This window comes from Eubacterium sp. BL-380-WT-2B (assembly GCF_009696115.1).
In the GTDB taxonomy this organism is placed as follows: Bacteria; Bacillota; Clostridia; order Eubacteriales; family Eubacteriaceae; genus Eubacterium; species Eubacterium callanderi.
The window spans coordinates 1-57,671 of sequence record NZ_VUMP01000004.1 but is presented as its reverse complement, the minus strand read 5'-3'; the positions used below and the strand labels follow the sequence as shown (position 1 = coordinate 57,671).

Sequence of the window (57,671 nt, the reverse complement as noted above, 5' to 3'; positions counted from 1 at the left end):
TTTAAGATGACTGGCATCCTCTGCCACCTGCCGCCACAGGGACTGGTCCTCAGGCAGGTACCATTCAAAATACTGCATCATCGTTCCATTCATAAAAAATCAACTCTTTCTGTTTTAGAATAAGCGTTAATTAAAGCATTACGCCCTTTAATAAATACCCAAAGTTATAAAAAATATCGATTTTCTCTATATTATTTCGCCCAGACTTAAAAAAGCCTGTATCTTTAAAGCGATACAGGCTTTTCATTTATTGTGCCATGGCCTGGTTAACAATGCTTTCCATCATGCTGGACGTCAGCATTCCCGGCACATAGCCTTTCACATAGCCATCTTTGTCAATCATAAAGGTTGTCGGGAAAGAACGGATGCCATAGGCCTGGAACACCGCGCCCGTACGGTCCATGAGTGCCGGATAGGTAAAGCCGTTGTCCGACATGAAATCCGCGATCTTTTCAGGCGACATATCATTATTGTTCGGCCCTTCCTCTGTATGGGGATTGGCAACGCTCAGCACCACCAGGTCTCCGGAGTTATCGCCGTATTTTTTATAAAGCGTCTCAATATCTGGCATTTCTTTCTGGCATGGGCCGCACCAGGTGGCAAAGAAATTAAGAAAAACCGTCTTTCCACGATATTTCGACAGCGTGTGCGTCACCCCATACTGGTCTGTAAGCGTGAAATCCGGAGCAAGTGTCTTTTTGGCGTTCTCCTCCGGCGTGTTTTCCGGTGTGGGCGACGGCACAGGCTCTGTGGTTACCGTCGGGCTTGGCTGCGGTGCGCTGCTCCCGGCTCCAGCCTGAGAGAGGTAGCCCGTGATCCCGTTCATCCATCCTGTAAACATCATGATCCCCATAATGATCATGAGCACACCCCCGGCCTTTACCGTGTAGCGGACCGCCTTCTGGTGCCGCCTGAAAAAATCCAGCAGGGTGCTGGTAAATAACCCCACCGCCATAAACGGCAGGACAAAGCCCAGCGTGTAAACCCCAATGAGGATGAAGCCCGACGCGAAGGATGACGAAGACGACGCCATGAGCAGCACACTGGCTAAAACCGGCCCCACGCAGGGCGTCCAGGCAAAGCTGAAGGTAAAGCCCAACACAAAAGCCAGCAGTGGATTCATAGCCAGCTTGTCCAAATTAAAGGGCAGGCGGTGCTCACGGTTTAAAAAGTCAAAATTAAAGACCCCCAGCTGAACCAGCCCAAATAAAATGATGATGACCCCGCCAATGCGCGCGAACAGCATCCGGTTGCCCGTAAAAAACTGCCCGGCCGCTGTGAATCCCACGCCCAGAATAAAAAATGTCGCGCTGATGCCAATGACAAAAAAGAGCGTGTTGATGAGAACCGTCCGCTTTTTATAATGAACCGTCCCGTCCGCGTCCACTGTCTTTGTTCCGCCTGCCAGGTAGCCGATGTACAAAGGCACCAGCGGCAGCACACAGGGCGAGAAAAAGCTGAGAATCCCCTGTAAAAATACCATAATGGCCGGAACACCGGCTCCTGTCGCAAATCCCATATGATTACCTCTTTTCTGTCGTGTAATATTTTATTTTCCCACAAAGTGTAATTTTAAACATTACAGTTTCTATTTTGTAATCATAAATGTTACAGATGGATTTGTCAAGAAGTTTAAGGAAAATAATTTAAACTTATTCATCGAAGTATCAGATGGACTGTAAACAAAAAGCCCCGGTCTAAAGATCGGAGTGATATGTACCCTCCTTACTGGTTTGTCCAGTAAAGAGGGTACATATCACATGCTGCCGGCATGCAGGGCTTTTATTTTTGTCCGTTACCGCCTTTTGGCTGAATCCCAATGGGCCCTCTTGGTATTCATTCGGCAGCTCCGGCTTCTGTTTTCCCCTTAACAGGCGTTCCAGTATATTTTCAAGCGCGCGCTTTCTTAAAAATACACGGTCTATATTCCAGGGGAGCACAGGTATCCTTTCTTTTAAAGCACAAAAGAAAGGATGGTTTTGAAGATTAATCATTGAAAGATAATGGCTTCAGGCAGCTGCCCTTTCCGGCCTTCTTTTTTCCTTCGTTTCAACGGGTTTGGCTGAAATCAGCGGTTTCGTTTTCGGACTGGATCATAAAGACAGAGCGGTTTTAGGCTGGAATTCCGGATTGATTACTTCTCGTTGATCTGTTTTAATCATACATCGCCTGCGATTTGCCTGCAAGTGCATTAAGAGCGCAATTTTGATGGAAGGCGCGCTGTGGCCGGGCAGGCATTTATTAGAAAAATTCTTAGAAACGGGCAATAAAAAAACGGCCGAAAGCCGTCAAGCGTTTAATTAATGGTGATCCCGATTGGGCTTGAACCAACGACCTCTACCATGTCAAGGTAGCGCTCTTCCAGCTGAGCTACGGGATCACTTTTTGAATGCTTGTCTATTATAACGAATTCCCAGCGGTTTGTAAAGTCTTTTTTTACTCTGCCTCGGAATTTTCCTGCGGGGTTGGTATTTCCGGGGATTCAGGGGTGGGGTCGGCGGGCGTTTCCGGGGTGGGCGCCGGAGCTGGGGTAACGGTGGGTTCCTCGGGTTCGGCGGTATCCGGAACAGCGGTTGTGGGCTCTGGTTCGGCGGCGGGCGTTTCCGGGGCGCTTGCGGCCTGGGGGGTGGCTGACGCGGCGACGGGTTCTGCTGCCGGGGTTGGGGTAGGGGCGGTTGTCCAGACACCGGTCTGGGCGGTGAAGGTGACTTCGGCGGTCAGGGTATCCCAGGCGCCGTAGGCAGGCTGAACCAGGCTGAAGAAAATCAGCCATGCGATCAAGCTGTTTATGATTTTCCATTTTCTGGTCATGTGAAGCACCACCCTTTTTCAAGTGGAAGGTTGAAGGTGGAAGGTGGAAAGTGACGAGGCAAACAGCGCTTCGCTGGTTTGCCCGGTCCTGGCACCTCCTGTTTCAATCTCCGAATTAATCTTATGATAACATCTTTTCCCTTTTTCTGCCTGAAGGTGTGTTTTAGCCCTTTATTTCGTCCATGGAGGGGCGTTTAAGCGGCGGGGCGGACGGTGGACGGTGTCTTGGGGTTTCTCCCCGCAGATAGCGTCCCTTTGGCGGTTTGACGTTCTTGGCTTTGACCCGCTGTTTAGGCTTCATGAGATCCTCCTCATCCTCGGGATATTTGTACGACAGCCATTTTTTGACCATGTGCTCCATCATGAGGATAAAGCCCCAGAGCAAAAACATGGTGAGCGCCGCCGGGCTTTGGAGAAACATGGCCACCCGGCCAAGGTACGGGATATGAAAAGCATAAGTGCCGACAATATCTTCCCGGTGGATTTCAAACTCGTCATACTGCCCTTCCTGATAGCCCTCCCCCTGTGTCATGTAACGGTCATAACCGTCGCTGGTATCAATGTAACGGAAATAGTGGGTGACAAAGACCTGCTGACCCTGAAGCTCTGCCTTGAAGGTGATGGGCGTGTTTTCCGGGATGGGGTCATCCTCGTCGATGGCATGGTCGATGACCAGCGAGCCCACCGGTAAGGTGGGGACCATGCTGTTGGTTAGGATGACGTAGGGTTTGTAGCCGAAGAATTTTGGGGCGTCGGTGGGGGATAGTTTCATGAATATCATATACAATAAGGAAAAAGAAAAAACTGAAATTATAAAAACATTCACCAAAATCTGGACAATTTTTACAAAAGTCTTTTTTTTATTTTTCCTTTTTTCACTCATATTTTCACCCTTTAAAAAAGATAGCGGAGAGTAGTTTCCTACACACCGCCATGAAATCTAAATAATTTTATTTTTGATATGCTGTACAAGTTACTTTCGTTGCTATCGTTTGTCCAGCTAAAGCTTTAGCTGCTTCATTTGTTAAAGCATTAACTTTTGCAGCATCAAATTTGGCAACAACTTCATATTGCATATCTTCCTCTAATTCATAAACGCCAGTTACTTCTGTTCCTCCAGTTGGTGTAATGTTCTTCGCTGATAAAGCAGTAGCATCCCTATCACCATCTTTCGGATGTTTATAAATTTCTACTTTAACATTATCTGACAAGGCATCTGTTGGTTCTAATTGCGCATATATTCCAGCTCCTTTCCCTTCTCCATTATTATCAGCATCTTTAAAAGTCGGAGTAAATGTCGCTGTCATTTCTGTAACTTCACCACTAGCCTTTTTCAAAGCGTTTTCCGGCACTAAAGTATTGTCTTTAAATGTTCCCTCATCACTTGTGACAGCTAAAGTTACTGGTGTTCCTGAAGTTGCAGTAAAAGTTGGCGTATTGTCGGCCGTCAACTTATCCCATGCCGCAAACGACCCAACAGCCACTGCCAGCATTGCTACTGTGGTAATTCCACTAATCCATAACGAAGTCTTCTTTTTCATTTCTAAATTCCTCCTGTATAAATACATCTAAATTTTTAATCATTGCTGCCTCTTGACAATGACTTATTCTTAATGATGGGTTTATTATACAATTGGAAACGCTACACTTCCGCTACTCCTTAAATCAATGGAGAATTGAGAATGGAAAATGGAGAATTAGTGGTCCCCTTTTTCTGTCGAAAAAGCGATTAAAAAGCGGCCTGCGGCCGCCATTCCATTCAAAATGCGCAGCATTTTGTTCCTGTAATTCTCCATTCTCCATTAACAAACATCTACCAAACACTTTCTCTCTTATGGCGAACGTTTTTTGACTACCTGAACTGTCCGAAGATTAAAACAATGCCCGGGTCGATTTCGGGAACGACTTCCACAGGTTGTCGTTCCCGCATGAGAGAGGGCATTTTTAATCCGCGGACAGCGCCAATTCTCCTCCACCTCCCCCTCTAACCATAAGCAACCGCTAATCTTCCCCCCGCTGTTTCTCTACCAGCTCCTGGATTTCCCAGATTTCGGGCACGCGTTCTTCGGCCCAGGAGTACTCAAACAGGTATTCGCCGGTGAAGGGGGATTTTGGCAGGATTTCGCCTTCTAACAGCTTGTAGTAGTCGCAGTAGACTTTATCCCGTTCGATATAGCACAGGCCGCGCCTCGTCTGGAAAATGCCCGGCGCGCCCGCCTCCTCAAAGGTGTGAGTGGCGATCATGACCGCCTTGCGGTAAAGCTTTTTGGTCTTTTCGTCAAAGAGCCGGTCCTCCCACAGCTTGTCGATGGCCTCCTCCATGGTGACCACGCCGCCCCGGTGATCCACACACAGGGCCACCAGCTCCTTGGCCTTCTGACTCTTAAAGATGAGCAGCTCCCCTCTGACAAAAATATCAAACCGGCCAAAGGTGCGGATAACCACATCGTTCTCCGGCTTCCGGGACGCTCTTTTGCCCACCTTGTCGATGACCGCCTGAACCCGCTCGGCCGAGAAGGGCTTGAGAATATAGCCCACTGCCTCCACGTCAAAGGCCTGCTGGGCGTAATTGTTATAGCCTGTCACAAAAACTGTCTGGATATCCGGTGCGGCCTCCTTCAGGTAACCGGCCAGCTCGATGCCTGTAAAGCCTGGCATCTCAATGTCCAGAAAGGCCAGATCAACCTTGTGGTCCCTCACAAAATCCAGCGCCTCCGAGGCGTTCTGGAAGGTGCCTGCCACCTCCACGCCCGCCATGTCCTCCAGGACGTATTCTAAGGCTTCGATGGCAAAGCTCTCGTCGTCTACGATGATCACTTTCATGTCCGTCTCCTATTCTTTCTTGGGAATCTTTATGCGCTGCACCGTGCCCTTGCCGGGCGCGCTTTCAATGGTCAGCACCGCGTCCAGCATGTGCGTGAGCTGAAAGCGGGCGTTATAAATGCCGCCGTCTTTTTTCTCCAACAGCTTATCCGTCTCAAAGCCCACGCCGTCGTCGGTGATGACGACCTCGTAATAGCCGGGGTGCTCCCGGGTAGACAGCGTGACTGTTCCGCCCTCTGGCTTGCGGCAGACGCCATGTTTGACGGCGTTTTCGACCAGGGGCTGTATGCACAGGGGCGGCACGCTGAAATCAGTGGCCTCAATGTCATACACGGCGTCGAAACGGTTCTTAAACCGGATTTTTTCAATGTCCACGTAGCACTGAACCGGCACCAGTGCTTTATCAAAGGGGACTGGCTGGTTAATCTTGACAAAGTCGAGGTTAGCGCGCAGGTAGTTGGAAAAGGTAAAGATCACCTTGTCGGCCAGCCTGGTATCCCGCCGGGCCAGCACCTGGATGGCCTGGAGGGTGTTGAACATGAAATGGGGCTGGAGCTGGCTGACCATCATGTCAGCACTTTTCTGCTCGATCTCCTTGTACAGGTTTGCGATACGGATCGCCTCTGCCTGCCGGATCTCGATGACCCGCTGGTAATAGATGTAGATCATGCACATGAGCAGCAGGCACAGGGTGGCCGGATACAGCATATACATGTCGGACGTGGACCAGCCTGACAGGTACATGGTGTCTGCGAACAGCCCCACCGTAATGGACGCGTAGCCCACGAGGGCTGGCCGGATGTGCGGAACTTTCTCCTCCACCAGACGGTACAGCCGGGCGTACATGTAGAGCAGAGGGTAAAACAGCCCAAGGCGGATATGCTGCTCCAGAAACAACGTCCGATTACTCTGAGACACCACAGCGATGGCGAACAGCACAACGGCGTACCAGGCGGCCAGGACAAGCACAGGCCTCAGCCTGATCCTGCCCCTTGTCTGTTCCTCTACGGTAAGGCACAGCAGAATACAGGCGTTGAGGGTGGAACCATAAAAGATAGTGGCCAGAGTGATGTTAAAGGGTGTGTCGAACAGTGCCTCGAGGGTGACAGCCATGTCCACGCTGAACATGCGCACGATCAGAAACACTACCGCCCCCAGTATGAGGTTTGAATAATTTTTGACCCGGCTGATCATAAGCACAAGCAGATAAACCAGGCAGAATACCAGCACAGCTGTGCTGAGAACAGAAATGGAAAAAATCTTTAAGGGCGAATAGCTGACGTCGTCCTTGAGATTGGTAAAAACAGAGGTGATATAAACCCCGGAGGGCAGGCTTTCCACACCCCCGTCCCCGATATTCATGGTGAGCTCGCTGTGGGTACGGGCGTTCTCGACCTGGCCGGTGAGCAGGCCGTGCAGGCCCATGCCCGCAATAAAGGCGAGCATGACAACCAGACAGATAAAATAGACGGTTTTTTCGGATGGTTTTGGAATGGGTTTCGCTGACATGTTACCTCCACGCCGTTTTTTTGACAAGGGCTGTGAATGCCGCCTCGGGCAGCGGCCTTGAAAAATAGTAGCCCTGGATATAGTCGCAGCCCAGCTCCCGCAGAATTTCGACCTCCTCGGCCACCTCCACGCCCTCGGCGATAACACGCATGCTCAGGCGGTGAATGAGGCTAATGATGGCCTCCACGGCTATTCTGGTTCTGGGTTCGCCGGTGAGGCGGTCCGTCAGGCTCTTATCCAGCTTGATGAGCTTAAAGGGCAGGTTGAGCATATTGGTGACGCCAGAGTAACCGATGCCGAAATCGTCCAGGGCAAAGGCGCAGCCATAATCGATGAGCCGTTCCATGGTGCTCCGGAGGGTGGACATAGAGGCAGCGGCCACGGTCTCGGTGATTTCGAATTTAAAGCGTCCGGGCGGCAGCTTGTAGTGCTCCATGACAGCGATGAGGTCATCGGCCAGGCTCTCCTGCATGCACTGCACCACAGAGAGGTTGACGCCAATGGTCTCAAAGCCTCCTTCGGTATAGGGATGGGCTGTCATAAACTGGCAGACCTTTTCAAACACAACGAGGCCGATGGAGACAATCATACCGTTTTCCTCGGCCATGGGGATAAACTCATCGGGCGGGATGAGGCCAAACTCAGGGTCGCGCATGCGCACCAGCGCTTCACAGGTGGCGAAGCGGCCCGTGGCAAGGCAGTAGATGGGCTGGTAGTGCACCTCAAAGCCATCCTTTTCGAGAGCGTAAGCGAGCATGGCGCGGATATGGTTCTTACGCCTGAATTTCTCGTTGAAGATTTCGCCGCCGCGCACCACGCCATTTTCCCGGTGCTTGGACTCCTGGATGGCAAAGTCGATGGCAGACACGATCTCGTCCACGGTTTCGGTGCCGCCTTTGCCCATTGGCACCACTCCCAGACTGCAGTTCAGGCTGTAGTCGATGCCCTGGAAATGCCAGGGCTTTTTAAACCGGTCCACGATGAGGTTCACAAGCCTGTCGGTGTTTTCTGCGCCGTTTGGCTCTGCGATGCAGAAAACATCGCCGTCAAAACGGTAGACCCGGCCCGTAGGAGCCAGCCCCTTCAGGAATCCGGCGACCTCCTTGAGCAGGCGGTCACAGGTCTTGACACCGAAAACCTCGTTGGCGAACTTGAAATCCCGCAGGGCAAGGGCAATGATATCCCCCTTTTTCCCGTTCTTCAGGTGCATCTCGATCATCTGCAGAAAAACCTGCCGTTTAAAGGTTCCGGTAAGCTCGTCACTGACCATGCTGTTGCTCTGGGTGGAGAGGTGTACCAGCAGGATACAGCAGGTGCAGGCCACGCCGGTGAGGATATAGCCTGTAAACACAAACTGGAGCAGGATGGCCGCCAGCGACAGCACCATAAAGGCGCAGAGGGCAGCAAAGACAGACTTTGATATTTTCTTCCGGTTATAGATGGCGATGACCGCAGCGCACAGGATATAGGAAATGGAGCTCACATGGGTAAAGGGGTTGCCGATGCCCCGGGCATAGCCGTTTTCAAGATCCAGTGTGAAATAAAAATGCGTCAGCGGGTTGGACAGCGCCAGCACAAGGTAAATGAAATACATCGAAAAAGCCAGGATAACCAGGGCTCTCTTGTGCCAGAACTCCTGGTAAATGATGGAGATCACATAGAGCAGCACCATCATAGGCATACTGGGCAAAAAAATCAGGTACAGGTTGTTGAAGAAAACAGCCAGCCCGAAATTGGCGGGCGTCAGGTGCTCTAACAGCAGAGTAGCCACAATGTTCGTAAGAATAAAGGCCATTGAAATGACAAGGGTCGCGCCGTAAATACGGTTCTGCCAGGTGGGAACCCGTGGCCCTCTGAAATAGTAGACCATGATGATCCCGATGATTAACGCTGAATAGATTTCAAATTCCAAATGCCATGTCATTTCTTTTACCTCATAAATTTTCAGATTACCGTTTCAGCGTCGATTGAGAAATAGTCTTTTCGGATATAAAATTCATTGTAGCTGATGGGCATGCCGTCCTCCACGGACAGAATGCACTGGGAGATGAGGAATACGCTCTCCTCCCTCGGGATTTTGAGATACCCCCGCACCTCGTGGGAGGGCTGTACGATCTCGATGTGCAGCTTTTTCTTGAGCTGGAACTGGAGCTTGGACTTTTCCATGATGCCGTGGAAATTGGCAAAATTGATGACATCCTCCACGATGGGATTTCCTTTCTGGTATGGCAGATAGATGTTGCTGTACTGCACCACGTCCCTGCCCATGTAAAAGGCCTTCTGGACACGTATAACCTTGTCGAAGGACCCTACCTTGAGCTCGCGCATGAGCCGGCGCCCCGGCGACACAACGCCCACCTTGATGAGCTTGACCTCGTCGATCTGGCCCTTGAGGCTGTCCACCTCATCGAAATAAAACTGGTAATGGTTGGAGGTGGGCTCACAGACAAAATTGCCCTTGCCCGGAATGGTGTAGATATAATTTTCATTGACGAGCAGCGCCAGGCTTTTGCGCAGGGTGGTACGGCTGACGTCATAAAACTCTGACAGCTCATGCTCCGACGGCAGGATGTCTCCGGGCTTCATCTCGCCCTTTTCGATTTTTCCTTTTATGTCATTTACAATATCGAGATATAAAATTTTACGCATGGTTTCTTACTCCTGGGTAAGCCATTCTCTGCAGATAGAGACGCCCTCGATGGCGTCGCTGGAAAAACCATCGGCGCCCACATATTTGGCGTATTCCTTGCCCGCGATGGCGCCGCCCAGAATGATTTTGATATGATCCCGGAGGCCGGCCGCTGTGATGGCGTCCACCACCACCCGGATGTTTTCCACCACGGAGGTCAGAATCCCGCTGATGCCAAGTATCTGGGGCTTTTCTTTCCGGATGGCCTGGATAAATTCCTCTGTGGGGACATCAGTGCCCAGGTCGATGACCTCAAGCCCCTCGGAGTGCAGCATGCTGACAAAAATGTTTTTGCCCACATCGTGGATATCGTCAAACACAGTGCCCACCACGATCTTGCCCGCTGGGGCCTGCCGGCTTGAGCGCTCGGACTCCATGCCGGATATTTTGAGCAGGCTGGACACCAGCTCGCCGGCCATGATGAGGTCCGCGATGTAATATTCGCCCTTTTCGTAGCGGTTGGCCACGCGCTGAAGGGCAAAGTTGAGGTCGTTGGATATTTCCTTCGGGTTTCTCCCTGATGCGAGCAGGGATTTCACCTGGCGGATGGCCAGGGGCTCGTCGATATTTTCTACCGCTTCGATTAATTTTTTCTCCATGATAACTCCGTCCACAATCAATCTATTTTAGTAAAAATCATACCACAAAAACCAGTCTGTGACAATCGTTTAACCAGCGGATTTACGGCATTTATTTGTTTTTCTTTAGTCAACCTTTCGTTAAAGAATTGTCAAGGAATTCTTCTTTATTCTATTGGAATTTTAATGAAAAAAGCGTATAATGGGTATATACATTGCAAAGGTTCCCAGAAATATTGTGAAAATACAGAGAATTTTAAGGAGCATTCTATGGAAAACTTTACAAAAGCCGAGCTTGAAAAAAACAAAAAATATCTGGAGCTGCTGTCCGGCAGCTTTCCAAACATCACCACCGCTGTGGGCGAGGTGGTAAACCTGACGGCAATTTTAAACCTGCCTAAGAGCACAGAGCACTTCCTGACCGATATCCACGGCGAGCACGAGGCCTTTAACCACGTGATGCAGAACGCCTCGGGCGCCATCCGCCGCAAAGTCATGGACGAGCTGGGCAGCACAGTCAGCCTTGAAGACCTGGAAGAGCTGACTACGCTCATCTATTACCCCAGCGAAAAGCTGGACCTCATTAAAAAGGAAAAGAAAGGCCCTTACCTGGACAACTGGTATGAGCTCACCATTTATCGCCTGGTCAAGGTCTGCCGGGCCGCTGCCTCCAAATACACCCGTTCTAAGGTGCGCAAGGCCCTGCCCAAGGATTTCGCCTATGTGATGGAGGAGCTTTTGCAGGAGGATGAGCACCGTTTCAACAAAAAGGAATACTATAACCAGATTATCGCCAGCCTGGTGGAATACGGCCGGGCCGAACACTTTATCATTGAGATTTCCGGGGTCATCAAGCGCCTGACCACCGACCATCTCCACATCATCGGGGACATCTTTGACCGTGGTCCTGGGCCGGACGTGGTTATGGACACCCTCATGAAGCACCATTCCCTGGATATGCAGTGGGGCAACCACGATATTCTGTGGATGGGCGCTGCCGCGGGCAGCGCGGCCTGTATCGCCAATGTGGTGCGTATCGCTCTGCGCTACGCCAACATGGACGCCCTGGAAACCGGCTACGGCATCAACCTGCTGCCTCTGGCCACCTTTGCAAACCGCGTGTACCGCGAAGACCCGTGCCAGCAGTTCACCCCCAAGGTGAGCCCGGACGACATCGAGACCGACGCGGAAATCCTGCTCATGACCCGCATGCACAAGGCCATCAGCATGATCCAGTTTAAGCTGGAGGACCAGCTGATCTCCCGCCACCCCGAATATGAGATGGACGACCGCCTGCTGCTGCGCAAAATCAGCGAGGACAACAAGACCGTCGAGGTGGACGGCGTGGTCTATGAGCTCAATGACACCAACTTCCCTACCCTTGACCATGAAAAGCCCTGGGAACTGAGCGAGGAAGAACAGATTGTGGTGGATAAGCTGTGCTACACCTTCCGCCACAGCGAAAAGCTCCAGAAGCACATCCGCTTCATGTACGCCAAGGGCAGCATGTACCTGGTGTACAACAACAACCTGCTGTTCCATGCCTGCGTACTGCTGAACGAGGACGGCACCTTTAAGGTTAAGAAGATCAACAACAAATACTATTCTGGCCGCTCCCTCATGGACAAATACGACCAGATGGCCCGCGAGGCCTATTTCGGCGACATTGAGGAATGCCCGAACAAGTCGGACTTCCTGTGGTACCTTTGGTGCAACAAGGACTCCCCGCTTTTCGGAAAGGATAAGATGGCGACCTTTGAGCGGTATTTCATCGACGATAAAACCCCGCATAAGGAGCGCTACACCCCGTTCTACACCAGGATCGACGACAATGAGAGCATTGCGGTTATGATCCTCAAGGAGTTCGGCGTGGACCCGGTGGAAGGCCACCTGATCAACGGCCATGTGCCTGTAAAAGCCGGCTCGGGCGAGAGCCCCATCCGCGCCAACGGCAAGCAGCTGGTCATCGACGGCGGCTTTGCCAAAGCCTACCAGAAAACCACCGGCATCGCCGGCTATACCCTGACCTACAACTCCTACGGCCTCACCCTCATCAGCCACCGGCCCTTTGAATCGGTCGATATGGCCATCCGCGAGGGCGTGGACATCAAATCCACCCGCCAGGTGGTAGAAACTACTCTGGAGCGCAAACGCGTCAAGGACACCGACATCGGCAAGAGCATCCAGGCTCAGGTACACGATCTTGAAATGCTGATCTCGGCTTACCGGAAAGGGATTATTAAGGAGAAATCTTATTAAAAGAAACGGGCTCTGCCCGTTTTTTAATTGGAAGGTGGAAGTTTTAAGCAAATGTGCTCCGTACATTTGCTTAGACGCGGCCTGTCGGCTGCAGATTCAATCGTTTTGTATCAGCAAAACGTTCTACAACCTTCCACCTTCCACCTATTGCTAAAACCCTTTCCTTGTGATAAACTAAAACTACTATTAATCACTAATACTTCAATACAATCGGAGGGGAAAACATGAGCTTTGAAATTGTAACAGATTCTTCCTGTAACCTGCCAGAGGACATCATTGACCGCTACGGTCTGCATATCCTGTCCTTACGTTTTTTAGTCGGGGGAAAAGAATACTACAGCTATACCAAAGGTGAGATCACCGATCTGGCCCAGTTCTATACCATGATGCGCAACAAGGAGGAAATCACGACCTCTCAGATCAGCAGCGATACCTGTACCAAGCTTTTTGAAAGCCTGCTCCAGGACGGCAAGGATGTCCTGTACATCGGTTTCTCCTCCGCCCTCAGCGGCACTTACCAGGTCGGTTACCTGGCTTTGGAGGAACTGAAAAAGAAATATCCTGAGCGCAAGATTTACGCGGTGGATACCCTGGGCGCTTCTCTGGGTGAAGGGCTTCTCGTCTACCATGCCGCAAACCTGCGGGAGGCCGGCGAGAGCATTGAAGCGGTCAACGGCTGGCTTCTGGAAAACCGCCTGCACCTCTGCCACTGGTTTACTGTGGACGACCTGTTCTTCCTGCAGCGCGGGGGACGCGTCTCGGGCACCGTGGCTATTTTCGGCACGCTCTTAAACGTCAAACCCGTCATGCACATGGACAACGAAGGCCGCCTGATTTTTGTGACCAAGGTGCGCGGCCGCAAGCGCTCTCTGGACGCTTTGGTGGAACGGCTGGACCAGACGGCCATCAACCCTTCTGAGCAGTCCATTTTCATCACCCACGGCGACTGCCTGGAGGACGCCCAGTACGTGGCCAAAAAGATCGAGGAAAAATACCATCCCAAGGAAATTGTCATCAACTGGGTGGACCCGGTCATCGGCGCACACTCCGGCCCCGGCACGGTGGCCCTGTTCTTTTTGGGGACAGAACGATAAGGTTTTACCCCGCCCGCTGACACAGCCGGGCGGGTTTCTTTTTTACCAAACCTGTCCCCTTTCTACTGAAAACGTTCATCACCTCTCCCGCTCCTGTGGTATACTTAAATTAAACATTTGTTTCGTTTAAAAATAGAGCCCAGGAGGTTTTTGCTATGGGAAAATTTGTTGTCAAGCCGGTCAAATCTGGTTATACCTTTCATCTGAAAGCCCGAAATGGCGAGGTAATCGCGACGTCTGAGGTGTACGCAAGCCTGACCACGTACAAGCACGGGGTGGAATCTGTCAAGAAAAATGCAGAGGCTGCGCATCTGGAAGACCAGACCGCCAAGGAGCCTGTGCCCGCCAAAAATCCAAAGTTTGAGCTGTACCTGGATAAGGGCGGTAAATACCGCTTTCACCTGAAGGCCAGCAACGGCGAGATCATCGCTGTGTCTGCCGCTTACAAAGAAAAAGGCAGCTGCCTGAAGGGCATTGATTCCGTCAGACGCAACGCCCCCGAGGCCGAAGTCATCATTGAAGAAGCCTGATCCTTACCTTTCATATATTTTATAAGACGCCCCCGGATAAGCCTATCCGGGGGCGTTTTTCTCCCCTCTGCTTATCGCTGAAGAGAACGGGAATTCGTACCTTTTTTCCAAAATTTTTTCAAAAAAACAAGGGAGGCATGTACTGCTTCCCTTGTTTTTATTTGCTTGCTTGGCTTTCTTACCAGCGTTTTCTTCTCCAGACGACAATGCTGCAGACCAGGAGCGCTGCGACACTGAGCAGTGCCAGTACGCCCCAGAAGGTGGCCGGGCTGACCGAGCCGGCAATGCCGGTGGCTGCACCGTTGTTTGCATCTGGATGATCGGAGGATGATGTCTGCGGCTTATCGGGTACATCTGGTGTCCCGGTTTCAGCCACTGGTTTATCCTGCATTCGGACGATGTTGCCTTCGCAGGTCTTGCCGCCCACGGCCACAGTGCCGTCGGGCATCAGAGTAAAGGTGATTTCCTCTGCCACCTCATAGCCATCCGGCGCGGTGATTTCCCGTAAGACATAGGTGCCTGCCGGCAATCCCTCGATTTTCTTCATCTCCTTGCCCGATGTCCAGCTCAGGCTTTCACCTGTGATGGTCTTTGCCACTATTTCGTTTCCGTCCTCGTCGCGGGCAATGCTGCCATCCCCGGCAGTCTCGTAGACGGCCAGGACTGCACCTGGCAGCTCGTCGGTGCCGTTGATGGTGGTCTTGCTGATGAAGAAAGAGGTGAGTTCATTTTTCAAAACCACCTGCTCTGTAAGATTTTCTCCTGGGCCGACACCCTGTTCTGGCGTCCTGACGGTAAAGTCAACGGGCGCTGCAAGCTTGTAGCCTGAAGGCGCTTCTATCTCTTCGAGCCGGTAGTCTTTTCCTATTTTCATGAGTTTGACAAAGGTTTCTGGCTGTTCGCCGGATACCCATTCGGCAGGCTGTCCATCTGCCTGGGTAAGCGGTATGTAGACACCACTCCCGTCCTTGACGGTAATACGCAGTCTGGCGCCTGCCAGCAAGTTTGCGTTCATATCTGTCTTGGATATTTCTGCCACAATGGATGGTTCCAGCCAGACGATCTCACCTGTCTCGGGATCCACGGTAGCGGTTGGCGGGCTGTTGGGGTCGCTTGGGTCTGCCAGTCCGAGGTCAATGCTCTCAATGACAGGCTCACCCGCTTCATTAATGCCAAATTTGATGTTTACAGGCTTTTCAGATACATGGCTGCCTTCGGGGGCTTTGAGCTCGCGGATAGAGTATTCCACACCCATGAGCACGCCTTCGAAACGGAGATAGCCGTCCTGGCCGGTTGTCGCCTCAGCGATTTGCTGCCATTCACTCTCGTCTTCTGTTTCCGCAGCGCTTTCTGTGCCAAAGAAGCTGAAAGATCGTGCCTGTGCTGGCAACGCTTTGGCTGCTTTTTTGAATAAACCGTAGGTAGAGCCCGGCAGCACTTCATCTGGTTTCTGCTCATTGACCTTTTTCAGAACAATATCGGTGGTGACAGCCGCGTCCACGACGTGGTTATCCGCTACCTTTGTATCGTCCAGATTGGCCAGTCCATCAAAATGTCCATCGCTGTCCACAACGGCCTTGTAGACCGTCGTATCCAGCATGTAATGCTGTGGTGCTGTTATTTCCTTGACGTACCAGGTTCCCCGGGCAACGCCGGTAAAGACAACCTTGCAGCCATCACCAGGATTGCCGCTGACGGCAGTGTATACCGGTTCCGCGGCACATTCGGGATCTTTGTACAGGCCGTAGACAGCGCCTTCAAGAGGCGCGTGCTGCGGGTCGCCCGCACAGGTTTCGGTGATGATGCCGCGTTTGTGGAATACCACCTGAGACAGGGCATTCACCCGGCTGACGGTCACCTTCTGGCTTGCGCCGCGGCTCAGGGTGACTTTGGTCACGTCTGCCGATACCGCGTAGGGATCAGGAGCCGCTGTCTCCACAATGGTGTAGCTGCCCATGGGCACATCGGCAAAGACAAGCTGTCCATTATCGCCGGTGATCTGGGTCTGGATAACCTCGCCCGCTTCGTTTTTCAGTTCAAAAGTCACGCCTGACAGCGGACCGTTGTCATTCCCCTTCTTGTTCAGAGTGATGACACCCGCGTCAGCGTTGACAACCTGGGTGACAGTCTCGTCGTTATTTTTCAGGGTGCAGGTTCCATCATTATCCACTACTGCTTTAAACTCGGTGGGGTTCAGGAGATAGTCATCCCCCGGACGTTTGGTTTCTTTGACGGTATAGGTCCTGCCCTTGTCCAGATACAGGAAGGTGACCATGCCGTCCTTGTCAGAGGCGGCCTTTGCCTTTTCCGTACCGCTGTCGTACAGAGTAAATTCTGCGTCTGGCAGACCCGCGCCGGTGGTGTCAACTTTCTTGAAAGTCAGCTTGGTGGGGTCATTGGTAAAGGCAATGTTTTTGTCTTTTTCGCCTGTTTTTAAGGTTATATTTTGTGTCACCGGACTTAAAACATAACCGCTGAGGGTCTTTGTTTCTTGAACGCCATATTCGGTATCCATAAGCAGGTTGTCAAACACCAGTTCACCATTTTCATCGGTCACGCCGGTTTTTATCTTGATGTCATTGCCCTTGCTGTCTTTTTTCGTCAGTGTAAATTCAATGCCCTTGATGGGTTTGCTGCTAAAGGAATCGGTTTTGCTGATGGTGATGCTGCCGCGGACGGCTTCGTTGGTGATTTCGCTGACCGCTTTATCTGCTTCCTGACTGCCCGCCACGGCGTGCAGCCCGTCGCATTTTCCATCTTTGTCGATCACAGTCTGATAGACCGTGCTGTCCGCTGTATAGTTAGCCGGGGCGGTGATTTCCTTCACGTAGTAAGTACCCACGTAGATGTCATTGAAGGTAACTGTGCCGTTGGGGCCGCTGGCCGCAGTGATGGCCTTGCCGTTGGCGTCTTTGACAGCTGTTTCAGCCTTGGCATCCATATACAGTCCAAAAACTGCGCCGGACAGCTCTGCCTTAGCGTGTAAATCATTTTCGTCATTCGTGCCGTGTTTGATAAAGGTGATGTTGCCCTGGTTCAGGGTGTTGGCAAAGGACAGGCTGACCTTGTCACCTGACAGGGCAGCAAAGCCTTTAACCGCGTCTGCGTTGGTGATGGTTACCTTACCATCCGTGTCCACCGTGAAGGTCACCGGCGTTTGCTGAAGCTGGTAAGCTTCCGGCGCGGTGGTTTCTTTCAGGGTGTATTCATTGCCAGCGATGAGCAGGGCGGACAGATCTGCCTGCGCGTTTTGTGTCAAATCGATAGCGTGTGCTCTGCTTCCGTCTGCCAGGTCACCGGTAAGCTCAAATTTTGCGCCTTTAAGGGGTTTATTTCCGTTGTTGGCGTCAGTTTTCTGTAAGCTCAGGGTGATGGGCTGATCTTTGAAGTTCAACGTCAGGCCATTGTTCACCACCGTTGCCGGAATATCTGATGTGTCATGTGCAATGCTGATGGTGCCAGCGGTGGACATGGTGATCTTCACCTCATCAGTTTCCAGCTTGTAGCCGTCGGCCGGTCGGGTTTCCCTGAGTGTGTAGGTCTGACCTGCGGTCAGCAGGCCTTTGAGGCTGTATGCCTCTTTATCTTTTGTCTGGATTGTCTTTACTTTTTCTCCATCTGCGAAATCGCCGGTCAGGCTGAATTCCGCGCCGCCGCCGATGGCTGTGCCATCCGCGTTGGTTTTCTGGAGGAATACTTCATTCTGTGTGTTTTTCAGGACGATGGTTTCATTGCCATTTTCAAGCGCCGCGTGAGCCGGGGTGTCTGTGAGGGCTACCTTGCCCGCGTCATTGACTGTAAAGACAATTGGTTCAGCCAGTTCGTAGCCTTTTGGCGCGGTGGTTTCTGTCAGGGTGTAGGTTTCGCCGGCGATCAGCTGTCCAGACAGCGTTTCTGTGAGATTTGCTGGTGTGACTTCAATCTCAGTTATCTCTTTATCGGCAAAAGTTCCGGTTACCTTAAATACCGCACCTTCTAATTTCTCCTTACTTTCAGCATCAATTTTCTTAAGGCCGATTTCGATGGGCTGGTCTTTTACAGTGATGGTTGAGTTTTCTGTCACACTTACGTGATCTCCACCTTCTGTTACAGTGATAACGCCCTTTTCGTTCATCGTGATCTTAACCGGGGCGGCTTTTTCGTAGCCGTCCGGGGCTTTGGTCTCGGTGAGGGTATAGGTCTTGCCCGCAACAAGTGTTTTGGTAATATTTGACCAGGTGCTGGCAAACGTTGTATTATCCGGTGTTTTCCAGATAACCTTGTTGTTGTCGCTGTCATCCGTCAGTTGGAAGGCCGCGCCGTTGACGAGTGTTTCGTCGGTGGCATCTGCTTTCTTGAGTGTGAAGGTGCTCTGAGCGTTGCTGATGGTAGTCGCTGCACTCTGTACTGCACCAAAGTTTACCTGACCTGCTTCAATGGTAAATTCAAGCGGGACGCTGCTGATGATATAACCTGTCGGAGGGGTAATTTCTACCAGCTTGTAGCTACCCCAAGGCAGATTCGTGATTTTCAGCTCTCCGATGTTTCCTTCTGTTTCAGACTGCATTGGATCAACATCATCATAGACATAGGTCCTCCCGGTTGTTCCAGTCAATATAGGTGTTGTTGCCTTGTCCTTATATAAAGCAAATACCGCATCATTTAATTTCGTATTACTGTCTTTTGCGTCTACCTTGGTGATGGTCATGGAACCTGGGAGACGGTCATTGGCGATGCCTTTGTTGTTTTCAAAATTCCCACTCAATACATTCCAATTTGTTGTCTCATTAAGTTTTACTGTCTTATTATAATGGGTGTCGTCAATCTCAAAAGTCGCTTTAAACGCGCTGTCTGAACTATAGCCTTCTGCTCTTACTTCTTCCAGCAAGTACTTGCCTTTTTTCAAAAGCTGTGCGGTGACCTCGCCCTTATCATCTGTAACGACGATTCCGCCTCTACCCGCTTCTTCGACGAGTTCTGTATAGGTGCTTCCACCATCTGTTGAGCGTGTGAGTTTAAAGGTAACGCCCTGTATCCCGGATTCATCTGTAGTGTCTGTAGTGTCGTATTTTTTGAACGCTATTTTTGTCATGAATCTGGTGTTCGTCATGGTACTTTTCACAGGTGTACTGGTTTCAGCATAGTGATTTTGATCTGTAATTTCAAATGCCACCAGATTATTGTTATTGGTGTCGTCATAAACCAAGCCGTCAGTTGGCTGTTCTAAGAAATAATACTTGCCTGTCCAAAGGCCTGCGCTTAACGCTTTCTTTGTTTCCTCATTAGTAACGCTGTTAAGCTTGCTAGTGTCGATGACGCCGTCATCGTCGGTTGTCAGGTTTTCGGCGATCAGGGTATCCGTTGTCGGTTTATTCAGATCGGGCGCATCGCCTGTACATTTGTACAGGCTAAATGGAATACCGGATGCATCTGCTCCCTGTACGCCAGTCACCGTTTTAATCAGCTTGGCCTGACCGTAGACACGGGTGTTTTCGACATTGCCAAGCTTGTAAACTCCCTCTTTTAATTCAGGACTGGATGTCTTATCGGTTCCTTTCAGGTTGTTTACTTTTCCATCTTTGTCCACGTTAAAGGTGATTTCCCTCGCATCGCCTACTATATCCGCCGGCCGATCTGTTTCTACCAGCTTGTAATCTCCGTAGACAAGGCCACTGATAGTCAGGATACCATCGGCATTGCTTTCATCTGTAACCGCCGTATTCGAATCAGTACCATAATATGGATGGTAAGCCGATCCAGTTGGGTTCAGCACAAAACTTTCGGGTTTATTATCCGCTTCTTTTTCAGCTTTACGCTGAACGGCGAAAGTTACACCTTCAAGGGGCAAACCGTTCTGGTCTTTTTTGGTCAGCTGGATATTGGCTTTTTTTAGGGTATTGGCAACATCAGCCATTGTATAAGCAAATGATTCTACGCCGCCAGTGGTCGTCACACTCAAGTCTGATTTTTTAATCTCAATAGCTTGTATTGGCTCAGCGCCTTCCGCTCCGGATTTTTCCACAAGTTTATAATCCGCGTAAGGGATATCATTAAACTGGACGAGTCCGTTATCGCCGGAATCCGCTTCAAATACCATTTCATCGCCGGTTGTCTGGGCAGTCCCGTTGACGATTCTCTGCAACTGGAAGGTGATGCCCTTGAGGCTTCTTCCATCATCGCTTTTTTTGGTGAACTGGATGGTGCCTTTGACGGGGTCGTTGGTGATGGTATAAACACCATTACTGTCTGATGCCAGTGCCTGTGAGCTTGCAGCTTTTTCTTTTATTTCGGTAATTGTCCCCGTACCGGCAGAATCAGCCGCTACTTTCACATCATAAGATTTCAGTAATCCATAACCATCTGCATCCCCTGTCCTTCCGTCGATCTGTTTTTCTTCCAATGTGTAATTACCGATCTGAATGTTGTCAAAAACTGCGATACCATCATCACTGGTAGTCCTGACCTGCTCTGTTACCGTCTCACTGTATTGGTTTTGACCATTTAAGGTAAACTTGACATTTTCCATCAGGTCGCCGGCATCATCGGTTTTTTTGATCTTAAGTGACGTGGTACGAAGCTCATTAACCGCGTTTATTTCCGTGCTATAGGTCGTATCTCCAACAGCTACATTGGGTTTGTCGACGTTCACTGTCAATGGTTTATACTGATCACCTTGTTCGCTGACTTCAATGAGCTGGTATTTGCCGTAGGGCACATCAGTTAATGCAATTTTTCCGCTATTGTCAGTGGTCGCGTAATATTTACCATTTTCTTCTGTCAAACTCGATCCGTTGATTTTTATTTCAGTCTGCCAGGCGATAAAATTATCGTCGTTATTGCTTTTTACATAGACCACTTGGAATTTCTTCCCAAAAACCGGAGTACTGCTACTGTCATTTTGGGTCTTTGTCAGCGTTACGGTCCCTTTGATTCTGGTGTTTTCTACCGCATCTGCCACTTTATAACTAAAGTTTTTATTATCTGTAATGATCAGTGTGTTTGCTTCAATCCTAATGGGCAAGCTGGTGTCTGTTACCTGATACCCCGCTGGCGCGCTGATTTCTTTGACGGTATATCCATCTGGGGTGTATGGCACATTACTGAATGTTACTTTGCCACTGCCATCGGAAGTTGCTTCTTTAATTTTAGCACTTTCATCTGTTGAGCCACCTTTATATAAGCCAAACTTAGCGCCTTCTAATTTAAAACTCGTAGTCTGCGCGTCTTTTTTGGTCAACTCAATACTTCCCGAAACATAGGTGTTTGAAATTTTAGTGTTAGTATCCACCGTACTTCCATCCATGGTGACGGTCCCGCCGGCGTTTACAACTATCTTATGCTCTTTATTTGAGATTTTATACTCTTTCGGTGCCTCGGTTTCCTTGAGCGTGTACTCACCGGGGTCTAATTCCGTGAATGTCACCTTACCACTCGCATCGCTGGTGGCTGTTTTAACGTCATTTAAAATATTATTCTCTATATTGTCCCACTTCTGGTCATTGCGCTTCAGCGTAAACTTGACGCCTTTCAAACCCGCAGACGATGAATCTGCTCCTGTTTTGGTAAAAGACAGCTCGCCCGTCGGGGTGTTCTTCCATTTTTCGGACTGAATGATGGTGTATTTTCCGTATTGAATTACCTGTGGTGTAACCTCTATTCCTGTACCAGCTTCAATTTCTTTAAGCATTCTCTTTCCTGCTGTTACTTTACCCGTATTATCAAACTGAAAATACTTGATCTCCGCTGTGTCTTTCGAATATCCTGGTGCTCCTGTTGTTTCTTCCAGCTTATAGACCACATCTTTTTTAAGCGGTATAAAGCTGGCGTAACCGGTCTTTCCTGTTTTGGCTGTCTTTGATTCGCCTTTGATGTACGCATCTTTGCTTCCATTTATCTCATAAGATGTTAATGTGAAGGTCGCTCCCTCCACCTTGATGTCTTCACCATTCTTACTGCTCTTGAGCACCTGTATAAAAGGCACATTTCGGATTTTGGCGTACTGGTCCATATTGTAGCCGCCGTCATAATCCCCGGATGCATCAATATTGTCATTACCTGTACTTCCGGAATTTGGCGCGAGCTGCACCGCGTTAGTGACGGTAGAGCCTGCCTCTACATTGTCAAGGATAAAAGTTTCAAATTCCAGCATTAAGGTTTTCTTTTTATATGAATCAGGAATTTTCAACGAAAAGCTCTGGTCCTTGATAGAATTTTTTAATTCATTCCACCAGATGCTGCCATCTGCGTCCTTGATTTCCTCTTTCTTACTGATACCGCCCTGTGCATTCAGGGTTACCGCATAGAGCTTAAACCCGTCACGCTCTCCGTAAATAGACATCAAATCTTTTGGGGCAGCTTTACTCAAATCCTCATTGAGTGCCATATTGCCCATATCCACCTGATTTTCGTTGATCATGACAGTCCATTTCAGACGTCCGTTATTTAAAAGCTCGCTGCTCTTTTGCAGCGCCTTATTCTGTATTTCTTCGTTGGCCGATGAATCTGCCTTGATGTCAACCTTCTTTGTGCCGGATGGATCTGTGACCTTTCCTTTAAGTACAACATTATTGACAAAGGTAAGACCTTTATTATTGTTTTCTCCTGATTTTAGATAGTCTTCATCTATCTGTGTGCTAAAATACAGGGTGTATTTCCCTACGTTTCCTGTTTTTCCATTATCCATGGTGGTTTCAGGCAGAGTAAAAGTAACGACTTCCTTATCTGTATCGTTATTGTTGCGTGTGATTTTATCCCAGTAAATGGTTTCATCCTGGTTATTTTTACCCTTAATTTTTACGGATTTACTATTATTGTCAACATCGCTGACCACCTGCTTTTCACCATCGTTATAAGAAATCCCGTTCAGTTTATAAAAACTGGTATGCAGCGGGAGGGTATCCTCTAATTGCCCATCAACAATCGGCAGATGGTTGGGGTCAATTTCAACCTTCCAGTTAATCAGATGATCAGAATTTGAATAGTCATAATCGCCATCGGTCACTTTGGTGACGAGGGTATTGTCAATATTTTTTTCACCACTGATCTCTTTATCAACGGGTGTCGAACCCGCTGTTGCCTTTATCTGAGCGCTGTTACTGACTGTTGGCTGTCCCTGCTGGGACAGGACATCTGGGTTCACCACTTTGGTTGAGAAATTAAACGTAAAGTAGTTTCCCGTATCTATTTTTGAACAGTAGATAACGAACTGGCCTGTATTATTATCATAGGTATAATACACACCATCTGCATTGGCATGATCTTTGGGAATTTCGGTTTCCTGGCTGTTTCCGTCTTTTGTATATTTCAGCGAGGTGGTATCCAGCGCCAGAACATCTGGTGACAAAGTATCGATTATGGACAAATCTGTAATCGGCACATTGCTGTAACGGTTGGTCGTAAAGCTCCAGTCCATGATCTGGGTGGCCGGGTCATAATTTTCCGCCTTTTTGCTGACCAAATCAAAAGTTGTTGTTGGATTTTTTTCAATATTGACATTAAAATTAAAATCATCATAACCGATGCCCTCGCCATAGATGACGCGTTTCCAGATCAGATTGGCGACATTGCCAAGTCCCAGTTCCCCTGGATCTTTTTTGCTTAATTCATCTAAGTACGCATCCTCAGTCATATTTTCTGGAATTGCAAGATCTGTCAGATAATTGATCTTAATTTTCTGATTTGTATACTGGTCGTAGGGAAGCAGCAATACCTGACGTGCTGTTCCTGATGGCTGCTCTATGTAGGTGTAATAGTAAGCCTTGTCGGCGCCGTATTTTGTTTTTATATTATCAAGCTTTGTTTTTAACTCATCATTATACTTAGTATTTTCCAGATCACCGTAGAGTATTTTTAGGCTTTCTTCGGTCACTTCTACCAGATTGCCATTCCCTACAGAATATTTTTTCTGCTGCACTTGGCTGCTTTCATTTAAGGAATAGATGGTAAAGCCTTCTTCCAGATTATAGACCTGTTTTGTGGCATCCATCGAGTCGATAAACCATGCGTTGACAAATTTTGAGAAGCTGGTATCAATATTGACATCCCATTTCATCTGAAGTCCATTCTCAGGATTCTGCTCGCTTTCCTTCGAGAAAAAGGACAAGTCCATGGTCGTACTGGCTGGTTGTGAGGTTTCTAACGGCTCTCCGTTTTTTTCTTTTTTTAACGCTGCGGTGTTCTCAGCCTGAAATGTCCAGTTTTTATTTAAGCTGTTTGTTAAATACTCCTGATATTTATCTTTATTTAACTGCATCCGGATCGTGTAGACCGCTTTAGCGACCGCTTTTCCGGTTTCAGGTATCTGCGAATAAAGCTGCCCATTCTCAACCGTATATTTTCCTATATTAGCGCCCGCTTGATTAGGATCGCCAGTCAGGTTTACCTCTTGGATGGTGTTGTCCCCAAAAGTATAAGTCACTTTGGAAAAATAATGCTTCGGCGTTTCTGTTGATTCCGCAACTTCCATATCTGTCGGCAGCTTGTCAACCAGCCAGAAACCATTGAGCTTGTCCTCACCTTCTTTAGGAATCGCTGGGATTTCTGCGGTAATGGTATAGTCGATATAAGGCTTATCCGCTGTTGGCGCTGCTTCTTTATTAATCTTAAATTTTTGATCCTCTGGATCAATCGGTTTGGGCGATTGATTCTGCTGCACTGTAATCGAATGAGCAGAATCATTCCAGTTCACCTCAGCTCTGTCCGCATCGCCAATCGCACTTTCCGTCAAATCAAGCTTCATGGAGAAGCCTGCTGCCACATCAACCCAGGTAGGATTGTACATAATATTATTATCAAAAACCGCCTGTAAAATATAACTGCCTTTGGCATCATCCCACTGACAGGTATAATGGCCGATTTCCATACCATCTATTGTTGTAATGGGTGTTTTATCCCCATCAGACGGCAGCGGCTGAAGCGATCCTTTTTCAAAGTTCTTCCCAAGGTCACAGGTGAAAGTGATCGGCGTTATGGTCTGTGTTTCAAGCCATCCATCATATTGAGTAATATCATCCGGAATCTCTGGAAGTTGATTAAAAACAGCGGTTAAGTAATTGTCATCAAATTTGAAATCAAACCCGATATTAACCGTTGGGTTCTCCTTTGTATAGCCTGCTTTATTATCAGGAAAGCGCACCTTGCTGACAAAAGGCTGGTGTTTTCCCTCAATCTTTGTAGACTCTACAGTAGGATTTGAAATACCGCTTCCATAATTAATTGTCTGCCAGGCCGTGGTATCTGGTATCTCCCCTTCTGCCAACGCCACACTCCCCGGGCTGAACCCAATCATCTGGAATGTCATGCAAAAAACCAAAACAAAGGCCAGAAGCCTTGTTCTCAAACTTTTTTTACTCTTCTCTCTCATTTTTCTACCTTTTTTATTTCTCTATTGTATTTGTGGCAAGCGCCAATTCGCCACTATTGATTACCTTTATAATAAGTCTATCAAAATCGAAATTCCTTTTCACTTTTTTTACCGATACAGTCTTTTTATTACTGAATTTGCATGTTTAAAATCCAAGTCTTTTCAGAAAACGGACAGACTATGGTTCTGTAAAGTCTCTCTCAATCTTCAATATTTCTTCAAAAAAGCAGGGCCTTACAGCGGCAGATCTGCCCCGAAGCTACCATGCCCTCTGGTATGCATCTGTTCTTTGCGGGCAGTCCGGCAGACAGCACGCCCTTTAAGACAGGCTGGCTGACCTCTGAAAACATAAAAAAAGCCCCCGCCATTGCATTGACAATCACTACCTCAATCTGGAATACAACCCCACCATGCTGCCCGACACCGTGGACGGTACAGCCCTCAGCCTTGCCGCTTTTGAGCTGCGCTATCACCAGTCCCTGATACTCCTTGAGAACTCACCGGTCTTTTATCTGAAGGGTATCAATGCAGCCTATAACACTTGGTACACTCTTCGTTGAACAAGCAGTTTTTCGCGCTTTTTCAAAACCAACAAAAAGAGGCCAGCGCTTCAAATTATCCAATAATTAACAAATTATTAAATTAAAGTTCTTTTGCATACTATTATCTTGACAATCGCTACAACACAAAGTATAATAGTCCAAAGTAATTACTATAATCAAATTGTACTAATTGAGGTTTTGTGAATGAGTAAAAGAAAAATAAAACAACACGTGGACTTTTTTTCAGAAAAATGGAAAACACTCGAAAGGTTATCCGAAGCTTATGCCAAAGCTGCGGGCTTAACTCCCATGAGTTTAAACGTACTGGGTATCCTCTATGAACACACCCAGGGTTGCACACAAAAGTTAATTTGTAAACAGAGCCAATACAACAAACAAAGCGTCAATATGATTATTAAGTCCTTTTGGCGTCAAGGCTTAGTCGAACTTTCAGAAATGAAAGAAGACCGCAGAAATAAGCAGGTAAAATTAAGCGAAAAAGGACAAAAATACGCAGATTGTGTTATTGGCTCTTTATGGAAATGTGAAAATGACGCACTGGAAAAGATAACCCCCGAACAGCAAGAAGCCCTGATTATCTTTTTAGATATCTATGAAGAATGTTTTCGCAACGAGATTGTCGCGTTGACGAAGATTATGAATGCGGAGGCCTCGACTAATGCATAAAGAAGTTTGGATTTTCTGCCCTGTATGTCAAAATAAAACACGGCTAAAGGCTAGGCACGATACCGTATTAAAAAATTTTCCACTTTTTTGCCCAAAGTGCAAACAAGAAACCCTGATTAACATAACAAAACTGAAAATGACTGTTCTTACAGAGCCAGACGCTTAAGACGCAGAGCCAATGAAATGTGAATAAATTTCATTGGCTTTTTATATTTGAATGGAGGTATAAACTTGATAAAAATACTAAAAAATCTTACCACAAAAGAGTGGGGGCTGGTTGCCATCGTTCTTGTCCTGATTGTTTTTCAAGTATGGATTGATTTAACATTACCGGAATTTATGGGGAAAATCACCGAACTTGTTCAGACGCCCGGCAGCGGAATGCAGGCGATTTTATTCGCCGGCATCCGGATGCTGCTGCTCACCCTGGCAAGCGTTGCGGTTTCCGTTGTTATCACCGGGCTCGCCGCGCGAATCGCAGCCAATCTTTCTTCAAGATTGAGAGCAGGCCTGTTTAATAAGGTACAGTCGTTCACAATGCAGGAAATTAATAATTTTTCCATTTCCAGTTTAATTACACGAACGACAAACGACATTACACAGGTTCAAATGCTGATGGTAATCGGGCTGCAAATCCTGATTAAATCACCAATTTTAGCTCTATGGGCCATTGTAAAAATCATGGGCAAAAGCTGGCAGTGGTCAGCCGCGACAGGTATTGCAGTTGCGATACTGATTATTGTATCTTCAATAATCATTTCTCTGGCGATCCCAAAATTCAAACTGCTTCAGAAGCAGACCGACGATTTGAGCCGTGTTTCAAGAGAAAACCTAACCGGCCTTCGGGTTGTCCGTGCCTACAACGCGGAGCAGTATCAAGAAGATAAATTTGAAAAAGCCAATTCTGCTTTTACCCATACCAACTTATTTTCCAACCGACTAATGGCCGCACTGATGCCTTCTGTTGAGCTGATCATGAATGGTTTAACCTTATCGGTATACTGGATTGGCGCTGCGCTCATTGCATCCTCCGCTGTGTCGGAAAGGGTTCCCTTGTTTTCAGACATGATGGTATTTTCCTCTTATGCCATTCAACTGCTCATGGCCTTCATGCTGCTTGGTGTTGTTTTAATCCTGATTCCCCGCGCCAGCGTATCCGCAGACCGCATTTGCGAAGTCCTAGATACCAATCCGGCCATTCAGGATGGAATCATCAGCCATACACGCACCGCTACGCCCGGCGAGGTAGAATTTAAAAACGTTAGCTTTAAATATCCAAACGCGGAGGATTATGTTCTGCAAAACATCAGCTTTCGGGCAAGCAAGGGCGAAACCATCGCCTTTATCGGCTCCACAGGCTGTGGCAAGAGTACGGTTATCAACCTCATTCCAAGGTTTTATGATGTTACAGAAGGCGGCGTTTATGTGGACGGCATCAATGTCAAGGATTTTACCCAGGCGGCTTTGCGCAATAAAATCGGGTACGTTTCACAGAAGGCCATTCTTTTTAAAGGGGATATTTCCTCCAATGTGTCCTTTGGTTCAAACGGAAACGGCGGGGTAAGCCATGAGGCCGTTACCTCTGCCATTTCAACCGCCCAAAGCACAGACTTTGTGGAAGCCATGGAAGATTCCTATCAAAGCTATGTGGCGCCCGGCGGCACCAATCTTTCCGGCGGACAAAAGCAGCGGCTTTCCATCGCCCGGGCCATTGCAAGAAAGCCCGAAATTTTGATATTTGACGATAGTTTCTCAGCCCTTGACTATAAAACCGATAAGTTGCTGCGAGGCGAACTGAGACATCATGCCACAGACGCCACCATTATCATTGTGGCTCAGCGCATCGGAACTATTAAGGATGCCGATAAAATTATTGTTTTAGATGAAGGCCGGATTGCCGGGATGGGCACACACCGCGAATTGATCAAAAAATGCGATTTATACAAAGAAATTGCCTATTCTCAACTCTCAAAGGAGGAACTGGAAAATGAATAATGCGCAATACAATAAAAACCAGAAGGCCGAAAACACGGACCTCTCCGATTTTTCCGGCATGAGCGGATCTGTTGCAAAAGCAAAAGATACGAAAAAAACAATAAAAATGCTGTTGACTTATTCAAAAAAATACCTGCCGGGTATCATCATTGCAGTTATAGCCGCTGTTGCAGGGACTATCATTGCCCTGGTAGGCCCTGGCAAACTCAAAGTTTTAACCAATCTGATTACTGAAGGTATCCCGACCATCATCGATATGCCTGGCATTGTTAAAATTGGGATTCTTTTAATTGTATTGTACTTAACGAGTGCGCTCTTAAATACCTTACAGGGATGGATCATGGCCACCGTCACCCAGAAGATATCTCAAAAAATGCGAATTGATATCAGTAGAAAAATCAACCGTCTGCCCATGTGGTTTTATCATAAAAACACCACCGGCGACATTCTTTCCCGCATCACAAACGATGTCGATTCACTGGGGCAGAATTTAAATAACAGTTTGACCACCCTTGTAACGTCCATCACCATGCTCACGGGCTCTCTCATCATGATGTTCATCACAAACTGGACCATGACTCTTGCGGCAATTGCCTCTGTCGTCCTTGGATTTATCACTATGATGATCATTATGAGTAAATCTCAAAAACATTTTGACAACCAGCAAAAATATTTGGGGCTTATTAACGGCCATATCGAAGAAACCTACACGGGCCACCTTATTGTAAAGGCCTATAACGGCGAGCAGCAGATGTTTGAACCCTTCAAAGGCCTAAACAAAAAACTAAACAAAAGTACCTATATGGCCCAATTTCTTTCTGGCCTGATGATGCCTATCATGACCTTTGTAGACAACATCAGTTATGTTGCTGTCATCGTTGTCGGTGCGTCTTTAGTGATAAGCGGACAAATCTCTTTTGGCGTGATTGTCGCGTTCTTGGTCTATGTGCGCTATTTCACCCAGCCCCTCACACAAATCGCCCAATTGGCTCAAGGCTTACAGATGGCGGTTGCCTCTGGTGAACGTGTCTTTGAATTCTTGGATGCAGAGGAGATGGCTGATGAAAAAAATAAAAAAGCGCCACTGCAGAATGTAAAGGGCCATGTCGAATTTAAAAATGTCAAATTCAGCTACGAAGGGACCGATAAAATGGTTATCAATAACTTTTCCGCCATCGCCAAACCCGGACAAAAAATTGCCATTGTCGGTCCAACCGGATCAGGAAAAACAACCCTTGTCAATTTACTCATGCGTTTTAATGAGATCAACAGCGGTGATATTTTAATTGACGGCGTTCCAATCCGGCAAATGACAAGAGCTCAGGTGCATTCTCTTTTCTGTATGGTCTTGCAAGACACCTGGCTTTTTGAAGGCACCATTCGGGAAAACATTGTTTACAACAAGCAAAACGTATACGACGAAGATCTCAAAAAGGCCTGTGCGTTGGTGGGCTTGCACCACTTCATCCGTACTCTTCCCAATGGGTATGATACAGTCCTGAACGATAAGGTTAATCTTTCAGCGGGCCAGCGGCAGCAGATAACCATTGCCCGCACCATGATTGATAACGCACCCATGCTCATTTTAGATGAAGCGACAAGCTCCATTGACACCCGGACAGAAGTGATGATTCAAAATGCGATGGACAAGCTTATGGAAGGCCGCACCTCCTTTGTCATCGCCCATCGCCTTTCCACCATCAAAAACGCAGACATCATCCTAGTGCTCAAAGACGGTGATATTATTGAAAGCGGCAGTCATACCGAATTAATTGAAAAAAACGGTTTTTACGCCGAGCTTTACAACAGCCAGTTTGAAGTCGCTTAAAAGGCCGGACCCTTTCAATTAGGGCTGTCCCTATAAAGATTCCTTGAAAAGCAAAAATAAAAAAGCACAGCCCTGGAAAAATTTATCATGACATAAAAAGTCTGTTTTCTCTGGGCCGTGCTTTTTTGGGGAATTGGATCAAAACAAGCATTATCCAATTGCCGCCTTTTACGGAGGATTTAATAATTTAGTTTTTTAGATTTTCAAATATTTCCACAATTTCGCTCATTTTCTTTGCGCCGAAGACCACATCCCGTTTGTTGAGGATCATGGCAGGCACGCTCATGAGCTTGTATTCTTCCTTGAGCTCTGGAAAAAGGGCTGTGTCGATCATTTCCGCCTGTATGTTCGGGTTCAGCAGCGCGATGCGCTGGCAGGCCGCTACCACATCCGGGCAGAAATGACAGGACAGGGAGATACAGATCTGGGCATTGACAGGATGGTCGATGGCCGCAATCCGCTTGGCAAGCGCCTCATCCACTGCCTGGCCCGGTCCGGCAAAGTTATAAACCGCCAGAACAAAGGAATTCATTTCATGGCCGCCGGGGATACCGGTAAATTTGACGCCGGAATACTGACCCTCTGGATCAAACAGGGCCGCAACCGGCAGGTTGTCGAGGTGCATGGCGGCTTCCAGCTCAGGCTTCTCACCTTTTTTATAAGCTTCCACCTGGATATGGTCGTTAAGGGCTGCCACTTCCTCTAAGAAACCCTGCATTTCCTGGGTCTTTGGCACAGCCGGGTCGATGATGGTCACCACCCGGGCGGTGCGCTCGAGCTTTTGGAAGATTTCCCTGAGCTGGCCCTTCATGGCTGCCGGGATAAAGCCATCTTCCGCTCCCTGGGGCGCTTCCGGCTTTGGTGCCGCTGGTGTCTTGGCTGCTTTTGGCTCAGGCGCTGCCAGGCCCAGGCGTTCCCGCTCAGCCGCCACGTATTTTTCCGCCGCGGTGGCTGCAATGGCGCCGTCGGCCACTGCCGTGACAATCTGGCGCAGCTCCTTTGGCCTCAGGTCGCCCGCGGCGTAGACGCCGGGGACATTGGTTTCCATGCGGTCGTTTGTGGGGATATAGCCCTCAGCATCGACGTCCACCCGACCCTTGAAAATCTGGGTGGCCGGTTCATAGCCCGCAAACACAAACATGCCAAAGGGCTTGCCGTCCTTACTCTCGTAAGTAAAGGTCGCGCCGGTTTTGTTATTGAAAAATTCAGCCTTTTTCAGAAAATCGTCACCGGAAACCTCCTTCACCTCAGTGTTGTACCACACCTCAATGCCAGGATGCTCTTTTACCTTGTCCGCCACCATCTGGGCGCAGGTAAAATCATCCTCACGCACCACGATGGTCACGCTTCTTCCATAGCGGGTCAGGAACACAGCCTCCTCGGCCGCAGCAAAGCCGCCGCCCAGAACAAAGATGTCAAGTCCGCTGAAAAACTCGCCGTCACAGGTCGCACAGTAGGCAATGCCGCGGCCGGTATATTCCTTCTCACCAGCAAAACCGATCTTGCGCGGGGAGGCGCCTGTGGCGATGATGACCGCGCGGCTTCTGTAGGTGCCGCGGCTGGTGTGCAGCGCCTTCACTTCACCCTCAAGGTCTACACCCTCGATCTCGGCTACAGTAAATTCCGCGCCGAAATCCATGGCGTGCCTGTGCATTTCATCCATAAGCTTAGGGCCGGTGGCGCGGCGGATACCGGGATAGTTGACGACCTCTGCGGTATTCACAGCCTGGCCGCCCGGCTGGTTTTTCTCAATGATCAGCGTATCGAGCATGGCCCGGGCGGCATAGATACCAGCCGAGAGTCCGGCGGAACCGCCGCCGATAATAATCAAGTCATAAATCTTATCCATGGCGCCCTCCTGCTTCTTACAGCTTTCCGACTAAATCTAAGCTTGGTGTCAGTGTGTCTTCGCCTGGCTTCCATTTAGCAGGGCAGACCTGGTCGCCGTGTTCTCTTACAAACTGAGCGGCCTGCACCTTGCGCAGCAGCTCCTCAGCGTTACGGCCGATGCCCATGTCATGGATTTCGTAAACCTTGATAACGCCGTCCGGGTCCACCACAAAGGTACCGCGCAGCGCCTGGCCTTCTTCTTTGACCAGCACACCGAAGAATTTTGCCAGCACGCCTGCCGGATCGCCTAACATCGGGTACGGAAGGCCCTTAATGGTGTCGGTGGTGTCCGCCCAGGCTTTATGTACAAAATGGGTATCTTCAGAAACCGAATAAATTTCACAGCCGATTTTTTTGAACTCCTCATAATTGTCCGCTACGTCCGCCAGCTCTGTCGGGCATACAAAGGTAAAATCTGCCGGGTAAAAGAAGAACACGCCCCATTTTCCCAGGACATCTTCCTTTGTGACGGTTTTAAAATCACCTTCATGATATGCCTGTACTTCAAAATCGATCAATTCTTTGCCAATTAAATTTTTCATGTTGATACCTCTTTTCAATAATATTTATTTTTGTTAGCTATTTCTAACTGTTTGATGAGTGTATCTTAACACGATAAAAGAGGCTTGTCAAGAATAATTCTAAATTAAAAACAAATTTTTAACAAAAAAAAGCCACAGAGATTTTGAGGGATTCTCTGTGGCTTCAACACTCAGATTTTATAAAACAGGCTAAGAGCGGCCCTGTTCCGCGCTCAGGGATACAGGTTTTTCTTTTCTGCGCGCAAACGCTGGCAGCAGGTTCGCGATAGAGCCGGCCAGAATCAGCAGCACACCAATCACCATATTGAACGGCACCGCTTCGTGCAGGATCAGCACTGCCAGGATAGGCGACAGCACCGGTTTAAAGAAAAACACCAGCGACGCCGTATTGGCTGAGGTTTCCTCAATGGCCATGAAATAAAAGGCATAACCGCCGCCAGTCACACCGATGCAGATATAAAGCATCGTGAGGACATTGGACGCCGTATAACCCGTAAACAGCGGAATATTGGCAAATAAGGCAAGGCCGCTGCCGCTCAGCATATCCGCCACCGGTCCCACATGGCTGATGCCGATGAGCAGCAGCATTTCCAGGCTGGCGAACAGAAAGCTCCCGCAAGTCACCACCACGCCGCCGTAGCGGTTACACTGCTTCTTGGAAAAGACCGAGTACAGGGCAAAAGCCACTGCGGCCAGAATCGCCATGACTACCCCCGCGATGTTGAGGGAGGTGTGCAGAGGGTTGACAATCACCAGAATTCCGATGATTTCAAGCACAATGGCCGCCACATGGTTTTTCTTGATCACCTCGTGCAGGATAATGCCCGAGAAAAACAGCACAAACACCGGATTGCTGGAAAACAGTACCGCCACCACCGAGGCGTTGGCGTTTTCCACGGCCAGCTGGTAAAAGGTCATGCTGACCACAACCCCCAGAAAGCCCAGCCCCGCAAAGTGCAGCAGACTTTTTTTATCCAGATGTTCCTTTTTCTTCTTAAGCGTCCTGAGCGCAAAGGGAATTAAAACAAGACCGCCGATCAAAAAACGGGTCAGGTTCATCTGTACAGCGTTAAATTGGCCTGAAACACTTTTGAGGGCGATCTCCATCGAACTGAAAAACAGCGTCGCAATGACAATATATAAATAGCCTTTTTTCAAAATCAAATCTTCCTTTCATTTTTCGTACAGTAACGATTTTACCCCTCTCATTACCATAAGTAAAATGAAATATTCTTATACGCTTTATAACCATTTGTTATGGTAAAATAATGTCCAGAAAAGCCTCCGCAGCCTTCGAGATACCGCCCTTTTTCCGCTTGATCACACAGATCTGCCGCTTTGGTATCTCAATTCTGGACCGGATCTCGATCAGGCTCCCCTGGTCCAGACGCTCCTGTGCCACATCGCGCACCGCGATGCCAATGCCCAGGTTTCTTTCTGCGTAGGGCATGATCAACTCCATAGTGCCCAGCTCAAAAGCCGGTTCCAGCCGCATCTTATGCTTGAGGAAAAACGAGTCGAGATAATGACGGCTGGCCGTGTTGCGCTCTGTACAGATAATGGGGTGTGCCATGATCTCCTCAAAGCTCAGCACCTTCTCGGCAAGCGGCGCGTAGTCCAGCCCTGCCACAAAAACATCCTGTATCTCCCGGATCGGGTGAATCTCAATATCGTCCGAGGCTGCCACCGGTGAGGATACCACCCCTACCTCAATACGCTCCTCCTTCAGAGCGATGCGCGTGCCCGGCGTAGTGCCGCTCTGCATATTGATACGGATATCCGGGTACAGGCTATGGAATTTTTCAAGATAAGGCAGCAGGAAAAAGCGGGCGATCATGTCGCTGGTACCCAGGCGCACCACCCCATTGTTCAGGTTTAGCATTTCCCAGAGCTTCTTTTCGCCCAGGGCCAGCTGCTCATAGGCCTTCGCCACATGGCCGTACAGCATTTCGCCCTCCGGCGTCAGGGTCATTCCCTTCTGATTCCGGTGAAAAAGCTCGCACGACAGCTCCTTTTCCAGCAGATGGATCGATTTGCTCACTGCCGGCTGTGAGATATACAGCGCCTGGGCCGCCTGTGTAATGGTGCCATGGCGCGCTACGTAGTAAAAGACCTTGTAATGTTCAAAATTTACATTCATAAAAATACGTCCTTTTTCCGTTAATCCGTTTCATTATATCACATTTTGAATTTTATGCAACCTGCCCACTTTTCGACTTTTTGTCACGATTAATCTGCCTGAAAGTACGAATTTTTTTCAACTTAAAATATTTTAGACAAACAAAAAAATCCCCCTGCGCCTGTCTTTGGGAGAGAATGCCGGACTTTTTTCCGGTTCCTTTCAGTTTTCTTACAGAGACTTGAAATTACCTGTAAAAGCGGATATAATTAAGAAGTCTACTGTGGTCCTATAAAAAATGCGCAAAAGTGTCTGGTTTTTAAATAAACCGCCGGCTTATATCACAATGGTATAGAGTCAACAGCTAAAAGCGTAAATACTATTTTTAGGGGGAATTGTATGCAAGAGCTAGATCATAAGGCGATTGGCCTTCGTATTCGTAAACAAAGAACATTTCTGAACATGTCCCGTGATGAATTGGCAAGAAAAATCGGTATCACACCAACTTTCCTTGCCGATATAGAACTGGGGACTAAGGGCTTTTCTCTAAAAAGCCTGAATCGTTTCTGTGACGTTTTGAAAATGTCCGCCGACGCAATTCTCTACGGCCCCAAAGAATACATGGGGACGAAGTACGCAGCACTGCTGGAGCTTTTGGAACGCTGTCCAGCAGAAAAAGGAAAATACGCAGAAGAAATTCTGACTCTGTTTTTACTCAGCCATGACCCAGTAGAATAAAAAAATGCGGGTGTCCAAATTGCAGTTGGGCACCTGTTATTTTTTTACACTCTTAAACATACTGCCAGCGCCCGGCGTCTCCTCCGCTCTGCTCCGAACCGCTTCCCGGATCAGTTTTGAGCCGATTTCCCGCATTTCGCCAGCTGTGTACCAGGGCTTCGCATAAAGCGTATAATCAATATCGGTACGGTATCCCTGCAAAATCGCCCGGATCTGCTCCGGGCCCATGCCCTGCCGCACATACTCCGATACGTCAAGCCCTTCCTCTAAACCCATCCGGATCAGGTACATCTTTTTCCAATCCAGATTTTTGTCCGCATAGACCGATACATCTACCTTTCCTGTAAGCCCTTCCCGTATTTGCCACATCTGGCAGTTTGAATACTCAGGATCGTTATAAAAGGTCACATCCACACCGGTCATCAATCCCCAGAAAATTTCCCGTATCTGCTCTGGTGTAAAGGCCTCCGTAATATACGGCGACACATCGAAACCACATTCCATCGCTTCCTGAATCACATTCTGCTGTTCTCTTGTATACCTTGGCTTAACGCCCATTTTTCCACAACCCCAGCAGCATCATCAGCGCCTCAAGGCCCAGGCATTCCGCGGCGACCAGACCAAACCGGCTGTTAAAGGCCAGTCCGGCAAGCAGCGCGCAGGCACTGATAACCACCAGTATTCTCCTCGCCCGTTTCCGGTAGTGGGTGCACTCCGCGTCGTCCAGCGGTTTTGCGCTGTTTTCGACCGGCGCCCATTTGTAGATCACCGGAAAAGCGGACAGCGTAAGCGCCGCGGTAACCACCGCAACCGTCCCCGCCGGGCAGAACCGGGCAATGAGTAAAACAGAAAGTATTGTGATCCATGACAGCAGATAGCAGACCCCGCGTGTATCGGCGTGGTAACCGCCGGCATAGGCGCGGATGGCCGCATAAACAATTAAAAAGACTATGGTCTCCGGCAGCATGCCGAGAAGCAGGCCCACCAAAAGCATGGAAGCGTAGTGAACTGCCTTGAGCATGGCCGATTCCAGGCCAAACTGGTAAATTTCCACATCATCTAAATCGATGATCCGGTGCGCGACCAGACGGTTAACCGTCCATTTGGCACCCCGACCAATCATTAGAACTTACGCAGATCCTTAACTTTTTCGGGAAGTTTGTCTTGGTGATGCATTACCCAGCAAGCGGAATTTGCATTTTTAATTGCTTCCTGCCTTGCTGATTTCGCAACACCTTTTAGCATTTTATCTTTTAAACTATTCTTTTTCATAATAGACACCTCATTAAAATTAATGAATATATCAGCTGATATTCATCATTTTAGTGTTTGCTGAGGATATCTTCAATCCAATTTACCCCAAAGCCCCTTTTGATTGTCTTTTTGACATCGTCCATGCTCCAAATACAAATTTATACGTCTATTCTACTTTCCGGTGACATTAAAATTTTTACTTCGAAACGACCTTCATCACTTTTTCGCTGCATTGTGCCCTCGTATTTCTCTACGGCCGACTTCACGTTCTTCAGGCCTAGCCCCATATGTTTCCCGCCCTTTGTAGATACCAGACTGTCTTTATCCCAAACCAGTTTGCCATTATAGGGATTCCGAATACTGATTGTTATAAATTCGTTAAACTTATAAACCGTTAAATCAATTTTTCTTCTTTCGATCGGAACCTTTGAGCAGGCCTCAATTGCGTTATCCAATAAATTTGAAAAAATTGTGGTCATATCAAAAGGGTCTATAAAATCAAAGTTTAAATCTTCTACTTGCGTATTAATTTTTATACTTTGTTCATCGCATTTTAAAATCTTGTCATTAACTATAATTGTTAGTACACGATTTTTACATTTAAAACGGCCCGAAAAAGCGTCCATGCTCTCTAAAATCGTTTTTGCATACTGTTTTGCTTCTATGCCGCTTCCCTCACTATATATTTCCTCAAGAGTTTGCATATGATTTTTCATATCATGAATCAAACGGCGTGAATGATCATATTGTGTTTCAATGCTATGATAATAATTATTTTGCATTTCTTCCTGTTGCTTTTTTAAGTCTATCTCTCTTTCGAGCTCATACTTTTGTGAGATAGTTTCAAAAAGATAAATTAGATATGTATCCAAGCCTAAAAAACCCGCAATCATCATAGTTAACATTAAACCACTTGAAGTCTTATCAATAAAACTCATGATATAAATAAGCAACGCAGCTTCAAATAACGCCAAAACTATCAAAAACAAATTCTGCTGTAAGGTAATAATATCAAATTTATGCTTTTTCATTAATGTTACAATTGGTTTGTAAAAACATAATAGCATAATTTGATTTCCTAACCCACAAATAAATAACAAAACTATATCGCTTCGAACAGTTTCTATTGTTCTTCCACTAAAAACCGTAAAGAATAAGACTGATAAAGTATCTATAATGAACATATACAGAAAAAAGAAGACACCTGCGCCTACTATTCTTCTTTTATCTTTTGCTTTAAAAAGCAACAAGCCCAAAGCACATGCAGAAATTATTCCATATATACTCTTTAAAATCGCAATACCAGTTAGATTAAACGCAATAGCTACTACAACAAATAATAACCAAGCTAAAATATAAATTTTCCCACTATACTTTCTTTCAAATAAATCAGATAAAAATTTAATCATTACATAACCTGATACGCCATAAGACAAGAACATATCCAATATATAAATCCACTTATCCATACTCTTCCCCTAAACTTATCCTCCTAGCCAATCCTCTACAACAGCTTAAAATTCTCCTCAATATAATCAAACAGCCGCGCCTTAAATTCCACGGCCCGTTTCTGGGCGATGGGCAGGGTTTCGCCATTGTCCAGATACAGGTCGGCGCCCGCAATACGCTTACAGTGAAACAGGTTCACGATCACGCTCTTGTGGCAGTATTCAAAGTCAAAGTCCTTAACCTTTTCCATGATCTCACTCAGAACGCCGTTAAATTCAAAATCGCCCTGGGTGGTGCTCATTTTAATCTTCCGCCGCACACGCTCAAAATAATAAATGTCATTGCTGGCAAAAACCTTCAGCTCGCCGCCCATCATCAGAGAGATGTCATGGCTCTTGTTTTCCTTTTCAATAAAATCAAACACCTCGGTCAGCACCATGTTTACCTTAGCCGTGTTAAAAGGCTTGACCAGGTATTCAAACGCGTGCACAGCAAAGGCGTTGCGCATGTAGTGAGTGTAGCTGGTGATAAAAATAATCTTGACCCGGGCGTCCCACTTGCGGATCTGCTTGGCCGTATCAATCCCATCTGTTTCCGGCATCTCCACGTCAAGAAAAAGGATATCAAACTGGATACGGTCTTCAAGCACTTCACTGCCGTCATGATAGACGTATGTCTCCACATCAATATTGTGTTCCTCACCATATCTGATAATGAGCGCCTCCAGCTTTTCTGCAATCAAAGCATTGTCGTCACAAATCCCAATTCTAATCATCCCATCCACTGCCTTTCCAGTATTTCTTCCATTATACCATATTTTCTTCCCGCACCCTATACAAAGCCATCGTGAAGATTATTTCCCCTTAATAATTTTATACCATAAAAATACTCTATAAAAACGAAGATTTCAAGATTTTTTTCAAAAAAAGAAGCCCCGGCGTTTGGAGCTTCTCAAAAAAGGGAGGGTTTTTCAGCCTCGCTGACTGAAAAGAGGATTTAATGACGCCTGTCTGATGGAACAGGCATTATGAGATTTAATTAAATACGAATGATAAGGTGACCGTCCTTAAATTCCATAAAAAAATCCCTCTCGGATTCAGAGAGGGATGAACGAACACAGTATAATCTGGATGGTAAGGGTTTTTGTTTCGTTTCTTAAGCACTCTAAATCGGAGTCTTTTAAGAACCAATCACTATGTCGGTCTTCTGGCTCAGCAATATCATCTTTCCGCCTTCCCATCATCGTTGACAGTGGCTTTTCAGAAAGCATTTTGCATTACAGCTGCGATTACAGCAAGGGATTCTCACCCTTTTCCCACTACATAGGATCATTCAATATTTAATTAACTTCATCATACGCCCTTTGAGCGGCTTTGTCAACAACTTCTTTTTAAATATTTACGATTTTTAAAGCCTGCCTTCTCTGGCCGCCAGCTGCCTTTATAATAATAGAGCACCAGTACCGCCCCTGTCACAATCCAGGTCAGCGGATAGCTGATGTAGATCATGCGCGCGTCGTGGACAAACCGCAGGGTGGTAAAAATCCAGCCCAGCCGCAGGCCGCACATGCACAAAAGCGTGATGATCATAGGGATTACCGTGGCCCCGGCACCCCGCAGCACGCCCACAAACACCTGATCCGCAGCGTAAATACCATAAAGGGGCACCACGGTGTAAAGCTGGCGCATACCGTTTAAAACCACTGTTTCGTCCGAGGTAAACATGCCCAGAATCAGACAGGCGTTCAGGATAATGGCTGCGCCCAGGCCGATGGTCACGCCCACGCACAAAAGCAGGCAGACGTTTTTGCCCTTTACCACCCTCTCCCAGCGTCCAGCGCCCATGTTCTGCCCTACAAAGTTAGAAATCGCCAGGCAGAAGGCGTCAATGGGCATAAAGAGAAATCCGTCAATTTTCATATAGGCGGTAAACCCGGCCATGACCTCCAGCCCAAAGGTATTAATCTGGGACTGGACCACTACGTTGGAAAAGCAGACCAGCACAGACTGCAGTCCAGCGGGCAGGCCAATTCGCACGATATCCCTGAACACCTGTGCGTGAAACCGGATTTTGGCCAGCCGGAGCCGGTAGATGGGATCAGCCCTCAGCAGGATAATGACAATCAGCACAGCGGCGGCCAGCTGCGAAAAGGCTGTGGCCAGTGCCGCGCCGGCCACGCCCATGCCAAGCGGCCCCACAAAGAGCAGGTCGAGCCCGATGTTCAGCACAACGGTGACCACCAGGCAGGCCAGCGGGGTTTTGGAATCGCCCACCGCGCGCAGAATCCCGCTGCCAATGTTGTACAAAGTCATGGGGATCATGCCCAGAAAATAGATGCGGATATAGGGCACGGCGTAGGCAAGCCCGGCCTCTGGGATGTTCATCATCCGCAGCATGGCCGGCGCAAGGGTCAAGCCCAGAACGGTGAGCGCAAGGCCGGCCGCCAGGCTCAGGGCCACGGCGGTGTGCACAGCCTCCTGCACCTTGTCGTATTTCCGGCTGCCGAAAAACTGTGAAATCAGCACGCTGGCCCCGATGGACAGGCCGATGAAAAAATAGATCATGAAGGTGATGAGCAGGCTGCTCGCGCCCACGGCGGCCAGGGCATTTGCGCCCACAAAACGGCCGACGATCACAGCATCTACGGTGTTGTATAGCTGCTGGCAGAGGTTTGAGAACATGAGGGGCAGGGCGAACAGCAGCAGCTGCCGGCCTATCTTCCCCTCGGTCATCTGGCCTTTTAACGGGATTTCACGGGTTTCTTCCATAATGCTTTCCTTAACTAATAGAGATGGCAGGCCACCTGGTGGCCTGGCGCCACGTCCTTCAGGCGTGGCTTTTCGGCTTTGCAGACGGGCATACATTTTTCACACCGCCCGGCAAAGGGGCAGCCCGGAGGCAGCTCCAGCGGGCTCGGCGGATCGCCGGGGATGGTTTCGATTTTCTTGCAGCAGTCCATATGCAGCGAGAACACCGACCCCAAAAGCGCCTGGGTGTAGGGGTGCATGGCTGTTTCACACAGCTCGCCGCCGCCCACGGTCTCCACGATATTGCCCAGGTACATGACAGCCAGCCGGTGGCTCAGGCTCTGGACCAGGGCCATGTCGTGGCAGATAAAGATCATGGCAATGTTTTTCTCCCGCTGAAGCCGGGTCAGCAGCGCCACGATTTTCTTCTGGATGGAGACGTCCAGGGCCGAGGTAGCCTCGTCGCAGACCAGCACCTCGGGGTTCAGGGCCAGCGCCCGGGCAATGCCCACGCGCTGGAGCTGTCCGCCGCTCATGCTGTGGGGATAGCGCTGCATAAAATCAGCGTCCAGCTCTACCATCGCAAGCAGCTCCCTGGCCTTTTCCGCCCGCTGTTTCCGGGGGAGCCGGCCAAAGTTGACAAGGGGCTCGGTAATAATGTCGCCCACGCGCATCTTTGGGCTGAAGGAGACAGCCGGGTCCTGGAAGACCATCTGGATATGGCGGCGGTTCTGCCGGGCCGCCTCGCCCGTCAGCCCGGCAATATCTTTTCCTTTAAAGTATATCGCACCGGCAGTGGGCTTTTCAAGCTGTACCAGCATTTTTACAAAGGTACTTTTTCCGCAGCCGCTTTCCCCCACAATGCCAAGGGTCTCCCCGCGCCGCGCCGCCAGGCTGACGCTGTCGCAGGCTGTAAGGGGCCGGCCGTCTGAGGTATGGAAGCGTTTGGTCAGCCCTCTGGTTTCCAGAATAATTTCATGATTTTCAGACAAAACGCGCACCTCCAAGCTCGGGCACCGCGGCCACCAGTTCTTTTGTGTATTCCTGTCTGGGATGAAGGATCACCTCTTCCCGGGTGCCGCTCTCCACAATCTCGCCGGCCCGCATGACAATGATCCGGTCCGCCATATACGCGGCCACGCCCAGGTTATGTGTGACGATCATGATCCCTGTGCCAAAGTCCTGGCGGAGGGCCATCATCTGGCGCACAATCTGGGCCTGGGTGGTCACATCAAGAGCGCTGGTGGGCTCATCGGCCAGCAGCAGATCGGGCTCAAAAGCCATGGCCATGGCAATGCCCACCCGCTGCCGCATGCCGCCGCTCAGCTGAAAGGGGTAGCTGTCCATGATGTTTCCCGCGTCGGGCAGGCGCATGCGTGTCAGCATCTCCACGGCGCGGTCCCGGGCGGCTTCCCTTGTCACGGCCTTGTGGGTCTGGATATAGTCCACAAACTGCCGGCCGATTTTGCGGATGGGGTTGAGCATGCTGCCGCTGTCCTGAAAAATCATGGCGATGCGGCTGCCCCGCAGATCCCGCCAGTCCTCTGGCGTTTTCTGGAGCAGGGGCTCCTCATCAAAAAGAAGCTCGCCGCGGGTGACCCGCCCGTTTCCCGGCAGCAGTCCGAGAATGGAGCGGATCACTGTGGTTTTTCCGCTGCCGCTCTCTCCCACCACGCTGATGATCTCATGCTTTTTCATGTGCAGGTCAAAGTGCGCCACCGCCGGCGGTTTTTCGCCGTACTGTACACTCATATCCCGGATTTTCAGCATCTTTTTCTCCTCTCGTTAGCGCGCCGCCCTACTGCGCCGGCTTGATTTCCTTGGTCAGCCAGTAATAGTCCGCTGGCAGCATTTCGACGCCGGTAATCTTCCTGCTGGAAATAATGTTGGTTTCCGGATAAGCGTAGAAGACGCTGGCCGCGTCGTTCATGATAAGCTGCTGGGCCTGGATGACCAGCTCACGCCGTTTGGCGGTGTCAAACTCAGTGGACAGCTGGTCAAGGACTGCGTCGACCTCAGGGTTGCTGTAGCCGGCTGTGTTGGCGTTTTTGTTTTCATCGGTATGAGTTTTCCAGTATTCCTTCAGATAGTTTTCCGGATCGCCGGTGTTGGCGGTGATGACATTCCAGATCAGCAGGTCGTACTCGCCGTTTTCCTGCATGTCCAGCAGGGTGGTATACTCATAGGTTTCAACCTTCACGTCAATGCCGATCTCCTTCAGGTTCGCCTGGGTGGCAGTAGCCAGAATGGGCAGCTCGGCGCGGCTGTCGTAAATGACATACTGGAGGGTCAGGTTCTGGCCGTCCTTTTCCACAATGCCGTCGCCGTTGGTGTCCGCGTAGCCTGCCTCAGCCAGCAGCTGTTTAGCGCTTTCCAGATTGTAGGCGTTCTCGTCCTTCAGGGTGTCAAAGCCGTAATCCAGAGACGGCGGGATCGGGGCCTTCCCGGCCTCAAAGGTGCCGTGGAGCAGGTTATCCGCATAGGTCTGGCGGTCCAGCGCACGGATGACCGCCTGGCGCACCTTCACGTCTGCCAGCGGCCCGCGCTGGTTCATAAAGGAAAGCACGGTCCGCAGCGACGCAATGCTGTTGATGTCAAAGGACTCGCTGCCCTCAAACAAAGCTAAGTCACTGCTGCTGATATTGACTGCCATATCCACCTCACCAGACTGCAGCGCCATGGCGCGGGTGTTGGCGTCGTCGATAACCTGGATATTCACTTCATTGTAAGGCACCTCGCCGTCCCAGTAATTTTCATTTTTTACCACCACGCATTTTTCCTTGTCAAAGGACTTAACCGCGTAAGGCCCGGTACAGACTGGCCCGTCGGTGGCAAAGGTGCTGGTGTCTACGGTGGTGTCCACGATCAAAAACAGCGGGTCGGCCAGGCAGCCCGGCAGCCCCGGCGTGGGGCTCTTGGTCTTGATTATGAGGTTTGAGCCCTCCGCGGTCATGGCGTCATACTGGAAAAAGTCCGAGCTGGCGCGCTTGCTCATCTCAAAGGTTCTCTCCAGCGACGCCTTGACCAGGTCAGCGGTCAGGGCTGTGCCGTTTGAAAATTTGACGCCGTCACGGATTTTGAAGGTCCAGGTCAGGTTGTCGCTGCCCAGCTCCCAGCTCTCCGCCAGCCAGGGCTCTGCGCCCATCTCATCGTTGAATTTAACCAAGGTTTCGCCAACGCCGTAGCGCATGACCACCCAGCTGAAATACTGCTCCGTGGGCTCAAGCGTATCCGCAAAGCTCGTCACTCCAATATTCAGCTGCTCCGAAGACCCCGAAGCGCCCCCGCTGCCGCCGCAGCCGGATAAACCCGTGGCCGTCATGGCCAGAATCGCCACTGTCAATACTAATTTTTTAAACTTACTCATTTTATCTCCTTTCATATTCATATGAAAATTTAATTAACAACAACATCAGACTGTCAAAAAAGTTAAAAGGCAACGGCAGAGTTAAAGTAAGAAGCTCTTTCAATGGAAAATTGAGAATGGAAAATGGAGAATGAATGAACTCTTTTTCTAACGAAAAAGCGATTCGTACAGCGGCCTGCGGCCGCTATTCTACTCAAAATGCGCAGCATTTTGTTCCTGTAATTTTCCATTCTCAATTCTACATTCTCCCTTAACTGGCCTCTTTTTAACGCTTTGTCGCTTGCTGATAAGTTTTTTTGACACGTTGAATATTTTACGCCCTCTAATCCTGCCGCGGATCCAGAATATCCCGAAGCCCGTCGCCCATCAGGTTAAACACTGAAACCACAATAAAGATGGCGATGCCCGGAAACAGCATGAGCCAGGGCGCGGTCTGCAAATACTGCCTCCCCTCGTTGAGCATCAAGCCCCATTCCGGCGTGGGCAGCTGTGCCCCCAGCCCCAGAAAAGAGAGCGCTGCCAGCTCAAGCATCATGGTGCCCACGTCCAGTGCCGCAGTTACGATCATGGTCGGAATAATGTTTGGCACCACATAACCGCCCAGAATATGGCCAGTCCTCGCCCCTGTGACCACCGCCGCAGAGATATACGTGCTGTTTTTGATCTTGAGCACCAGGCTCCGGCTGAGCCTGGCGTATTTTGTCCAGCTCACCACAGCCAGGGCAATGACCGTGTTAAACAGGCTCGGGCCCAGCATCCCGGCAATGGCAATGGCTAAAACCATGCCCGGGAAGGCGATCATCATATCCGAAAGCCGCATGATCACCGCGTCCGCCGCGCCGCCGAAATAACCGGCGATCATACCGAGAAGGGTCCCGGCCGCAAAGACAATGACCACCAGCGTCACCGTCATTTCCAGAGACACCCGTGTCCCGTAGATAATTCTGGACAGCTCGCAGCGGCCCAGCTGGTCTGTTCCGCAGGGGTACTCGGCTGACGGTGCCCGGAGGGCGTTCTGCATCACAGCCTCATAGGGGTCATGGGGCGCGATCCACGGCGCAAACACTGCGGTCAGCACAATGGCCGCTGCCAGAATGCCGCAGATGGCAAAAAGCCTGTTCTGCCTGAAAAAAGCCTTCATCTACGCCTTCACCACCTTTCTTTTAGCCTCGCGGTGCCGCTCCCGCAGTCTGGGGTCCAGATAGCCGTAGGAGAAATCCACCAGCAGGTTAATGACCATGTAAATCAGAGCAATCCAGATTACATAGCCCTGAACCAGAGGGTAATCCCGAGTGGCAATGGCGTTGACTGCCATCTTGCCCAGGCCGGGCCAGGAAAAAATAATCTCCACCACCGCTGTGCCGCCGAGCAGCGAGCCCAACGACAGGCCCAGCAGCGTGACCAGGGGCAGCATGGCGTTTGGCAGCACCTCCCGCCACAGGATGGCCGACTCCTTAAGGCCCCGGGCCCGGGCGCCGGCCACGTAGTCCTGCCGGAGCTCCTCCAGCACCGCGGTGCGCACCTGCCTTGTATATTTGGCCGACATGGCAATGGCCAGTGTGACTGCCGGCAGCACCAGCTTCATAAAGCCTGTGCCCGAGGTGGCAATGGGAAACCAGTTCAGTTTAAGGCCAAACACGTACAGCAGCACCAGACCGATCCAGAACCCCGGGAAGGACACACCGGCAAAGGAAAGCCCCCGCACCAGGTAATCCGGAAATTTATTCTGATAAACCGCTGCCAGAATTCCAAGGGGGATGGAGATCACAAGCATGAGGATCAGCGACGCGGCCGCCAGCTCCAGGGTCGGGCCAAGGCAGTCGAGCAGCACCGCGCTCACCGGAGCCTTTGAAGAATAGGATGTTCCCATATCCCCGGTCACAAACCCCTTAAGCCAATTTCCATACTGCACCAGAAATGGATCATTAAGGCCCATCTGCTCCCGGGTTTCTGCCAGCAGCTCCTCAGACGGCACCGTGCCGCCCTCCACCAGCATCAGCTCCGCCGGGTCGCCGGGCGATAAATAGGTCAGGCAAAAGGTCAGAAAGCTGATGCCAAAAAGCACCAGTACGATTTGCAGCAAACGGTTAACAAGCTGTTTCGTGTTCAAGAAAAAAATCCTCCTCTGTCAAAATGGCAATACGGGTAAAAAACCGAAACGGAGAATGAAAGGAAAAGGACATGAAAATAAAGCCCTCCTATCTACCGTAAGAATACTTAAAACAAAAATACAAGCAGGTCTCCTGACTTAAGTTCTTTGTATGTCCACGCCTTCCCAAGGCTGCGCCTCAGTGACATTTTGCGGACAACTCCCTATTACAGTGACGGGATCGTACCGGATTCGCACCGGTTTCTCTTTTAATCCCCGATCGGGAACTTGTATCTGGCATGATTAAATTTTTTAAACAAAGATTTCACTGTGGTAAACTGTGAAATTGCTTAAATTATACTGGCATTTTACGCACTTGTCCAGTCTTTTTTAAAAATTTCAGCAATAATCTTAAACGCATACCCCCACCCGGTATGTTTTTACTTTTATTTTTTTCTGCTTGACATTGGTTTTCATCATGCCTTATACTCAAGGCAATCGGCTTAAATCAAATCATTTCAAAAACGAAAGGAGTCCGCAATGGAAAAAAACCTGTCAATCGGTACACTGGCCGCCGCCCCCGGCGAGAAGGTCCAGGGCCTGCTGCCCATCCCCCATACAGAAATCGAGGTGCCCGTCACCCTGATCAACGGCGCGGGCAGCGGAAAAACCGTCCTCATCACCAGCGGCATCCACAGCTGCGAATACGTCGGCATCGAGGCCGCCATCCAGCTGGCCGGTGAGCTGGAGCCTGAGAGCCTGAGCGGAAGGCTCATCCTCATACACCCGGTCAATGTCCCGGGCTTTGAGTCCCGCTACCCTACGCTCATGCCACAGGACAATAAAAACCTCAACCGTGTTTTTCCCGGCACCCGGGAGGGCACCCTGGCTGACCGCGTCGCCCATTTTTTTGAGTACAGCCTTTATTCCCAGATTGATTTCTACATTGACCTGCACTGCGGCGAAATTTTTGAAGACCTGACTCCCTACGTGTATTACGTAGGCGCAGCGGACAACGCCGTGTCCGAGGCCGCGCGCCAGGCCGCCCTTCACGTCGATGTGCCCTACATGGTCAAATCCTCCGCCACCACCGGCGCCTACAATTACGCCGGCGTACTCGGCATTCCCAGCATTCTGCTGGAGCGTGGCTGCGCGGGTCGTTTTACCCAGGCAGAGGTGGACGCGGATAAAAAGGATGTCGTCAATATCCTGAAGCACCTGGGCGTGCTGCAGGGCGTTCCCGAGCTGCGCCACCGCCCGGTCGACCTCACCGACCTGGTCTACCTCATGCCTGCACGCCACGGCCTCTGGTATCCTGAGGTAAAGGCCGGCGACCTTATCGCCAGAGGCCAGCGTCTCGGCGTGGTCAAGGATTATTTCGGCCGGGTACTCGATACCTACTGCGCCGAATACGACGGCGTGGTCCTGTACCAGTCCGCCACCCTCTGGACCGATGATTTCTGCGAGCTCATCACCTACGGCAAATTTGCAGAAACAACTGGAATGGTGCGTTAATTTTTGTTTTACCCCTTGACAAACCGCCTCGGGACAGTTAATATTAACATATGAACAATGATTCATATGTTTTATTCATCATATTTTAATCTAACTTTCCGAGGAGGCCATTATGGCAACAAAAACTTATATACTTGAGCACCTGGGGTGCGCCAACTGCGCTTCAAAAATCGAGCGCAAAATCGCTTCCCTGCCTGGTGTCAGCGAGGCCAACATCGTCTACGCGACCAAGCAGCTTCGTCTCACCGCCGAAGACCCAGACGGGCTTTTGCCGGAAATGCAGAAAATCGCGGTTTCCTACGAGCCCGATATTCTCATTACCGAGCAAAAGCGCCGTTCCCTGAAAAAAGCCCCCGCGGCCGTCGGGCGTGCTACTCATGCTCACAAGGAACATCCTCATGACGCAGATTGCGGCTGTGGCCATCACGATCACGAGGAACACCACCACGACACTGATTGCGGCTGCGGCCATGACCATCACGATCACCATGCGCATTATCACGTTCCCGGACATCCGGCGGACTGCCAATGCGAGCTCTGCCGCCACGGCGAGGAATACTGTCATATCTGCGGCGAGAGCTTGGCTAACTGCACCTGCAAAATGCCGGACGCGGACGTGGAAAAGGCGGTTTTCATTCTTGAGAATCTGGGCTGCGCCAACTGCGCGGCCAAGATGGAGCACAAAATCAAAGAGCTGCCCGGCGTTGAGTATGCCACCATCACCTACGCCACCAGGCAGCTGCGCCTGTCTGCGGACAACGCCGCAGCCCTGCTGCCAGACATTCAGAAGATCTGCGCCGCCATCGAGCCAGACGTCAGGGTTATTCCCCGCAAAAAGTCAGTGGGTAAGGGCACTACTCAGGTTTATACCCTTGAAAACCTGGGCTGCGCCAACTGCGCGGCCAAAATGGAGGCCAAAATCAACGCCCTGGACGATGTCTCCAGCGCCACCATCACCTATACCACCAAGCAGCTGAAGGTTACCGGGAAAGACCCGGACAGCCTGCTCCCGCAGCTTCGTGACATCTGCCAGTCCATCGAGTCAGATGTGCAGGTTATCCCTAAGGAAACCCGGCCCAAAGCCTTGATTCCAGAGGCTCCGGCCACTGCCGGGAAGGCTGTCAAGAAAAAAATGCCGGCTGAGACCAAAACCCTCATTGGTATTATCATCGGCGCGGCGCTGTTTGTCATCGGTGAGATCATGGAGCGTACCCTGCCCCCGGTTTACAATATTCCGGTTTTTGTGCTGGCCTACATCATTCTCGGCGGCCGTATTGTCGTCACAGCGGCCAAAAACCTGATGAAGGGTCAGGTCTTTGACGAAAACTTCCTGATGAGTGTGGCCACGTTGGCGGCCTTCGCCATTCAGGACTACCCTGAAGCCGTGGGCGTCATGCTGTTCTACCGTGTCGGCGAATACTTTGAAGACCGCGCGGTTGAAAAGAGCCGTAAACAGATCATGGACGCGGTGGATATGCGCCCTGAAGTCGTCAGCCTGCTGGTCGGCGACGAGGTGCGGGTTATCGACGCAGAGGACGCCGCCGTCGGCGACATCCTACTGGTGCGCCCCGGCGACCGTATTCCCCTGGACGGCGTCATTGTCGAGGGTGAGAGCCGAATCGACACCTCCCCGGTGACCGGCGAGCCTGTCCCAGTCAAGGCCGGCTACGGCGACGAGGTTGTTTCGGGCTGTGTCAACACCTCCGGCCTCTTAAAAATGCGGGTTGAAAAGGTTCTGGAAGAATCCATGGTCACCCGTATTCTGGATTCTGTGGAAAACGCAGCGGCCAGCAAGCCAAAAATCGACCGGTTTATTACCCGTTTCTCACGGATTTATACTCCTTTTGTAGTCGGTCTGGCTATCCTGACCGCCGTGGTGCCGTCCCTTGTGACCGGCGACTGGTATTACTGGATTTACACGGCCATCACCTTCCTGGTCATCAGCTGCCCCTGCGCGCTGGTGCTCAGCGTACCCCTGGCCTTTTTCTCAGGCATTGGCGCCGGCTCCAAACGGGGCATCCTGTTTAAGGGCGGCGTCTCCATCGAAGGAATCAAAAACATCGCTGCTGTGGTTATGGATAAAACCGGCACCATCACCGAAGGGAACTTCGTGGTACAGCAGGCTGTCCCGGCAAACGGCATGGGCGAGGCCAGGCTTCTGGCCCTGGCGGCCAGCTGTGAGCTCACCTCTACCCACCCCATCGGCAACAGCATTGTAACTGCCGCCGAAGAACGGGGACTGTCTGTGGAACGGCCTGACTCTGCCAGAGAAATTGCCGGCAAAGGCGTCGAAGCTGTGTTAAAGGACGGCACTGTGCTCTGCGGCAACCGCTCGCTGCTCGAATCCCAGAACATTGACCTGGACGGCTATAAGAACGACCATTACGGCACCGAGGTGCTCCTGGCCCTTGACGGCAAATTCATCGGCTATCTGGTCATATCAGACACCATCAAGGCCGACGCGGTGGACGCCATCGCCAAGATCAAGCGCCTCGGCATCCGCACTGCCATGCTGACCGGCGACGCACAGGAAAGCGCCGAAGCGGTCGCAAAGTCCACAGGCATCGACGAAGTTCACGCCAAGCTGCTGCCCGAAGACAAGCTGAGCGAGCTCCAGGCTATTCGTAAAGCCCAGGGCGGCGTCATGTTTGTCGGCGACGGCATCAACGACGCGCCGGTACTAGCCGGGGCGGATGTCGGCGCGGCCATGGGCAGCGGGGCCGATGCGGCTATTGAGGCGGCAGACGTTGTGTTCATGAATTCCAGCGTCGAGGCCATTCCCGAAGCCATCGAAATCGGCCGCAAAACCAGCCGTATCGCCTGGCAGAACGTGGTTTTTGCCCTGATCATCAAGGCGCTGGTCATGGTTCTGGGCCTGCTGGGCTTTGCCAATATGTGGATGGCTGTCTTTGCTGATACCGGTGTTGCCATCCTCTGTGTGCTCAATTCCATCCGTATTTTATATAAAAAATAAAAAGCATTAAAAAAATCCCGGCTTTCGTCCTCCGAAAACCGGGATTTTTATTGTCCTTTTATTTGAGCAAAACACCGCCGCAGTAGGGGCACTGGTTTTTATCCACCGGTGAAAATTCGCCGCAGATAATACACAGGATCTCGTCATCCTCTGTTTTGTCATACTTTTCAGGTATTTCATATCCGGCATGGTGGCGTACCAGCTCGCCTTTTTTAAAATACTGGGTAAAGTCTATCTCCGGATGGCCTTTAAAGACATAGGTCATCTCCTTGCCGCCCTTTTTTATGACAAAGGTGTGGTAAGAATAATGTTTTTTGCTCCCCGAGTTCTCCGCATTTTTGCGGACCACCCGTCTGAGAGATTTAAGCTCGCCGTCAAAGGTTTTATCCTTGGAAAACAGGCCCCCTTTTCTGAAATAGGTTTTTGCCCGGGTGGAAAAGCCTTCCTCCAAATCGTTTTTTGCGCCTCTCATTCGCTTTACACCTCCCAATAGATACTCCGATGCTTCATTTGATTTATTTTATCTATCAATTTATCTATTTTCTTGTTTTTAGTATTTTATCACTTTATTTTTCCTGTTACAAGCGCCTCTAAAAATCTTAATTATTATTAAAGCTTCCTTATCTTCATCATTCCTCTAAAATTAATAAAAGATACCCTCTCAGAGATAAAGGGTATCTTTCGAAGTCAATAAATATTAAAGGCCCTTTATCTTTCAAAGGGCCTTTACGGAGGCCGGATTTATGGGTAAACCGGGTCCCGTGATGGGTTTATTCTTCTACAGCAGGTGAAGGTGTTTCCTCCTTCGGGTATTTTTTCTTCATGTAAATCTGAGTCGCGATACAGCCGCCGATGGCAATAACCGCGCTGACGGTCAGACAAATGAAAATATAGGTGTAGCCTTTGAGCTCATAATTGTCAATAAAGCTCCCGAACAGCTGGTGCATAAAGCTTTCCGGCAAGAATCCAATGACGGACAGAAGGCCAGAGGCTGCCCCAAAGATATGGGCCGGCACATGGGTTTCTGTTAATACCGAGGACGCAACGCCATAAGCGCCGTTGGCCAGGAAGCCCAGCACCAGGGTAATGACAATCGCAGCCATCAGGAAGCCGGCTGTCTGCGGCAAAATTAAGTAGGCGAAGCAGCAGACCGCGCAGGCGGCCATGACCACCAAAATGGTTTTGGAGGGAGAGTTTACCTTTTTGGCAATCCCGCCCAGCAGTGGTGCAGAGATAATGGCAATCCCATAGTAACGGATCATCCCGACAATGCTGACTAAGGTCAGCGGAGCTAAAAAGGCGTCTGTGAGGTACGGGGTGGTGTAGTTCATCCCCATATAGACGATCATGACAAAGAACAGCGTGCCGCTGGCCAGCCAGACGCCCGGATGCTTGAGTGCCTCAATGAATTCATTGATATTGAACTTTTTGTCGGGGTCATTGGTGACCTCACCTTTGAAATGCGGAATCGCGAACAGTGAGATGATCCCCAGAACCAGGATAACGCTTGCCAAAAAGATCAGCGAAGCGCTGACACCAACGCGGTAGTCAGGCATTGCGTTAAATAAAGCCAGGGTCACAGCGTTGATCGCCAGGCCGCCAAGACCGTACAGCGCGTAGCTCACACCGACAACCGCCGGATAATCGGCTTCGGCCGCGGCAAAGCGCAGTAATTTATAACGGCATCCCCAGAAAATAAGGATGGTGGTCACAGCCAGCACGGCAAAAATTAAGACCAGCACCGGATAAGACGGCAGCGTCGCATACCAGTAGACCACTGCCGCCGTGCTGATAAAACCGCCGGCCGCCATGGTTCTCAGCCTCAGCTTATCCGCGATAATGCCGCAGGGAATATAGAGAATCGTCGCCATGATCCCATACATCCCAGACAAAAAGCCGAGCTGGGCGTTGGTGATGTCAAGCCCCATCAAAAGTGGTTCGTAGAATACATTTTTCAAATAGATCGGAACATAAATAATCCCGCTGCCGGCGCCGGATAAAAAGATGAGCAGCGCGCGCCTGAATTTGGACAATTGTTGGTAGGTAATCTCTTGTTTTTTCATCTTTGCTTGACACGGCCAAAGGGCCGGGCCTGCCCCCTTTACAGAATAAAAATCATATAAAACCAAATCCGGCTTAGTTTATTTCACAAAAACCGCCGGATTTTACATCAGGTTACAATTCCATAGATTTAGAAACGGACTGGCAGAGCCCCTGCTTTGCCAATCCGCTGAATCCTTTGATATGCCGTTTTATTTGATCTTGAATTTTTCCGGAAGGTGTTCGTTCAGCAGGTCCTTCTGAGCCTGGGTCATATCCGGTAATTCGAAGCTTTCGATTCTTTCTTTGTATACCTTGTAAGCGCGTTCCTGGATCGGTGGTGTTGCTGCGCGGCCTTCTTCGTTGCAGGTGCCTCTGTTGAAAACTGGGCTGGTGAGGTAGGTTTCTTCGCGGTAGTCCTTTGGTGTTCTGCCCTTCAGGTAAACGCCGCGTGGCCCAACCTTCTTGATCAGCTCAACATTGGCTTTCTTTTCGGAAATGGCAACACCATCGTGGAGACGCTTCATGTAGCGCAGCATTTCTTCGTCCATCATGAATTTCGGGAAGCTTAACAGGTTAAAATTTGATAAGTCGCCGGAAGCATGGGGTAGGATACAGGCATTGGACAGGGAGACGGCCAATGCGCCCAGGGTACTTTCAACGCCGGCCTGGTAGTCATAGGTGAAGCCATCGGCCAGAGCGCCGGAGCAGCGTACCGGAATCCGGTAGAAATCGCCCATGGCGATGTGGCCGGACATGATCATCAGGAATTCCGGTGCGCCGGTCATCAGACGGACTTCACGCATATCGGAAACGGATGAGAACGGGCTTAAGATCACCGGTAAACCCGGTTCGATCAGCTGGATCATGACCGCAACGGCCAGCATGTTGGCGAAGTCGGCAACGATGGAGCCCATCAGTGACGGTGGCGCGGTCATATTGGTCATGGAGCAGGTGGTAATGGTGATCGGCTGTTTTTCTTCGGCGAAAGCGAAGTAATGTTCCAGCGCATCTGTCCCTACTGTCAACGGCGGCAGCACGCACATACCGGAGTAGCAGACATAATCATCGAAGTTATCCATGTATTTCTTGATCAGCTGAACACATTCACGGGCGCCTTCTCGGGCATTGCCGCGTTTGTAGTTGTGAGGGGTGATCCCTAAGATATTGTACATGGGCTTTCTGGAGTATTTCGCCATCATGGCCATCTGCGCCAGCGCAGATTCGGTCGGGCAGTTTTCAAAGCCTGGAATATCCGCGGCAACCTGGCTGGAAATGCCGTAAACATCACTGGTGTTAATGATTTTGTAGAAGTTTTCCAGGTCGTCTGCGTTGGTCTGGCGATAGTTTCCGTCCCAGTCTTCCAAATTCGGGCAGCCGTTGGTCGGTGCAACCACCAAACCCTTGCCAATCCCGATTTCCAGTTTGCTTTCTGGTCCAACGATTTCAAATGATTCTGGAATGGTGCTCAGTGCTTTATTGAGTAATTCTTCCGGAATGAATACCAGGTCCCCTTCAACCCGTGCGCCGTGTTTTTTGAAAAGTTCCAGTGCTTCCTCATATTCAAACTTAACGCCTACTTCATTGAATACTCTCAGCACACTTTCGTGAATCAGTTCGATATCATCCTTTGAATAAAATGTAGTAAATAAATTGCCTTTTAACATAACCCTTCTCCTCACTTTTTTAATTTTTTCTTAGCTAGCTTATGCCATTATACTATTGCAAGACCCGTGCCAACTTTTTGATTTTCCATTTTCAGCATAATTCCGCCATTATTTACGATTTCTCTCCAGTTTTTCTTTGTCAATTTTGAGAAAACCCCGTTATTTTTCTTATATTTAATAATTTTGCAATTTTATCTAAGATTCGCTATAATAAGGGGAGAAATTTCCTTGAGGAGGAATCACCATGAGTTCAATTGACCGCTACAGTGAATATTTTCAGGAATATCTGAGGTCCCTGTCAAAAGACACCTACATTGATATTTTAGAACACTGCTTTGCCGAAATTACCGTCACCGACGCCGAAGGCTATGTGATCTACGCCAATCCAGCCAGCCTGCAGTACCACGGCATGTCGTCAGAGGATATGTGCAAGCTCAATTTTTTTACTTCCTTCAACGGGTTGTGGACCCCGCCGTCTGTGGATTATGCCATCGAAAATAAGCGGACCGTTTTTGCCAGGCAGCGGTATCTGATGACCAACGAGACCCATATCACCATCACCACCCCTATATATGATAAAAACGAAAACCTGGTCATGGTCGTCTTTACTTCCTTCAAGGAAAAACCCATCAACTCTTTTGACCTCGACTGCGAAAAAAATGAATCCAGCGAAAAAGCAAAATACAGCAGCAGCGAAGAAACTAAAGAAAGCAACAACATCGTTGGCCGCAGCTACAATCTTTACGCCACCCTCAACAAGCTGCGAAAAGGCGCAAAATCGGATATTCCCGTTCTCCTCCTCGGTGAGAGCGGGGTCGGAAAAAGCCTCTTTGCCAAATACATCCACGATTCCAGCCTGCGCAGCGACAAGCCTTTTGTCTCCATCAACTGTGCCTCCATCCCGGATAATCTCATCGAGAGCGAGCTCTTCGGCTATGTCCCCTACGCCTTTACCGGCGCCAGTCCCAAGGGTAAAAAAGGCCTGGTGGAGCTGGCAGACGGCGGTACCCTGTTTCTCGATGAAATCGGCGAGCTCCAGCCAAATATTCAGGTAAAGCTTCTGGACTTTCTCGAAAACCAGCGGTTTACCTCTGTCGGCGGACTGGAAATCAAAACCGTGGATACCCGTATCATTACCGCTACCAATAAAAATCTTCAAAAGCTCGTCCAGAAAAACAAATTTCGTGAGGATCTGTTCTGGCGTATCAACGGCATCACCCAGACCATCCCCTCCCTCCGGGACCGCCGCAGCGATATTCTGCCCATTGCCCAGTATTATCTGGATAAGCACAATAAAAAATACGACAAGGACAAGATGTTCGCAAGCCCGGTCATCGAAGCCCTCATCCAATATGACTGGCCCGGCAATGTCCGCCAGCTCAAAAATGCCGTGGAGTACATGGCTGTTATGAGCATCGGAAATATTGTCAGCACCGATAAACTGCCCGAGCAAATCCTTGATTTTCTCAAGAAAAACCAGACGAAAAAGAAGACTGTCATTTTTGACGATATGGTTGAGGAATACAAGCGCGAAATTATCCAAAGTTATTACAAAAGCTATTCCAACGTCAATGAGATGGCCTCAGCCCTGGGCCTCAGCCAGGCAACCGCCTACCGCCTGGTCAGCAAATATGTGGACAAAGGCAGCAAAAAAGAAAAAAGCAAAGAATCAAAAGAATGATTCTTTGCTTTTTTCTTCTATAATTCAATGCTGATAATATCCGGATCGTCCTTAAACAAAGCCAGCAGATGCGCCGCCGGATAATTTTCAGGCAGCTTTACATACAGCTCCATGGAAATACAGTCCTCCGCATTTCGTTTAATTTTAAAATTGATAATCTCCACGCATTCCTGAGTGATTTTTTCCTTAAAACGCTCCAGCGCCGCTTCACTCGGTACCAGATGCACATGGATCATCTCACCCACATAAACATTGAGCCAGCGGAAATTCTTGTGCAGGATAATCTGAAGAATAATGATCAGTAAAGCCGACGCCACCCCGATGAGGTAAAGCCCCGCGCCAATGGCCATGCCAACGCCTGCAGTCGCCCAAATTCCAGCTGCCGTTGTCAGCCCGCTGACAGACTGTTTATGGACAAAAATAATCCCCGCGCCCAAAAATCCAACACCAGTGACAATCTGAGCCGCAATTCGCGAAGGGTCCAGCGCAATACCATCCTGCCCGATAATATCCGAAAAACCATATTTTGAAACAACCATCATCAACGCCGCCCCCAGGGCTACAATCAGATGTGTTCTTATCCCCGCCTCTTTCAGGCGGTTTTGACGTTCATAACCAATGGCAGCGCCGCAAATCCCTGCGACAACCACTCGGGTAAATAATTCAAGTTCCCATATCAGCATCATGATCATCTCCTTTTTATGGTATTTGATCAATTGTATCACTAAAAAAGATTTTATCTGATTTCATTATAGAACTTTTTTGTTGAGAAAGCCAGAAATAAAAAAAAAGACCCCGCGATGTCCTATCCTCCCAGGCAGTTGCCCACCAAGTACTTTCAGCGCTGAAGGACTTTACTTCTGTGTTCGGTATGTAAACAGGTGTTTCCCCTTCGCCATCATCACGAGATCAA

42 protein-coding genes, 1 tRNA gene, 1 rRNA gene and 2 riboswitches (1 of these 46 running past the window's edge) are annotated in these 57,671 nt (G+C 49.5%); of the genes, 11 read left to right on the top strand and 33 right to left on the bottom strand.

Annotated features, from left to right (window positions below; genetic code table 11):
- The 11 genes from FYJ53_RS08570 to FYJ53_RS08520 form a co-directional block, all read right to left on the bottom strand.
- Positions 1 to 93 carry the start of an alpha-amylase gene (locus tag FYJ53_RS08570; RefSeq protein WP_013382575.1) on the bottom strand. 1,350 nt of this gene lie to the left of the window's left edge, so only the first 93 of its 1,443 coding nucleotides appear in the window; the start codon lies at positions 91 to 93; the stop codon falls past the left edge of the window.
- A gap of 154 nt (positions 94 to 247) precedes the next feature.
- The gene (locus FYJ53_RS08565) at positions 248 to 1,519 is read right to left on the bottom strand and encodes a cytochrome c biogenesis protein/redoxin (protein ID WP_148430206.1); all 1,272 of its coding nucleotides are present in this window, start codon (positions 1,517 to 1,519) and stop codon (positions 248 to 250) included.
- 785 nt (positions 1,520 to 2,304) lie between these two features.
- A tRNA-Val gene (locus FYJ53_RS08560) sits at positions 2,305 to 2,380 on the bottom strand.
- Positions 2,381 to 2,436: 56 nt separating this feature from the next.
- Positions 2,437 to 2,811: a hypothetical protein gene (locus tag FYJ53_RS08555; protein ID WP_154557263.1), complete on the bottom strand. Its 375-nt coding sequence runs from the start codon at positions 2,809 to 2,811 to the stop codon at positions 2,437 to 2,439.
- Between the two features lie 163 nt (positions 2,812 to 2,974).
- Positions 2,975 to 3,583 (bottom strand): hypothetical protein, encoded by a 609-nt coding sequence (locus tag FYJ53_RS08550; protein ID WP_148430202.1) that lies wholly within the window; start codon positions 3,581 to 3,583, stop codon positions 2,975 to 2,977.
- 178 nt (positions 3,584 to 3,761) lie between these two features.
- Complete coding sequence (locus FYJ53_RS08545; protein ID WP_154557262.1) at positions 3,762 to 4,352, bottom strand: hypothetical protein; 591 nt, start codon at positions 4,350 to 4,352, stop codon at positions 3,762 to 3,764.
- Between the two features lie 460 nt (positions 4,353 to 4,812).
- Positions 4,813 to 5,634, bottom strand: a complete 822-nt coding sequence (locus tag FYJ53_RS08540; RefSeq protein ID WP_070081207.1) for a response regulator — start codon at positions 5,632 to 5,634, stop codon at positions 4,813 to 4,815.
- A gap of 9 nt (positions 5,635 to 5,643) precedes the next feature.
- Entirely contained in the window at positions 5,644 to 7,143 is a 1,500-nt protein-coding gene (locus tag FYJ53_RS08535; RefSeq protein WP_148430198.1) for a sensor histidine kinase, read from the bottom strand.
- Position 7,144: 1 nt separating this feature from the next.
- On the bottom strand, positions 7,145 to 9,067 hold the full coding sequence (locus FYJ53_RS08530) for an EAL domain-containing protein (RefSeq protein ID WP_013382587.1): 1,923 nt from the start codon (positions 9,065 to 9,067) through the stop codon (positions 7,145 to 7,147).
- Positions 9,068 to 9,087: 20 nt separating this feature from the next.
- Entirely contained in the window at positions 9,088 to 9,792 is a 705-nt protein-coding gene (locus FYJ53_RS08525; RefSeq protein WP_013382588.1) for a GntR family transcriptional regulator, read from the bottom strand.
- 6 nt (positions 9,793 to 9,798) lie between these two features.
- Positions 9,799 to 10,431 carry a B12-binding domain-containing protein gene (locus FYJ53_RS08520; protein WP_013382589.1) on the bottom strand — a complete coding sequence of 211 codons (633 nt, stop codon included), beginning with the start codon at positions 10,429 to 10,431 and terminating at the stop codon, positions 9,799 to 9,801.
- A 249-nt stretch (positions 10,432 to 10,680) separates the two neighbouring features.
- Between FYJ53_RS08520 and FYJ53_RS08515 the strand changes: the two genes are divergently transcribed.
- The 3 genes from FYJ53_RS08515 to FYJ53_RS08505 all read left to right on the top strand — a co-directional run bounded on the left by FYJ53_RS08515 (position 10,681) and on the right by FYJ53_RS08505 (position 14,293).
- Positions 10,681 to 12,669 carry a fructose-bisphosphatase class III gene (locus FYJ53_RS08515; RefSeq protein ID WP_041689951.1) on the top strand — a complete coding sequence of 663 codons (1,989 nt, stop codon included), beginning with the start codon at positions 10,681 to 10,683 and terminating at the stop codon, positions 12,667 to 12,669.
- A 224-nt stretch (positions 12,670 to 12,893) separates the two neighbouring features.
- Positions 12,894 to 13,763, top strand: coding sequence for a DegV family protein (locus FYJ53_RS08510; RefSeq protein ID WP_090410558.1), 870 nt, complete (start codon positions 12,894 to 12,896; stop codon positions 13,761 to 13,763).
- Between the two features lie 155 nt (positions 13,764 to 13,918).
- Complete coding sequence (locus FYJ53_RS08505; protein ID WP_154557261.1) at positions 13,919 to 14,293, top strand: YegP family protein; 375 nt, start codon at positions 13,919 to 13,921, stop codon at positions 14,291 to 14,293.
- A 178-nt stretch (positions 14,294 to 14,471) separates the two neighbouring features.
- Here FYJ53_RS08505 and FYJ53_RS08500 read toward each other — a convergent pair whose 3' ends face one another.
- On the bottom strand, positions 14,472 to 25,634 hold the full coding sequence (locus tag FYJ53_RS08500) for a collagen binding domain-containing protein (protein WP_154557260.1): 11,163 nt from the start codon (positions 25,632 to 25,634) through the stop codon (positions 14,472 to 14,474).
- 218 nt (positions 25,635 to 25,852) lie between these two features.
- A complete protein-coding gene (locus tag FYJ53_RS08495; RefSeq protein ID WP_148430193.1) occupies positions 25,853 to 26,107 on the bottom strand; it encodes a hypothetical protein in 255 nt (84 codons plus the stop codon).
- A 273-nt stretch (positions 26,108 to 26,380) separates the two neighbouring features.
- On the opposite strand from FYJ53_RS08495, the gene FYJ53_RS08490 reads away from it, so the two are divergent.
- From FYJ53_RS08490 to FYJ53_RS08475, 4 genes are all read left to right on the top strand, one after another.
- Complete coding sequence (locus FYJ53_RS08490) at positions 26,381 to 26,863, top strand: MarR family winged helix-turn-helix transcriptional regulator (RefSeq protein ID WP_148430191.1); 483 nt, start codon at positions 26,381 to 26,383, stop codon at positions 26,861 to 26,863.
- Complete coding sequence (locus tag FYJ53_RS08485) at positions 26,856 to 27,029, top strand: cysteine-rich KTR domain-containing protein (RefSeq protein ID WP_013382598.1); 174 nt, start codon at positions 26,856 to 26,858, stop codon at positions 27,027 to 27,029. Before FYJ53_RS08490 ends, FYJ53_RS08485 begins: the two co-directional genes overlap by 8 nt.
- 65 nt (positions 27,030 to 27,094) lie before the next feature.
- Positions 27,095 to 28,858: an ABC transporter ATP-binding protein gene (locus tag FYJ53_RS08480; protein WP_148430189.1), complete on the top strand. Its 1,764-nt coding sequence runs from the start codon at positions 27,095 to 27,097 to the stop codon at positions 28,856 to 28,858.
- Complete coding sequence (locus tag FYJ53_RS08475; protein WP_195840247.1) at positions 28,851 to 30,686, top strand: ABC transporter ATP-binding protein; 1,836 nt, start codon at positions 28,851 to 28,853, stop codon at positions 30,684 to 30,686. Before FYJ53_RS08480 ends, FYJ53_RS08475 begins: the two co-directional genes overlap by 8 nt.
- 187 nt (positions 30,687 to 30,873) lie before the next feature.
- On the opposite strand, the gene FYJ53_RS08470 is transcribed toward FYJ53_RS08475, so the two are convergent.
- From FYJ53_RS08470 to FYJ53_RS08455, 4 genes are all read right to left on the bottom strand, one after another.
- Positions 30,874 to 32,535, bottom strand: coding sequence for an FAD-dependent oxidoreductase (locus FYJ53_RS08470; protein ID WP_148430187.1), 1,662 nt, complete (start codon positions 32,533 to 32,535; stop codon positions 30,874 to 30,876).
- A 16-nt stretch (positions 32,536 to 32,551) separates the two neighbouring features.
- Positions 32,552 to 33,118 carry an alkyl hydroperoxide reductase subunit C gene (gene ahpC / locus FYJ53_RS08465; RefSeq protein ID WP_013382603.1) on the bottom strand — a complete coding sequence of 189 codons (567 nt, stop codon included), beginning with the start codon at positions 33,116 to 33,118 and terminating at the stop codon, positions 32,552 to 32,554.
- A 189-nt stretch (positions 33,119 to 33,307) separates the two neighbouring features.
- Complete coding sequence (locus tag FYJ53_RS08460; RefSeq protein ID WP_148430692.1) at positions 33,308 to 34,276, bottom strand: DMT family transporter; 969 nt, start codon at positions 34,274 to 34,276, stop codon at positions 33,308 to 33,310.
- A gap of 97 nt (positions 34,277 to 34,373) precedes the next feature.
- On the bottom strand, positions 34,374 to 35,258 hold the full coding sequence (locus tag FYJ53_RS08455) for a LysR family transcriptional regulator (protein ID WP_090410551.1): 885 nt from the start codon (positions 35,256 to 35,258) through the stop codon (positions 34,374 to 34,376).
- A 378-nt stretch (positions 35,259 to 35,636) separates the two neighbouring features.
- Here FYJ53_RS08455 and FYJ53_RS08450 point away from each other — a divergent pair, with 378 nt between their 5' ends.
- Complete coding sequence (locus FYJ53_RS08450) at positions 35,637 to 35,975, top strand: helix-turn-helix domain-containing protein (RefSeq protein ID WP_013382606.1); 339 nt, start codon at positions 35,637 to 35,639, stop codon at positions 35,973 to 35,975.
- Positions 35,976 to 36,011: 36 nt separating this feature from the next.
- Here the strand turns inward: FYJ53_RS08450 and FYJ53_RS08445 are convergent, their stop codons facing one another.
- The 11 genes from FYJ53_RS08445 to nikB form a co-directional block, all read right to left on the bottom strand.
- Positions 36,012 to 36,533 carry a hypothetical protein gene (locus FYJ53_RS08445; protein ID WP_013382607.1) on the bottom strand — a complete coding sequence of 174 codons (522 nt, stop codon included), beginning with the start codon at positions 36,531 to 36,533 and terminating at the stop codon, positions 36,012 to 36,014.
- Positions 36,523 to 37,098: an accessory gene regulator ArgB-like protein gene (locus tag FYJ53_RS08440; RefSeq protein WP_148430690.1), complete on the bottom strand. Its 576-nt coding sequence runs from the start codon at positions 37,096 to 37,098 to the stop codon at positions 36,523 to 36,525. The genes FYJ53_RS08445 and FYJ53_RS08440 overlap by 11 nt, the downstream gene beginning before the upstream one ends.
- Positions 37,098 to 37,247 carry a cyclic lactone autoinducer peptide gene (locus FYJ53_RS08435; RefSeq protein WP_133969274.1) on the bottom strand — a complete coding sequence of 50 codons (150 nt, stop codon included), beginning with the start codon at positions 37,245 to 37,247 and terminating at the stop codon, positions 37,098 to 37,100. The genes FYJ53_RS08440 and FYJ53_RS08435 overlap by 1 nt, the downstream gene beginning before the upstream one ends.
- A gap of 140 nt (positions 37,248 to 37,387) precedes the next feature.
- Positions 37,388 to 38,698 carry a sensor histidine kinase gene (locus FYJ53_RS08430; RefSeq protein ID WP_148430689.1) on the bottom strand — a complete coding sequence of 437 codons (1,311 nt, stop codon included), beginning with the start codon at positions 38,696 to 38,698 and terminating at the stop codon, positions 37,388 to 37,390.
- A 35-nt stretch (positions 38,699 to 38,733) separates the two neighbouring features.
- Positions 38,734 to 39,453 carry a LytTR family DNA-binding domain-containing protein gene (locus tag FYJ53_RS08425; protein ID WP_154557259.1) on the bottom strand — a complete coding sequence of 240 codons (720 nt, stop codon included), beginning with the start codon at positions 39,451 to 39,453 and terminating at the stop codon, positions 38,734 to 38,736.
- A 403-nt stretch (positions 39,454 to 39,856) separates the two neighbouring features.
- A riboswitch (cobalamin riboswitch) is annotated at positions 39,857 to 40,019 on the bottom strand.
- A gap of 35 nt (positions 40,020 to 40,054) precedes the next feature.
- Complete coding sequence (locus FYJ53_RS08420; RefSeq protein WP_013382612.1) at positions 40,055 to 41,446, bottom strand: MATE family efflux transporter; 1,392 nt, start codon at positions 41,444 to 41,446, stop codon at positions 40,055 to 40,057.
- A 14-nt stretch (positions 41,447 to 41,460) separates the two neighbouring features.
- A complete protein-coding gene (locus FYJ53_RS08415; RefSeq protein ID WP_371720647.1) occupies positions 41,461 to 42,426 on the bottom strand; it encodes an ABC transporter ATP-binding protein in 966 nt (321 codons plus the stop codon).
- On the bottom strand, positions 42,410 to 43,195 hold the full coding sequence (locus tag FYJ53_RS08410) for an ABC transporter ATP-binding protein (protein WP_013382614.1): 786 nt from the start codon (positions 43,193 to 43,195) through the stop codon (positions 42,410 to 42,412). The genes FYJ53_RS08415 and FYJ53_RS08410 overlap by 17 nt, the downstream gene beginning before the upstream one ends.
- 28 nt (positions 43,196 to 43,223) lie before the next feature.
- A complete protein-coding gene (locus FYJ53_RS08405) occupies positions 43,224 to 44,792 on the bottom strand; it encodes an ABC transporter substrate-binding protein (protein ID WP_013382615.1) in 1,569 nt (522 codons plus the stop codon).
- A 322-nt stretch (positions 44,793 to 45,114) separates the two neighbouring features.
- Positions 45,115 to 45,933, bottom strand: coding sequence for a nickel transporter permease (nikC, locus tag FYJ53_RS08400; RefSeq protein WP_154557258.1), 819 nt, complete (start codon positions 45,931 to 45,933; stop codon positions 45,115 to 45,117).
- Positions 45,934 to 46,902 carry a nickel ABC transporter permease gene (gene nikB, locus FYJ53_RS08395; RefSeq protein ID WP_013382618.1) on the bottom strand — a complete coding sequence of 323 codons (969 nt, stop codon included), beginning with the start codon at positions 46,900 to 46,902 and terminating at the stop codon, positions 45,934 to 45,936.
- Positions 46,903 to 47,007: 105 nt separating this feature from the next.
- Positions 47,008 to 47,188: riboswitch (cobalamin riboswitch) on the bottom strand.
- A gap of 233 nt (positions 47,189 to 47,421) precedes the next feature.
- Here nikB and FYJ53_RS08390 point away from each other — a divergent pair.
- Together FYJ53_RS08390 and FYJ53_RS08385 are read left to right on the top strand one after the other, a co-directional pair.
- Positions 47,422 to 48,396 carry a M14 family metallopeptidase gene (locus FYJ53_RS08390; RefSeq protein ID WP_148430683.1) on the top strand — a complete coding sequence of 325 codons (975 nt, stop codon included), beginning with the start codon at positions 47,422 to 47,424 and terminating at the stop codon, positions 48,394 to 48,396.
- A 112-nt stretch (positions 48,397 to 48,508) separates the two neighbouring features.
- Positions 48,509 to 51,370 carry a heavy metal translocating P-type ATPase gene (locus FYJ53_RS08385; protein WP_148430681.1) on the top strand — a complete coding sequence of 954 codons (2,862 nt, stop codon included), beginning with the start codon at positions 48,509 to 48,511 and terminating at the stop codon, positions 51,368 to 51,370.
- A gap of 58 nt (positions 51,371 to 51,428) precedes the next feature.
- Here FYJ53_RS08385 and FYJ53_RS08380 read toward each other — a convergent pair whose 3' ends face one another.
- From FYJ53_RS08380 to FYJ53_RS08370, 3 genes are all read right to left on the bottom strand, one after another.
- Positions 51,429 to 51,842, bottom strand: coding sequence for a hypothetical protein (locus FYJ53_RS08380; protein ID WP_013382624.1), 414 nt, complete (start codon positions 51,840 to 51,842; stop codon positions 51,429 to 51,431).
- Positions 51,843 to 52,140: 298 nt separating this feature from the next.
- The gene (locus FYJ53_RS08375; RefSeq protein WP_041689955.1) at positions 52,141 to 53,433 is read right to left on the bottom strand and encodes a nitrate/nitrite transporter; all 1,293 of its coding nucleotides are present in this window, start codon (positions 53,431 to 53,433) and stop codon (positions 52,141 to 52,143) included.
- A gap of 189 nt (positions 53,434 to 53,622) precedes the next feature.
- On the bottom strand, positions 53,623 to 55,077 hold the full coding sequence (locus FYJ53_RS08370; RefSeq protein ID WP_013382626.1) for a trimethylamine methyltransferase family protein: 1,455 nt from the start codon (positions 55,075 to 55,077) through the stop codon (positions 53,623 to 53,625).
- Between the two features lie 244 nt (positions 55,078 to 55,321).
- Between FYJ53_RS08370 and FYJ53_RS08365 the strand changes: the two genes are divergently transcribed.
- Positions 55,322 to 56,758: a sigma-54-dependent Fis family transcriptional regulator gene (locus FYJ53_RS08365; RefSeq protein ID WP_013382627.1), complete on the top strand. Its 1,437-nt coding sequence runs from the start codon at positions 55,322 to 55,324 to the stop codon at positions 56,756 to 56,758.
- Positions 56,759 to 56,775: 17 nt separating this feature from the next.
- Here the strand turns inward: FYJ53_RS08365 and FYJ53_RS08360 are convergent, their stop codons facing one another.
- Positions 56,776 to 57,444 (bottom strand): MgtC/SapB family protein, encoded by a 669-nt coding sequence (locus FYJ53_RS08360; RefSeq protein WP_227929818.1) that lies wholly within the window; start codon positions 57,442 to 57,444, stop codon positions 56,776 to 56,778.
- Positions 57,445 to 57,550: 106 nt separating this feature from the next.
- A 5S ribosomal RNA gene (gene rrf / locus FYJ53_RS08355) occupies positions 57,551 to 57,667 on the bottom strand.
- Positions 57,668 to 57,671 lie beyond the last annotated feature (4 nt).

What these genes read in the sequence shown, in the direction of transcription:
- FYJ53_RS08365 (WP_013382627.1), top strand. Translation starts at nt 55,322, where the DNA reads ATGAGTTCAATTGACCGCTACAGTGAATATTTTCAGGAATATCTGAGG.
- FYJ53_RS08565 (WP_148430206.1), bottom strand. Translation starts at nt 1,519, where the DNA reads ATGGGATTTGCGACAGGAGCCGGTGTTCCGGCCATTATGGTATTTTTA.
- FYJ53_RS08370 (WP_013382626.1), bottom strand. Translation starts at nt 55,077, where the DNA reads ATGTTAAAAGGCAATTTATTTACTACATTTTATTCAAAGGATGATATC.
- nikC (WP_154557258.1), bottom strand. Translation starts at nt 45,933, where the DNA reads ATGAAGGCTTTTTTCAGGCAGAACAGGCTTTTTGCCATCTGCGGCATT.
- FYJ53_RS08515 (WP_041689951.1), top strand. Translation starts at nt 10,681, where the DNA reads ATGGAAAACTTTACAAAAGCCGAGCTTGAAAAAAACAAAAAATATCTG.
- FYJ53_RS08425 (WP_154557259.1), bottom strand. Translation starts at nt 39,453, where the DNA reads ATGATTAGAATTGGGATTTGTGACGACAATGCTTTGATTGCAGAAAAG.
- FYJ53_RS08505 (WP_154557261.1), top strand. Translation starts at nt 13,919, where the DNA reads ATGGGAAAATTTGTTGTCAAGCCGGTCAAATCTGGTTATACCTTTCAT.
- FYJ53_RS08445 (WP_013382607.1), bottom strand. Translation starts at nt 36,533, where the DNA reads ATGGGCGTTAAGCCAAGGTATACAAGAGAACAGCAGAATGTGATTCAG.
- FYJ53_RS08430 (WP_148430689.1), bottom strand. Translation starts at nt 38,698, where the DNA reads ATGGATAAGTGGATTTATATATTGGATATGTTCTTGTCTTATGGCGTA.
- FYJ53_RS08490 (WP_148430191.1), top strand. Translation starts at nt 26,381, where the DNA reads ATGAGTAAAAGAAAAATAAAACAACACGTGGACTTTTTTTCAGAAAAA.
- FYJ53_RS08405 (WP_013382615.1), bottom strand. Translation starts at nt 44,792, where the DNA reads ATGAGTAAGTTTAAAAAATTAGTATTGACAGTGGCGATTCTGGCCATG.
- FYJ53_RS08535 (WP_148430198.1), bottom strand. Translation starts at nt 7,143, where the DNA reads ATGTCAGCGAAACCCATTCCAAAACCATCCGAAAAAACCGTCTATTTT.
- FYJ53_RS08420 (WP_013382612.1), bottom strand. Translation starts at nt 41,446, where the DNA reads ATGGAAGAAACCCGTGAAATCCCGTTAAAAGGCCAGATGACCGAGGGG.
- FYJ53_RS08440 (WP_148430690.1), bottom strand. Translation starts at nt 37,098, where the DNA reads ATGATTGGTCGGGGTGCCAAATGGACGGTTAACCGTCTGGTCGCGCAC.
- FYJ53_RS08520 (WP_013382589.1), bottom strand. Translation starts at nt 10,431, where the DNA reads ATGGAGAAAAAATTAATCGAAGCGGTAGAAAATATCGACGAGCCCCTG.
- FYJ53_RS08540 (WP_070081207.1), bottom strand. Translation starts at nt 5,634, where the DNA reads ATGAAAGTGATCATCGTAGACGACGAGAGCTTTGCCATCGAAGCCTTA.
- FYJ53_RS08410 (WP_013382614.1), bottom strand. Translation starts at nt 43,195, where the DNA reads ATGCTGAAAATCCGGGATATGAGTGTACAGTACGGCGAAAAACCGCCG.
- FYJ53_RS08510 (WP_090410558.1), top strand. Translation starts at nt 12,894, where the DNA reads ATGAGCTTTGAAATTGTAACAGATTCTTCCTGTAACCTGCCAGAGGAC.
- FYJ53_RS08385 (WP_148430681.1), top strand. Translation starts at nt 48,509, where the DNA reads ATGGCAACAAAAACTTATATACTTGAGCACCTGGGGTGCGCCAACTGC.
- FYJ53_RS08545 (WP_154557262.1), bottom strand. Translation starts at nt 4,352, where the DNA reads ATGAAAAAGAAGACTTCGTTATGGATTAGTGGAATTACCACAGTAGCA.
- FYJ53_RS08530 (WP_013382587.1), bottom strand. Translation starts at nt 9,067, where the DNA reads ATGACATGGCATTTGGAATTTGAAATCTATTCAGCGTTAATCATCGGG.
- FYJ53_RS08455 (WP_090410551.1), bottom strand. Translation starts at nt 35,258, where the DNA reads ATGAATGTAAATTTTGAACATTACAAGGTCTTTTACTACGTAGCGCGC.
- FYJ53_RS08500 (WP_154557260.1), bottom strand. Translation starts at nt 25,634, where the DNA reads ATGAGAGAGAAGAGTAAAAAAAGTTTGAGAACAAGGCTTCTGGCCTTT.
- FYJ53_RS08380 (WP_013382624.1), bottom strand. Translation starts at nt 51,842, where the DNA reads ATGAGAGGCGCAAAAAACGATTTGGAGGAAGGCTTTTCCACCCGGGCA.
- FYJ53_RS08475 (WP_195840247.1), top strand. Translation starts at nt 28,851, where the DNA reads ATGAATAATGCGCAATACAATAAAAACCAGAAGGCCGAAAACACGGAC.
- FYJ53_RS08390 (WP_148430683.1), top strand. Translation starts at nt 47,422, where the DNA reads ATGGAAAAAAACCTGTCAATCGGTACACTGGCCGCCGCCCCCGGCGAG.
- FYJ53_RS08550 (WP_148430202.1), bottom strand. Translation starts at nt 3,583, where the DNA reads ATGAAACTATCCCCCACCGACGCCCCAAAATTCTTCGGCTACAAACCC.
- FYJ53_RS08360 (WP_227929818.1), bottom strand. Translation starts at nt 57,444, where the DNA reads ATGATGCTGATATGGGAACTTGAATTATTTACCCGAGTGGTTGTCGCA.
- ahpC (WP_013382603.1), bottom strand. Translation starts at nt 33,118, where the DNA reads ATGAAAAATTTAATTGGCAAAGAATTGATCGATTTTGAAGTACAGGCA.
- FYJ53_RS08525 (WP_013382588.1), bottom strand. Translation starts at nt 9,792, where the DNA reads ATGCGTAAAATTTTATATCTCGATATTGTAAATGACATAAAAGGAAAA.
- FYJ53_RS08435 (WP_133969274.1), bottom strand. Translation starts at nt 37,247, where the DNA reads ATGAAAAAGAATAGTTTAAAAGATAAAATGCTAAAAGGTGTTGCGAAA.
- FYJ53_RS08485 (WP_013382598.1), top strand. Translation starts at nt 26,856, where the DNA reads ATGCATAAAGAAGTTTGGATTTTCTGCCCTGTATGTCAAAATAAAACA.
- FYJ53_RS08375 (WP_041689955.1), bottom strand. Translation starts at nt 53,433, where the DNA reads ATGAAAAAACAAGAGATTACCTACCAACAATTGTCCAAATTCAGGCGC.
- FYJ53_RS08555 (WP_154557263.1), bottom strand. Translation starts at nt 2,811, where the DNA reads ATGACCAGAAAATGGAAAATCATAAACAGCTTGATCGCATGGCTGATT.
- FYJ53_RS08470 (WP_148430187.1), bottom strand. Translation starts at nt 32,535, where the DNA reads ATGGATAAGATTTATGACTTGATTATTATCGGCGGCGGTTCCGCCGGA.
- FYJ53_RS08450 (WP_013382606.1), top strand. Translation starts at nt 35,637, where the DNA reads ATGCAAGAGCTAGATCATAAGGCGATTGGCCTTCGTATTCGTAAACAA.